A 45127-nucleotide genomic window follows, 5' to 3' on the forward strand; every position below is an offset into this window, starting at 1 on the left:
GTTAAACGACGTTTTGTAATTAGCGTCGACTTTGCCATGCAAATAGACCAAACCATCAAGGTCGTCTGGTTTAGGTAACTGAGGCTCAACGTAGCATTTTAAAGTTGGCTTAGCATCTTCAAACAATAAGTCGAAGTTTGTTGTCACTAATCTGGTTTTGCCCAAAGGACAGGTAGCTAATTTGAGTATGATCTGATGAGCAGACAAATCTACTGGTGAAGTTTTAGGCTTTAGTTTTTTGCTCACTGAATGCCGGATATCTTCAGTAAGGAATTCTCTTTCCAGCAAAGAGAAAAGACGATCTACAGAAATTAGTCCTGACAGCTCACTCGAATACTTTTTACTACAGGTATGCAATCTCTTTGCACTATTCTTAATTTCAAGCAATAAGCTTTGAACAGCGCTATCTGGCAAAACCCCTAAATCTGTTTTAACTTCTTTGGCTAAGCCCAAAAAATCCGGCAATCTAGCCTTGGCAATCGAAACTCCTGAACCGCAGAAGAAAATTACCTTTCCTTCATCTCTGGCACGAAGAAGCTCATCAGGTAGATCAGGACCATTTTCGATAAATCTCACAAACTTAACCTCAAGAAAAAGTTCCGATTACCATAACTTAAGATCAGCTAAAACAATAGTCTCTCCCCAAACTGAAACAGGGCCTTGACGATAAGACCTTGTTTCACCTGATAACTGCATAAGAGTTCGATCTGACCACGGCCTTCAAGGAAATTACGCTGGATAAGTTCATGGTCTATGACCCACTCGCCCATAACTATCCGTTGTAATAACTGTGCATGCAAATCAGCTTCAGCAAAACGCTGGCTGATACGCTGCTGCATTTCATTATGACCGCGCGCCAGCACTGCGCCGTGAAAATCCAGCTGCACTGCATCAGGATGATAACAAGCCAGCCAGGCTGAGATATCTTTGCTGTTGTAAGCATCCAGTTGCTGCAGTATCAGTTGCTCTGGTGCGATCTGTTTTTTGCTGTTTGTCATCTGAGCTTTACCTTGTAATAAAACTCAGATGATCAACAAAAGCGCTGTAAAACACCAGTGCTGCTTTGGAAACTCAAAGTTGCCTCATCAACACTGTGTTATGCCAGCTGGTTTTAATCGACTGACAATACGAGCCACCCGTTGCCCCAGATAAAAAGCAGTTTGTAAGTCTGGAGCTTCGATAGCATCATCCACAGCTCTGGCAATCAAACCAGCCTGGGCACCAAGCCGGTTTGGCGCCTTTGCATCACCAGCACCTGCTAAATCCAGTCCTATCCACAACATACCGTGCTGCGCCGCCAGAATTTGCAAATAATGCAGGCAATGTAATGTATCGCCACAGTAGCCAGTGCCCACAGTAAAACCAGCTGCGACTTTGTCCGCCCAACGCTGCTCAACCCAATGATCGCCTGCTGTAGCATCAGCAAAAGCTTTGAACTGCGCCGATACAGAGCCCATAAAAGTGGGAGAACCAAAAATGACGGCCTCAGCCTGATCAATGACTTCAAGCATTACTGAATTCTTGTAGCGCCCTTGCTGTATATCCGCCCCTTCAATGCGAAGTAATTGAGGCTCTGCAGTTGCGACTGAACGACAACCTGCGGCCACAGCTTCAGCCAGCTGTGCTGTGGTACCAGTGACCGAATGATAAACAATAGCTATCTTCATTGGCTTGCCTCCGCTTTCACTGGCACCACTGGAGCTGCCATTTTATGCTGACCAAGCCAGACACCGGTCAAGACCAACAGCATGCCCAGACTTTGCAGCAGCGTCAGATGCTGATCCAGCACGACAATACCAAGCACAGTTGCACTTAAAGGGCTGAGTAAACTAAAACCTGTGACAGCACTGGCTGACATCCGCATCACGCCTCGCAGCCAGAAAATATAAGTCAGGCCAGTACCTATCAGACCAAGCCAGAGATAACCCAGAATATGAGTCAGGTTAAGGCTTTGCGGCAGGGTTTCGACACTTAAAGCAAGCGGCAACAAAAACAAGCCGCCAACACTAAGCTGCCAACTGGTGAGTACCATAGCACTGACCGGAGGCTGCCATTTTTTCGTTAATAAAGTGCCACAGGCCATTGCCAAAGCACCAGCTGCAGCTGCTATTACGCCTAGGCTATCCAACTGAGCTGCAGGCCCTAACACCAGCAGAGCCACACCCAATAAACCCAACAACGCAGCAATCCAGCTTAGCCACGACGTGCGGCCACCCAGTACAGCCCAACTTAAAATAACTACCACCAAAGGCTGAATAGCGCCGACTGTCGCAGCAACACCACCAGGTAAACGATAAGCAGCGACAAAAAGCAGCGCCTGAAACACGCCAATATTTAAAAAGCCTAACAGGAAAATTTTGCCCCACCAGCCAGACTGCGGTAGCTGCCGTAACCATAACAACATCAAAAGCCCTACCGGCAAGGTACGTAAAGCGGCAGACAATAAGGGGACATCAGGAGGCAAAAACTCTGTGGTGACTAAATAGGTGCTGCCCCATATCAGCGGGGCTAAAGCGGTTAACCAGGGATCATACCAACGGGATACAACTGAACTCATTACAAGACTCTCCTTTTACAGCGCACAGACTTAAAATCTGCCGCCACTGTAAAAGCTCAAGCTAACTTGAGGTCAAGAAAAATTTAAATGATTTTTTAATAGCTTATAATTTCAGCCACATCAAATAACCCGCAACAGCCCTGCCCTGCACTATGGCCACTTGCGGTATGGTTTCCATTTTTTGAAAACCGGCCTTTATCAGCACCCGCTCTGACGCCTGATTTTCTGTCGCAACACAGGCAAATAAAACCATTAATCCCATTTGCTTTGCCTGCTGTGTTAATTGACACAAAGCAAAGCTGGCAACGCCTTTACCAGACCAGTGTTCAGCAATGCGGTAGCCAACATAAGCAGATTTTGTCACCGGATCGATGTCTTTGATATTGGCCCTGCCGATCAACTCATTTTCTGCATTAAAAATCAGTGTAGGCCAGGCCAACGCCTGCTGTTTTAACAGCAAAAACTCAGCGATATGCTGCTGTACTGCTTCGGGCTGATAAAACTCCTCAGGTCTTGCTTCAATTTTTTGTTCAAAAAAGCTTTTGTGGGCTAACTCAAACTGAAGCACAAGGTCAACATCATCTGACTGCAAAGCTCGGATCCGATAGCCGGACATTAAACAGGCCCACTCGCGGGTAGCACTGTTGTACCCTGATGAAACACCATTTGCCAGCCAAGGCTATTGAGTTGCCACAAAGAGCTGCGCAACGACAACTTGCTTTGCATCTCTCCCGCTTTACGCAATTTAGCTTTGTATAACACTTGAGCCAAATCTTTAGATAACAAACGCACTTCAAAATCAAAAGCTTCCACCGAAGGTGCTTGCTCTTCTGGTAGTCGCTGCAACACATGAGCTTTGTCAAAACGCACCCCAGAGGCTGCAATTTCTTCAAAACCATTGGCCAACAACAGATTTAACTGGGTTTGACTTCGCCTTGTTTCCGGTTGATGCAGTTGTAATTCCAGTGCAATCAACTGTTTTGTAAAGGCCTTTTGTTGTTCTGATGTCACGATCACCTACTTTGTTAGGCTTTGAAGCTACTATCGTCGTTTTACCTCAGTTAACAGAACTGACGCAAGTTTTTCTGAATGCGCCAAGCACGAAGTACGTTAGCGCACAGACGGCAAGCCCGGGAAGCGCCAGTATCTATATAACCCAGCCCCCACGCATGGCCCAACGGAGACTTTATTATGAAATTATCTACTGGTTTTACCTTATCTGTAGTACTGCTTTCAGCAGTTACACTGACTGCTTGCGATAAATCCACACCAACCTACCCTGGTGCAGTGAAAACAACGGACGATCAAAGTGCAGTAGTGCCTGTAGCAGACAGTGCTGTGCCTGTGGCTATATCTGACGCCAACATCAACAATGATGTGACAACAGCTTTATTGCGTGATGATGATTTAAAAAACTTTAACATCACTGTTGTGTCCACCAAAGGCGATGTTCGTCTGACGGGTGAGCTGGACAGCCAAAACCAAATTAATCAGGCAATATTGATTGCTGAAGGTGTTATTGGCGTTAAAACTGTAAACGATGAATTGACGATAAAACGTTAATACAACTACCGCCTCTTTGATTGGAGGCGGTGTTATTTTGAAAGTTACCGATTTCTCAAATGCGATTGACGCCTTGCTTTCATCTTCACACTTCTCACTTAGAAGTTAAACAACATCACCCCTATGCCCATGCTGTTTTGGCGGAAGTTGTAATCCAGCAAGGTTTCGCCGTAGCCGGAAAATACCTGCAAGTGCCAGCGTAATCCGTCCAGTTTGCTGCTGTCGACCGGATAGGTCAGATCCAACTGCCAGGAACCGCGGCTTATGTAGGAAAAATCATTACGCCAGGTCAGCTGAGCTGTTGCGTTACCTGGTAACCAATTAGCGCTGATTTCATGACTGCCGATATAGTCGATTAAATCCGGGTTATCATCTTCATCACCACTTTCAGAAATACGCTGGTTGTAACGCCAGTTCAGGCCAAACTCACCTTTATCCACAGCTAAACCCGCATATACTTTATTCCAGCTACGCGATAAAGGCTTCGCTTGCCCATTCGACTGATGAGCTATACCAAATTGCAACATACGTATTTGCCATTCACCGGGTAAGTCTCCCCACGCATCAGCCACAGGCACTATATACATGAGTTCAGGCTGATAGTCGGTGTTACGAAAGGGCGCAGAATCCTGATCATTCCATAACTGCCACATCGATCTCTGGCTAAAGGCAAACCACAAGTCAGCACCAGGCAACAGCAGCTCTGTCATCAGCTTGGCACGCAATGACACCTGGATCTTGCTCTCCATTTGTTTGTAGTTTTCGTTGGCTTCGGCTTGCCCCCGGGTTGGACTTTGTGGCGCTTTATTAATATTGGACGTGATATGAGCAGGTAAAAAGAAGTTAGGCTGGTAAGTGCGAAATACAAAACGATCACGTTTTTCTTCAGGCGTCAGTTCCCAGTATTTTTGCATCACTGTGGCAATTGGAATTTGAGCTGCACTGACTTCAGGAGCCTGAGCTTTCACATGTTCTTTTACTTCTACATCTGCTTCTGCTGAGTTAGTTGCGGCTAAAGTTTCGACAGTTTCGGCACTGCTAGTGCCAAAAATGCGGTCATAACAGGCCAAACGTTGGTCTTTATTTGTGGTTTCACGACAATTTTTAACGTCCTGAGCAGAAACCCCGGCACTGACTGAACTTATCAGCACAATAGCGGTTAGTGTTGATACCTTCTGTAGTTTTTTCACGCTCACTCCCGTAGCCTAAATACTGTCCTGCATAATAAGGGTTATGCACCCTTAGATAGTTACTCTCTGGTAACCACCATTATAGGACCTAAATATAAACAAGGACTTAACCACTGTAAAAATAGCATTGAAGATAAGCTGTTCTGTTTGAGAAAAAATCCTGTTTAAAGCCCTAAGTTGTACTAAATGCCGCGAAAACTTCAGCGCCGGTCAGTTCTTTGGTTTGGTTAGCAAAACAGTACCAGTCTGGTTTTTGCTCTATGAAAATCTGATGATCGAGCACCAGATTAGTCAGTTGGTCCAATAAACCCACAGGAATAAAATACTGGCCATTTTGTTTCAGCCGGTAAAACAAATGAGTGCCACAGTTGTTGCAAAAGCCACGCTCTGCCCAGTCAGAAGAATTAAAAGTGGAGACAAAACAAGCTCCATCCAGTTTTACCTCTGTGCCAGCATCAAGCGTAAATAGCGGCCCGCCGCCCCACTTCTGGCAATACTGGCAATGACAAACCCCTGCCTGCAATACCACTGCGCCTGCCTGAATTTTCACTTTGCCACATAAACACTGACCATGAGCTTTTTGCAATGAAGGCTGAACTGTTGAAGAGGACGCTGACATACACCACTACCCGCTGGAGACTATACAGAGTATCAGCCTACTGGATTTTGTTTTCGCTGTTAAGCAATTGTTGCAATAGGCCGGGTCAGATGCGGTAAATTCACAGCCTGAGCCTTTAAATGCAGCTGTTGAGTGTTAATGGCGACCGAAAAACTGGCATCTGTCAGCGAAAACTGCCGCACTTTAAACTCTGTACGACCGGTTTTTTTAAACCAGTAAGGCGCCAGTGAACACTGAGCCGAACCTGTAGCTATATCTTCATTGATACCAATGCGGGGGGCAAAATAACGTAAAACATAGGTATCTGGTGAGCTAAAAGCGCTAACAATCAATGCATGTTGTTCTAACTGTTGTATTAAAGTGAAGTCGGGTTGAAATTGCTGTACTGCCTGCTCGTCGGCAAGCACCAGTACTAAATCGCGGGTCTGAAAATAATCGACGCTCTGACAAGCCAGCAAAGCCGGGGGTAATTCAGTTTGTGTTTCAGGGCACGGCGGCCACTGTGGTAAAGCCATCTGCAAAGCAGCAAAACTGGCTGTTACCTCTAAATCACCGTATTGGCTTAAAAACTGATAACAGCCCTCACCTTTAAGCCCACGCACCAAAGCGGCCGCTGCTAAAGTGCCATGGCCACATAAGTTGATTTCCTGCGAACAGGAAAACCAGCGGATCTGGTATTGATGAGGGGCATCAGCAATGGGCACTATAAAAGCGGTGACCACCTGTTCGGCTTCAGACGCAATAGCCTGTAACACATCAAGATCAGGCCAATGACTTAATAAAGCGCAAGCCGCCGGGTTACCCTTAGTTGGGTTGTCAGCAAATACTTTAAAAAATTGCAGCTGCGCTTCCATGCGTTCGGCCCTGTTAACTCTCGCTTTTAGTCTTCCGAGCTTTCGCGGTATTTGATCTGCACAGCTTTTATAAAGTTACGCAGAATTTGATCCTGACACTGACGGAAATGATGATGATCAGCGCGACGGAAAAATGCACTTAATTCGGGTTTACTGATGCGAAAGCCAATATCCGTCATCATTTGCACTATGTCGTCGTCTTTTAAATCCAGCGCAATTTTTAACTTACGGAAAATAATATTGTTGTTTAAACGGCTTTCAGGCACTGGTTGTTCGCCGTCTTTACGACCACGTTTTTCGATGATCAAGCCATTTAAAAAGTTGGCTAAAGTGACATCATCACAGGCCTGAAAGGCTTCATCTTCATCTTTTTTCAGCCAGTCACTGACCTGCGCCCGGCTCACTGTTAAGCCCGCATGGCTAAATAAATTCATCATTTGTTGATCGCCAAAATCAAAGGCGTAACGTAAACGGCGTAAAACATCGTTGTTATTCATAAAAATTCGCAAAGCGCTCCAGTCAAGTTGCCGACATTTTAACAGACACAAAGCGCTGCTGGCTGATTTTCTTTCGCGGTTTCAAACAGATGCCATGTTATAGTCCAGTTCATCTTGTTTTGGGTTCTGTTTTTTATGACTAAAATTGCCGTTTTTGTTGATGTACAAAACATCTACTACACCACCAAGCAGGCTTACGGCCGCTCTTTTAACTACCGTAAGTTCTGGCAGCAATTACAGCTTCGGGGTGACATCAGCTACGCCTATGCCTATGCCATTGATAAAAAAGACGATCAGCAAATTAAATTTCAGGACGCTTTGCGCCATATCGGCTTTGAAGTAAAACTCAAGCCTTTTATCCAGCGTGCCGACGGCTCTGCCAAAGGCGACTGGGATGTTGGCATTACCATTGATGTTTTAACCTTAGCGGCCGAAGTTGACACTGTCGTCTTGTTATCTGGTGATGGTGATTTTGATTTGCTGTTGCAGGCGGTCTACAAACAACATGGGGTTGATACAGTGGTGTACAGCGTGCCGGGGCTAACAGCTCAGTCGCTGCAACAAAGCTGCGCTCTGTGGCGCCCTATCGAGACGGACTTATTGCTGTAAAGCCCTGTAAAAAGTAGGGCTTTTCGGCTACACTACGCGCCCTTTTAAAGCTGTACCGAATTAAATCAGGACCCGTCATGAGCCAATTCCCTGCCTGCCCACAATGCAATTCTGCTTATACCTACGAGGACAATAGTCTGTTTATTTGCCCTGAATGTGGCCATGAATGGTCGACAACTGCCACTGCTGATGCAGTTGAGGGCGAAAAAGTCATCCGTGATTCAGCAGGCAATCTATTGCAGGATGGTGACACTGTCACTGTGATCAAAGACTTAAAAGTAAAAGGCTCCTCTTTGGTGGTCAAAATTGGCACCAAAGTCAAAGGAATACGGTTAGTGGAAGGCGATCACGATATCGACTGCAAAATTGATGGTTTTGGCGCTATGAAGCTAAAGTCTGAGTTTGTTAAAAAAGCGTGAACTCTAGCAGAAACACAAGGCCGCATTTACGTGGCCTTGTCAACTAACTTAAAACGGCCGAGTTCTTAAAATAACGAGGTCCATATCGCCAAAAAGTGACCTAGAGTGATTTTCTATTATTTCAATATCAAGAGTCAAATTTCTCTCACTAATTTTCTTTAATATACAAGCAATTAGACTATTTTCAGTTGTCGCTGTACCTACATCAAAATCAGCTTCGAGAAAGTTACCTCTGGCAAAGGGTAATAGCAAAACGCCACATTCTACATTCTTTACACTATGATGAATTTCTATCATTTTCATGTTCTTACTGCGGAAAAAACACAAAGAATTTGATTGCGATAGATCTATCAGTTGATTGATTGAGGCAAAAAATCTGTTTTCTCTATATGTACAGTATGTCTGAACATAACTTGAAGGATCGAGTCCAAAATTACACACTGATGCACCTAAATAATGCAACTGAATAAAACTTAGTTCTTTGAGATTGATCAATGCTAATTGCTCTGTCACCCATTTTTTGAGTGCATCAAATGGAGCTGCATAACCTCTATGGTCACGCCTAGCAGAATGAACTTTGCAATCTAAAAAACCTATAAAAAAAGAAGTCTCTCTACCATTTACAGTTGAAACCAAACCACCGATGGTAGATATTGATAAATAGTTACTGCTCGGATCGTCATAATAAAGCGCCGCGAATCCGTAAACGTAACCAGCCTCGACTATAGGTCTTAGGCGTTGAACGTGTTTTGCAATATAGTCTGATGTACTTTGATGCTGATATTTCGAAAAAGACAACTTACTAATCCAATCTGACGCATTATTGGTAAATTTCTCGTCATGAACAGAGACCAACGGTTCATCATCAAACTGAAAATCCACCGAAACATTTATACCTGCGCACAAAGCTGATAGGCAATCACTTATAGATACAATTAGGGATTCAACACCTTGCCTTTGTGAGTGAATTTTCCAAGTGTTTCCTTTGAAATATTCTTTATCAAGTTCACAAACTATACGAGTTGTAACATTAGAATAAAATTCCTGAGATTTCGTTAGCATAGGCCTCAAAGTGAGGCCACTTGGGAACTTTATAGTCCAGACACCATCTGAACCACTTTTCCAACTGCGACTGCAAACCGAAACGCTGCTCGCACACATAAAAACAGAAAAAAAACCGATACCAAATCGACCCACAGGCTTAAATTTAGAAGACCTCAACCCTGGGAATTCAGATTGTACTAGCGAAGAAGTCCAAAAACTTGTACCAAAATCTAACAATGGACCAGTCAAAACTCTTTTTGACATGCCAACGCCATCATCTTCGACAGTCAGATACTGTTTATCATTTACATTTTTCAACCTGACGGTAATCTTCCCAGCGAATGTAGGTTCAAGTTCACGCCTAGCGTTGACTGCATCTCTTGCGTTCTGAATCAACTCTCGGATCACGACTAGAATATTTTCTTTTGAGTCTCCATAAAGATGTTTTCCTCCTAATTCCGATACAAGTTTTTCAATATTGCCTACATGTACTTCAGCAGAGCAAGGACTCCAACCATCAGTTTTAAGGAGCGATGCCATTTTTTCTGGTGAATCAACCCCTTTCACTTTTTTAATTTGAAATGTCGAATTATCGCAGAGAACAGCATTTGAACTACGAATCTCTTTATCAATCATTCGAAGCGTATCAAATGCAACCCACCATGCGTCAGATTCAATTTCTCTATAGCTACCAGTAGATGTAACAATCAATGTCGAATGAGTTTTATCACTCTGATCTAAGTCAGCCCTTGCAAGTTTGTTCTGAGCTTGCCAATGCTGAAGGGATATACCTTTTCTTTTTATCAATGCGTGTAAAAAATCTGGCGCCCGAAGGTTATCAATATGAGCAGCATCAGCACACCTGAGCATACATGCAATTTTGACTGCATTAATTCTCCAATCTCTAGGATAATGAGCTGGGGAATTAAACTGTGTTGAAAAATGATCAACAACTTGCTCTATGGACCAGTGGTGGCTTGTAGCAATTTGACCAATCAACTCACCTAGACTAACTCTCAGTTCAACATCATTTATCAAATAGTATCTATCTTCTCGCTCAGGTACATTCCATGATTTTGACGCGAGGGCGGTAGCTTGTTCAGCGTGAAGAGTTCTGAGTGCCGCAAAATCAGCATAATCTTGCTGCTCGCTTAAAGTCCTTTCAGGCATTGATTCAATAGCAACTTTAAAATGATCACGCCATACAACATTGTTCCGAATAGCTTCTTGCCCACCATCGTAAGCTTCAAAACACAATGCAGAATCGTGCAGTAGAACGGCACCTCCGAATACATAAGCTTCAAGCGGATTCAGCTCATACTCATTACCGCAGATTAAATCAGCCATCTCCCACAAAGCATCAAGATGAGTAATGTCATGCTGAGTTAATTGTGGTAACGACCTTGAGATCTGACTGACTAAATAGCTGACTTTGTCTCTAAAATCAGTTAGCGAACTTCTTAATTTTTCCCTCTCAACTTTATATTGATCGTCGATACAATCAGATAACGATTTGCGCCAGAGATCAGTAGAGGTAATTTTTTTCATGGTTTCCCTAAAAGTGGATAAACAAATACTACAGGCTAAAGAATACTCTAAAACATTTAAACTCGGATGAGATTATTGAATCTAGCGATACAATACAGATGAAAATACAACCTTTAGCTTTGCTTGCCGTCGTATTTATGGATCTCTAACGCATCCAGATCGATATCCTGTAAACAGCGTACATTAATAGCAGCGACTTCATTGCCTTCTGGATCCACACCTAAGCCAAAAGGTGCACAACCACAAACAGGGCAAAACTGGTGTTTGATTTTATGAGTATTAAAGGTGTAACTGGTTAATGGCTGCTCAGTTTTTAGCATCGTCAGATTGCTGCCAGGTACAAAGCTCAGCAAATAGCCTTTTCTGCTACAAATTGAACAGTTACAACTTAAAGCAGAGCTGATATCAGCCTCCACCTGATAAGCCACAGCACCGCAATGACAACTGCCTTGGTAAATCATAGTAAACCCTTGTTTTTGCTTTAATCCCTGTACACTATGACGCAAATCATCTATTTTTCAACCTGCACTGCACCATGAACTCAAGCCGTATTTGAGCTCAATACCGAACAGTACTACCCAGCCTTTATCAACCTCAGGGAAGACCTATGTCAGGCCAACAACAGTTACCCAGATCCATGATGCTCCTGCTTGCTTTACTGCAGGGATTGTCGCTTTATCTGTTACATCAGTCGATCAGTTTTGACTTTTGGCCGTCGACCCAACCAGAGTGGCTGTTTTTCCTGTATAGCCTGGTTTTTGTTGCACCTTTAACCTTGTTACTGTCACTGGAAAAAGGCCAGGAACTGAAACTCGCGCTGCGCTTAGTGCCTTTTGCTTTGCTTGTTGCCGTTCTTGGTTTTTATGCGGGTTTACAGGTCACGCCACTCGAACACATCAGTTATGAGCCTCTGCTGTTTGCCTTTATTTTTTCCATGCTGATCGCCAGTTTTAAAGCCTTGCTGTATATCCAACAGCAGGCGTCAGGCATGCCATTGAGTTACAGCCTGCTGTTTCTATACTCCTGGCGTAATTTTTTAACTCTGGGATTGTCTCTGCTTTTTACTTTGGCCGTTTGGGCCGTGCTGATGTTGTGGGCTGCTCTGTTTAAAGTGATTCAAATTGAGTTTTTCACCGACTTGTTTGCCAAACCATGGTTTTATTACCCCACTTTGAATCTGGCGTTTGGCTTTGGCGTTCTTATTTTTCGTAATCAGGCCACGGTGATTGACACTATTACCCGTATTCATCAAGCGCTGATGAAGTTTTTGCTGGTGATTTTGGCACTGGTTTCTGTACTTTTTATGCTGGCCTTGCCTTTTACCGGCTTAGAACCTTTATGGAAAACAGGACACGGCAGTTTATTGATTTTATGGCTACAGGCCTTGATGTTGTTTTTCGTCAATGCCGTGTATCAGGCCGAAGCCGACAGCCGCCCTTACCCTCTCTGGTTACATCGAGCCATTTACCTTGCGATAGCTTTGTTACCTGTCTACAGCCTGATCGCCTGTTATGGTTTGATGCTAAGGGTGGAACAATATGGCTGGAGCGTTAGCCGCTGCTGGGGTTTTGTGTTGTGGTCCTTATTGGCTTTATTTTCTGTGGGTTATTTGTGGGGCATACTGAAAAAACGGGATCTGTGGTTACAGCAATTAAGCTGGGTCAATCTGCGGATGGGACTGGTGGTACTGGCAGTGATGCTGATTGCAAACTCCCCTCTGCTGGATTTTCGTAAAATAACGGTAGAGAGCCAACTGGCCCGGTTACAGGATGGACGCACAAGTTTGACAGATCTTGATCTTCGCTATTTCCGCTACAACCTGGCAAAACCAGGTTATGACGCTTTGCAGCAGTTAAAAGCTGATAAGGCCAACACTGATCCTGCTCTGGTGCTGCGTATTGATGCCTTGTATAACCCTGATCTGCATTCAAGATTGCCTGAAGAAAGCAGTACCGAACAGCGGCAACAGTTTCTGGCAGCCTTGAGTCTGCCTCAAGGAGTGCAACTGCCTGAAGCATTAAAATTGGCTTTGTACCAATGGCAACAGGAGAACCGCTGGCAGCTGCAATACATCAGCCAGTATCATCTGCGGCCTTTGGATTTGAATAATGACGGGCAGCAGGAGTATGTGCTGTTGACCTACTCTCATCACTCTGTCTCTGCAGTGTTATTTAGTTTAAAAGAGGGGGTATGGCAAAGCACAGCCATGACTTCCAGTACTAAAGCAGAGCCTGATAAAACACAGCCAGAGCCACAACTTGAAGCTTTAGAATTAAACACAATCCCACCACAATGGCCATTATTGCAAGTGGGCGACAAAACATTTCAGGTAATACAGAATTAATCTGACGAAACGATGCAGAGGTTATTGTGTTGTCAGCAGTTCAGAGACTGTGACCATACGATAACCTTTTGCTTTTAAGCCTTTGATAATTATAGGCAAAGCCGTACGCGATGCTTCCCGGTTTTTATACATTAAATGCAGTAATACAATGGAACCAGGTTCTACCTGCTCCAGTACCTCTGTGGCCATCGACTGTGGATCTTCTGAGTCCTGATCAAAGGTCTCTGGCGCTATATCCCACATGATATTGGTTCTGTTGGTGCTTGCCAGATACCAGGGCAACATCAGCAGCTTTTTGCCATAAGGTGGACGAAACAAAATGTCGCCTTGAAAACCTGCCTCGCGAATTTGTTGATCTGTGCCTTCTATTTCACGGCTGATGTCATCCAAAGACATCAACAGCATGCGGTTATGAAACCAGCTGTGATTACCAAGCTGATGACCAGCAGCCACTATTTGTTTGGCCTGAGTCATATAACGTTGGGTTTCTGCCCCTGTGACAAAAAAGGTCGCTTTGACCTGATACAACTCTAATAACTGCAAAATTCCGGCGGTGTACTGTGGTGTAGGGCCGTCATCAAAAGTTAAAGCCACCAGCTTTTGTTCTGTGTCCACCTTATCAACAAGCGTACCAAACAGCTGAAACTGCCTGCTGGATGAGAGCTGCCAAAGGGTGAGCAAGGTCACCAAAAGCACCAGAACCAGTTTTAGCCATAGCTTAGTATTTAGCATGTTGCTGCTCAGCCGTTGCATCAGTGGTTGGTGTTGGGGCATCCGACAGCCTGACGTCTGCAAATGCTTCTGGTGGACCAAATAAGAGTTTAAATTTATTACGCCAGCCATACAGCCGTGGCCATAACAAGGTGATTTTTCGCCATTCATAAAAGGTAATAGTAATAGGGTTATTCGACTGGAAATCGTCGGTAATGCCATAACAACAGGCTTCTTCTTCAGGCACAAAAGTACCAAAGAGCCTGTCCCAAATCACTAAAACACCGGCATAATTGCGGTCTATATACTGAGGATTACAGGCGTGATGTACTCTATGCCATGCCGGAGTATTCAGCACCCAGCCTAAAATGCCCCAATGTTTACCGGACTGAGTATGCACAAAAAACTGAAAGGCTAAGTTAATTGCCACTACAGCCAGCACCAGCTGCACCTCAAAACCCAGCAGCACCAGCGGTAACCAGAATAACCACATACCAGAAATTGGATAAGTTAAAGACTGACGAAAAGCCGTACTGAAATTCATTAAACGTGAGCTATGATGCGCCACATGCGAGGCCCATAACCAGCGTACTCTATGCGAGCAGCGATGAAACCAGTAATACAAAAAATCCTGGGCGATAAAAAGCAAAAACAAGTTCAGTGCTGAAAACTCAATAGAAAACAAGGCGAACTGCGATAACCATAACATCAGCGGCAACAGCACCAGCAAAGCAATAAAATCGCCCGCCTGATGCAAAGCGGCCAAAGCAAAGTTAGCTGCTGTATCACGCCATTGGTACAACGCCTTGCTACGTTTTTCGCTATACAGCCATTCAAAGGCAATAAAGATGAAAAAAATAGGGCTGAGTAGCAACAAAATAAATTCAACTGGGATCACGCTGTTACTCCTGTGCCGTCATTTTTAAGCTGTTTTTTTGTAGATTAAATCTGCAAAAAATTTACCACCTATCTGATAGCCATTATGCTGGCGTTCAATCAGGCTAAAACCACATTTTTCCAACACACGGCCTGAGCCAAGATTGCCTTCCGTCACCACAGCCTGCCACTGTTTTATACCCAGTGCAGTTCCATAATCCAGGCAGGCTTTTAACGCCAAAGTTGCATAACCTTTACCGAAAAACTCTGGCAAAAACAGATAGCCTACTTCAGCGGTTAGAGGCGCATCGACATCGGACTCCAGGCAATGAAAACCACAGACACCTGTCGCAGCGCCACTTTGCTTTTCCACAACCACCAAACTCAACCAATGCAGATCACCGGCTTGCCAGGGTTGCAATCGTTCATCAAAACGCTGGCGGATTTGTTCGTCGGATAATGGGTCTGCGACATACTGCAGCACCTGTTCATGATGATGCAACTGCAGAAATAATGGCCAGTCTGCTTCTGTCAGCAAGCGCAAGGTTAAACTGCCAGCATCCAGCGGCTTCATGACTTCGTCTCTGCTTCTGTTTGAGTGCTGTGGTCAGGGTCTTCGTGTGGAGTGTCTTGTTGATAGTCCCAGACCCCCTGCTCCTCCAACAGTACTTTGCCAGAACTGCCTATCACTTGTAGCAAACCTGAGTCATGCACCAGATAACGAATACGGCCATTGTTGAACTGATAACCTAAAAAGCGACATGGCGTCACGCCATCAGCACAAAGGCTGTGCCAGGCTTTGCCTTTTAGTTCGATACTGGCGCCTGATACTTTAGAAGTACCTTTGTATAACACATTCTGACATTGCACTTCGCCTTCAGGGCAAAGCTGCTGAATTTCAACAGTGTAATTCGGGGTATCCAGTTGCTGGGCAAAGGTAAAAGCAGAGGCCAGAAGCAGCAAAGGCAGGAGAATAAGTTTCATCGGTGAGATCCTGTAACCTGATTGTATAGAGGCAGAGTTTATCACTCTGCCTCTATAAAGTTACATACTAATACCGCCATCCACTTCAACGACGCGGCCGGTAAAGAAGTCGTTTTCAAAAATATACTTCGCAGTATGCGCGATTTCTGTGGCTTCACCTAAACGACCCACAGGTTTCATTGCGACTAAACGGTCGCGGGCTTCAGGTTTCATCGCATCTGTCATTGCAGTGCGGATCACACCCGGAGCTATAGCGCCTACACGAATACCGTAACGGCCTAACTCACGAGCCCAGGTTACTGTCATAGCCACTACACCAGCTTTGGAAGCTGCATAGTTGGTTTGTCCCATATTGCCTGAACGGGCGACGCTCGACATATTGATAATCACGCCTTTTCGGCCTGATTTCACCATTAAAGCCGCAGCTTCACGGCCACACAAAAACACGCCTGTTAAATTCACATCAATCACAGACTGAAACTGTTGATGCGACATTTTGCTGACCAGTTCGCCGTCTTTAAATTTCAGCAATAAACCGTCACGCAAAATACCAGCGTTGTTAATCAGGCCATCAATAGCACCAAAATCTACCGCAACTGCAGCAAAAGTGCTTTCAATACTTTCTTCATTGGCCACATTACAAACATAAGTACGCACAGTGACACCAGTAGCGGACAACTCATCTTTAGCTGAATCCAGTTGCTCTGCATTCATATCCAGCAAGGCTAAATGTGCACCTTCGGCAGATAACATCCGGGCCATTTCTAAACCCAGGCCCTGAGCACCACCTGTGACTACTATGATTTTGTCTTTTAAATTCATTATCTTTTTACCTGCTAAAACCAACTGATGCCAAAGTCTTAGTTCTTTTTGGCAAACATCTGAAAAATACCTGAGAAATCTTCTTTGCCATGACCCTGACGCTGATGCGCGACATAGAGGCTGCGGGCTAAAGTGCCCATAGGCGTGCTGGACTGGCTGGACAGCGCGGTTTCTGTGGCTAAAGACAAATCTTTCGCCATTAAATCCACCATAAAGCCGCCCTGATAGCCATTGCTTGACGGCACATTTGGCATCACATCAGGGCATGGATTATACAGCTCTAACGTCCAGTTACGGCCTGAACTTTTCAGCATAATATCGGATAAAACCTTCGGATCCAGACCATTGTCTATGCCCATTTGCAACGCTTCGCTGGTGCCCACCATTAAAATAGACAGCAGCATATTGTTACAAATTTTCGCCACCTGGCCAGCACCTACATCGCCGGCATGAAATAGGTTTTTACCCATCACAGAGAGCACAGGTTCGGCCCGGTTAAAATTTTGCTCTGAACCACCGACGATAAAGGTCAGAGTGCCGGCTTTAGCGCCGCCTACTCCACCTGATACAGGCGCATCGATAAAAGCTATACCTTGTTCGGCCAGTTCAGCACCTACTTTGCGGGCTGTAGTGGCATCAATAGTTGAACAATCAATCACTAAGGCGTCTTTGCTTATCACTGAAGCTATGCCATGTTCGCCTGTGTACACCATAGCTACATGTTTACCAGCGGGCAGCATAGAGATCACAAAATCTGCGCCTGTTGCGGCTTCTGCAGCCGAAGTACAAGCTTTAGCGCCTTCTAAGGCTAATTGCTCTAGAGCTGTTTCGGATAAATCAAAAGCCTGAACCTGAAAGCCCGCTTTTAATACATTGCTGGCCATTGGGCCGCCCATATTGCCTAAACCAATAAATGCTACCGTTGTTGGAAGAGTCGCGCTCATATTAATGCTCCAATGAACCTAAGTGTTGTAATGGATGTAAGTCAGCGGCCCATGGGGAATGAAACAGCTGATTAATCACATCAGCAGGCACGTCAGACACAGTTTTATAACGCCAATTTGGCTTTTGATCTTTATCAATCAACAGTGCTCGTACCCCTTCAGTAAATTCACCCAGTTTGCCGCACTGCACACTTAAGCCCAGTTCCAGCCGGAACGAGTCCGCCAGTATTTTGCTTTGGCCAAGTTCTAACAACCGATACACAATATGAGCAGTAATAGGGCTGCCATACTGCAAAGAGGCCTTGGCTTTGGTTAGCCAAGTGTCTTCGTTTGGCATTGCCTGGATCAGTTCAACCGCCTGCTGCAATGAAGTAGCCCGGCCTACGGCGCTGATAGAACTCTGGTGCAACCGTATTTGACTTGGCGGCATCTGACTGCGGCACATATCTTCCATGCCAAGTAATAAGTCGGTCAGTTTCTGATGATTCAGCGCTATGGTATTGCCCCACTTCACCTGGGTTAATTTATCCAGCACAGCGGCTTTTTTATCATGGGTTAAAAAATGGTCTGCTAAATCGATCAGTTTGGCATCAGCTGAGTTGATAGAAGCACCTGTTAAACCCAGAAACAAACCGCAACCTTCCGGCATGCGGTTTAAAAACCAGCTACCACCCACATCAGGGTATAAACCTATGGCCATTTCCGGCATAGCTATACGACTGGTCGCAGTAACGATACGATGCGAAGCACCCGCCATCAGGCCCAAACCGCCGCCCATCACTATGCCATTACCCCAGACCAGCACAGGCTTATCGAAGGTATGGATTAAATAGTCCAAATTGTATTCTTTAGTGAAGAAGTCTTCGACATAAGGCTGATAAGTATCAGGGGCTGCTTTCATCGCCTGATACAAATCGCGGATATCTCCACCGGCACAAAAGGCTTTATCGCCTGCGCCCTGCAGTACAACCAAGGCTATATTGTTATCGTTTTTCCATTGCTGCATTTGCGGTAGCAACAGCTCAACCATAGGCAAACTTAAGGCATTCAGCGACTTCTCGGAGTTTAAAGTGGCAATACCAATAATTTTGCCACCAACACAGGCGATTTCTTCAAACAGCACCACATCACGCTGTATAGATTGATCAGTCACGGCTTGTTCTGTTTTTGTGTTCAATTCTGTCATAGGGCCTTATCCATTAATCCAGCTGGCTTTACGTTTTTGCAAAAACGCCTGCACCCCTTCCACCTGATCCTGAGTGTCAAACAACTTCACAAACAGCTCTCGCTCTAAAGACAATGCAGTTTGTACAGGAGCACTGCGGCCTTTTTGGATCAGCTGTTTACAGGCAGCCACTGCAGGTGGGCTTTGGTCTGCCACTTTATCAGCCAGCAGTAATGCAGCTTCAAGTGCCATTCCAGTACCAACCACTTCTTCGACTAAACCTATTTGTAAGGCTTTCTCTGCGGTTAAACGTTCACCACACAAGATCATTCGTTTAGCCCAACCCTCACCGACCAATATCGCCAGATTCTGAGTGCCGCCTGCGCAAGGTAATAAACCGACTTTGGCTTCAGGTAAAGCCATTTGCGCCTGAGTTTCAGCAATACGGATATCGCAGGCTAAGGCGACTTCAAGGCCGCCGCCCATGGCATAACCATTAATGGCGGCAATAGACACACCACGAAAAGCCGTTAAGGTTTCAAAAGCTTCACCAAAAATGGCCGACATATCGGCAGCAACAGCTTTGTCACCAGAGGCAAATAGATTTAAATCAGCACCGGCAGAAAAGAATTTCTCACCTTCGCCCGTGATCACTAAGGCATATATGTTTTTATCCTGTTCCAAAGATTTCACTGCATCACGCAATTGCGTCAGGGTGTCTTTGGTCCAGGTATTGGCAGGAGGATTTGCCATGGTAATTAAAGCGGTATGGCCGCGTTTTTCGAGTTTGAGTTGTGCCATAAAATCTCCATTTAAACCGGGCTTCACCGGTTAGCTTTAATCTTAAAATAAGACAAAGCAGGCCAAAAACCTGCTTTGTTTTGGGACATAAAGTTACAGGATATCGTTTGCTGCTTCGTCTAGTAACCGACGACCAATAATCAGTCGCATAATTTCATTGGTGCCTTCCAAAATCTGGTGCACCCGCACATCACGGAAATGCCTTTCCAACGGATATTCTTTGATATAACCATAACCCCCGTGTAATTGCAGCGCCTGATCACACACCTGGAAACCTACATCTGTGGCAAAACGTTTGGCCATAGCACAGTAGGCTGTTTTTTCCGGATCGTCTGCATCCAATTTAAAAGCCGCTAAACGCACTAATTGACGGGCGGCGACCAGCTCTGTCGCCATATCAGCCAGCTTAAACTGCAACGCCTGAAATGCGGCCAGTGGTTTACCAAACTGCTGACGTTCCAGCATATAGTTACGAGCCGTATTTAAAGCTTGTTGCGCTGTACCAATAGAGCAAGTGGCGATATTAATACGGCCGCCGTCTAAGCCTTTCATTGCAAAGCCAAAACCTTCACCTTCGTTGCCGAGCAGGTAATGAGCCGGAATACGCACATTATCAAAAGTGATTAAACGGGTTGGCTGGGCATTCCAACCCATTTTCTCTTCGGCTTTGCCATAAATCACACCTTCTGCATCCGCTGGTACGATAAAAGCGGAGATGCCTTTAGGACCAGCTTCACCTGTGCGCGCCATCACTACTAAAACTTCAGTTTCGCCAGCACCAGAGATAAACATCTTGGAGCCGTTCAGCACATAGTGATCGCCGTCTTTTTTCGCACTAGTGCGTAAAGAGGCCGCATCTGAACCCGAACCTGGTTCAGTTAAACAATAAGAAGCCAGCTTTTCGCCAGTGACTAACTCTGGACACCACTGAGCTTTCGCATCTTCTGTGCCCCATGTTGCAATCATCCAGGTCGCCATATTATGAATGGTTAACATTGCAGTTGTTGCAGTACAGCCCATAGACAGCTGTTCAAAAATAATGCTGGAATCTAAACGGGATAAGCCCAGGCCACCTTGATCTTCAGGCGTGTATAAAGAACAAAAACCCAGCTCACCGGCTTTTTGGATCACGTCTTTTGGAAAATGATGATCCCGATCCCAGGCTGCGGCATGTGGAGCCAGTTCCTGGTCGGCGAATTGTTTAGCGACCTCAACAAAGGCCTTTTGATCGTCTGTTAAATTAAAATTCATCACAACACCCTACGATTGGCAACAGAACAGTGTCTATGCACTTTGATGTTCCTGCTGATTTTGTTCTTCATGCGTTTATACGCATTTAATCTGGCTTGGTTGTTTGCCTTAAGGCTTCTTTATTAGTAAAGCGTTCTGCTTTGAAACAAAAAAGAACAGAACGCTTTTATCCTGTGCTATTTAACGCAGGTTAATTGACATATTTGGGCCTGACACCGGAATAGAGTCATCAAACCAACGGGCTGTAATGGTTTTGGTTTCTGTGTAAAAACGCACAGCTTGTTTACCATAAGCATGTTGATCGCCATAGAACGAGCCTTTCCAGCCAGTGAAAGAGAAAAATGGCAGAGGCACAGGAATTGGAATATTAATACCGACCTGACCTACTTCAATTTCATGCTGATATTTACGTGCAGCGGCGCCGCTGGCGGTAAAAATAGAAGTACCGTTGCCGTATGGACTGCTGTTAACAAGCTCGATGGCTTCATCCAAAGAAGCGGCATTGACGGTTGCCAGAACTGGACCAAAGATTTCTTCTTTATAGATGGTCATTTCAGGGGTGACATCACTGAATACGGTAGGACCAACCCAGTTACCGTTTGGATAACCAGCCACTTTGACGTCTGAACCATCCACTAAACAAGTTGCACCTTCTACTTTGCCTTGTTCGATTAAAGACAAAATTCGAGCCTTGGCTTGTGGGCTGATTTGTGGGCCGTAGGCTGCTTCCGGATCTGTGTACACACCAGGGCGCACTTTGGCGATAGCAGCTGCTACTTCTGGGATCCACTGCTGCGAATCACCAACAAAAACAGCCACAGAAATTGCCATACAACGCTGACCTGCAGCACCTACAGAAGCACCAACTAAAGCATTAATCACCTGCTGTTTATTGGCGTCTGGCATCACGACCATATGGTTTTTAGCGCCAGCAAAGGCCTGTACTCGTTTTAAATGATCAGTACCAGTTTTATAGATGTACTGGCCCACATTGACAGAGCCAACAAAGGAAATAGCTTTGATGTCCGGGTGACGTAATAACACATCCACCTGCTCTTTATTGCCATGCACTACCTGCAGTACGCCTTTAGGTGCGCCAGCCAAAGCAAAGAGCTCAGCGATTTTATTCACTGTCATCGGATCTTGTTCAGAGGGTTTTAAAATAAAAGTGTTACCGCAGGCGATAGCCATTGGGAACATCCACAGCGGGATCATAGCAGGGAAGTTAAATGGTGTAATACCAGCACAAACGCCTAAAGGCTGAATATAGCTGTAGGTGTCAATGCTGCGCGCTACGTTTTCAACCGTCTCGCCCATCATCAAAGAAGGAATATTGGCAGCTTGCTCTACCACTTCAATACCACGCCAGACGTCGCCTTTGGCATCTTCTACTGTTTTGCCTAATTCACGGCAAATAATGTCGGCAATTTCAGCCTGATGTTCTTTTAACAAATGCGCAAAACGCATCATTAAACGGGCACGTTCTGATACCGGTACTTCTTTCCAGCTTTTAAAGGCTTCTTTGGCGGATGCGATAGCAAAAGCCATTTCTTCTGCTGTAGTGCAAGGCACCTGAGCTATCACGTCCTGAGTAGCTGGATCCGTCACCGGAATAAAGCGTTCGGACTTGGACGGGACAAATTCACCGTTGATAAATAACTGAACCTGATGGGCCATAACTACGTCTCCCCTATTGCTGGTCATATCTGTTTTAAACACGACCTTTGATTAAACCTGTTGATTTGAATATATTTTTTATTAAATTTTTAAAGCAAAAGGCGCAGTTTCTACCGCGCCCTTTTTAATTTATTACGGCAGCTCTACCGCTAAAGCTACAGCCTCGCCACCGCCTATACATAAAGTCGCAATACCACGTTTTAAGCCACGGGCTTTTAAAGCATGAATTAAAGTTACCAGAATACGGGCGCCTGAAGCGCCTATAGGATGACCTAAAGCACAAGCGCCGCCGTTGACGTTGACTTTATTCACATCCAGCTTTAACTCTTTAATCGCCAGCATAGTGACCATGGCAAAAGCTTCGTTAATTTCCCACAAATCCACATCGGAAGTAGCCCAGCCTAAGCTGGCTAACAACTTAGTCACAGCGCCTACTGGTGCTACAGTGAACAGCTCTGGTTCCTGCGAATGCGTGGCGTGGCCCACCACATGAGCCAATACAGTTTTGTTTTGCGCTTTAGCATCGTCAGAGCGCATCAGCACTAAAGCTGCGGCGCCATCAGAAATTGAACTGGAGTTGGCCGCCGTAATAGTGCCGTCTTTGGCAAAAGCTGGTCTTAAGGTAGGAATTTTGTCTACTTTCGCATTGCCTGGCTGTTCGTCTGTGGCAAAAGTCACATCGCCTTTACGAGTCTGGAAAATCACAGGGGTGATTTCTTCAACAAAAGCGCCAGAATTAATGGCGTGCTGTGCTCGGGTTAAAGACAACACAGCAAATTCATCCATCTGAGCACGGCTGAAATCATGCTCGTCAGCTGTTTTCTGAGCAAAACAACCCATGGCTTTGCCATCATAGGCGTTTTCCAGACCATCCAGCATCATATGATCTTTGACTTCAGCATGGCCCATCCGCATACCGGCACGAGCTTTTGGCAGAATATAAGGAGCGTTCGACATAGACTCCATGCCACCAGCTACAATCACATCAGCAGAACCAGCACGCAATAAATCAGTCGCTAACATCACAGATTTTAAACCTGAACCACAGACCTTATTGATAGTGGTAGCACCAGCAGATAAAGGTAAACCCGCTTTTAACGTAGCCTGACGAGCTGGCGCCTGACCTAAACCTGCAGGTAACACACAACCCATGATCACTTCACTGACCTTCGCACCATCAATAGCAGCTTGTTCTAAGGCAGCTTTAATAGCTTGTGCACCCAAATCTGTGCTGCTGACGTCAGATAAGCCACCTAAAAATCCACCCATTGCCGTTCTTTTGGCTGCCACTATGGCAATTTTTTCGTGCTGCGCCATGTTCATTTCTCCGTCGTTCAGAAGCATGATGAAAAAGTTGGGCCTGAGACTACACCAAATTTACGTTTACGCCAACGTCAACCACCTAACACTATGGTCCTATGACCAGTGAAAGGTTCAGAAAAATGCACGCTCTGTAGCCGTCTTTTGGCACCTTAACTTTACAAAGGTCTGGTCCAACCTGCCGCCAGCCCTTATTTGACGCGAACACAGCTTTACCTTTACGTAAACTTCACTTATAGTTGTCGCCACTTTACCGGAAGGCCCAAATGACTGCCCAAATGACAGAAAAAGACGACAAAACCTACAGCATCAGCGAGCTGGCAAAAGAGTTTGATATCACCACCCGTAGTATTCGTTTCTACGAAGACCAGGGCTTATTAACGCCTTTACGGCAGGGGCAAACCCGTATTTACAGCCGCAGAGACAGAGTGCGCCTGAAACTAATTTTGCGGGGCAAACGGCTGGGTTTTAGCTTGTCAGAAACAGGCCAGTTATTTGAGCTATACGATGCAGACAAGAGCAGCGTGACCCAATTGAGCACCATGCTGAAGTTGATTGAACAGAAAAAGGCTGAACTGCACCAACAGATGGATGACATCAAAGTGGTGTTGATGGAATTAGTGACAGTAGAAAAACGCTGCCGCGAAACCCTGGATCAGGCCAAGCAAGTTAAAGAACCGAATTAAATAAAAAACAAATCAAACAAAACCCAAAGTAGTTGGCGTTGCAGTCAGGCAAACAAATACGAAGGGAAAAACGGGGATCAAGAGTCATGATTAGCACATACAAAACTTTAAATTACGATCTGGGCGAAACAGTCGACATGATCCGTGAACAGGTCAACAGCTTTGCCCGTGACGAGATTGCACCACGTGCAGCACAAATCGACCATGACAACGAATTCCCCAATGATTTATGGCGTAAATTTGGCGACCTGGGTTTATTAGGTATTACGGTCGATGAGCAATACGGTGGTTCAGGCATGGGTTACCTGGAACATATAGTGGCTATGGAAGAAATCAGCCGCGCTTCTGCTTCTGTGGCTTTATCTTACGGCGCGCATTCCAATTTGTGTGTGAATCAAATCGCCCGTAACGGCAACGAAGCGCAAAAACAAAAGTACCTGCCAAAGTTATGTTCTGGTGAACATATTGGCGCTCTGGCGATGTCGGAGCCAAATGCCGGTTCAGATGTAGTCTCGATGAAATTACGTGCTGATAAACAAGGTGACCGTTATATTTTAAACGGCAACAAAATGTGGATCACCAACGGCCCTGACGCTCACACTTATGTCATTTACGCCAAAACCGATATCAATGCCGGCTCTAAAGGCATGACAGCTTTTATTGTTGAGCGTGGTTTTAAAGGTTTTAGCCAGGCACAAAAACTAGACAAACTGGGTATGCGCGGTTCAAACACTTGTGAGCTGGTGTTTGAAGACTGTGAAGTACCGGAAGAAAACGTATTAGGCACTATAGGCACAGGCGCCCGAGTACTGATGTCAGGTCTGGACTATGAGCGTGTGGTGTTATCCGGCGGGCCGCTTGGCATTATGCAAGCCTGTATGGACGTAGTAGTGCCTTATATCCACGACCGGAAACAGTTTGGTCAGTCTATTGGTGAATTCCAACTGGTGCAGGGCAAAGTGGCCGACATGTACACCAAAATGAATGCAGCCCGAGCTTATGTCTACACTGTCGCCAAAGCCTGTGACCGCGGTGAAACTACTCGTAAAGATGCCGCTGGCGCGATTTTATACAGCGCAGAGCTGGCTACTCAAATGGCATTGGATGCGATCCAGCTGTTAGGCGGTAATGGTTATATCAATGAATACCCTACAGGGCGTTTATTACGTGATGCCAAGCTGTACGAAATCGGTGCTGGCACCTCAGAAATTCGCCGCATGTTAATTGGCCGCGAGTTATTTAACGAATCGAACTAAGTAGAACCAGTGCGGGCTCAACAACAATAAAAAAGCCGGACTCCTGTCCGGTTTTTCCTAAAGAGCCTCTATTGAACACTCAATCCCGATAGCCAAAGGTGGTGAACGTGGCCAGACTGAATAGCAAAATTAATCCACGCAGTGACGAATTTATCCAGAACGCTCAGGCGATGCAGCAACTGGTGGATGATTTAGAGCAAAAAGTACAACAGATCAAATTAGGTGGCGGCGAAGCGTTGATTGCCCGCCATACTTCACGCGGCAAGCTGTTTGTGCGTGATCGTATTCAAAAACTGCTGGACCCGGGTTCACCCTTTTTAGAAGTAGGCCAATTTGCTGGCTGGCAATGTTACGACGACTATGTACCTGCAGCAGGTGTAGTTGCAGGTATTGGCCGGGTCAATGGTGTCGAGTGCATGATTGTGGCGAACGATGCCACAGTCAAAGGCGGTACTTATTATCCGCTTACGGTAAAAAAACACTTACGGGCCCAGGAAATTGCCGAAACCTGCATGTTGCCTTGTATTTATCTGGTCGACTCAGGTGGCGCTAACCTGCCCCGTCAGGACGATGTATTCCCCGACAAACTGCACTTTGGCCGTATCTTCTTTAACCAAGCCCGTATGTCCGCCAAGGGCATTCCACAAATCGCTGTGGTGATGGGGCTTTGTACTGCTGGTGGTGCTTATGTACCGGCTATGGCGGATGAAAGTATTATCGTCAAAGATCAGGGCACTATCTTTTTAGCAGGCCCGCCATTGGTTAAAGCTGCTACAGGCGAAGAAGTCACGGCAGAAGAGTTAGGTGGCGCTGATGTGCACTGCAAAATCTCTGGTGTGGCCGATCACTATGCATTAAATGATGAACATGCGCTGCAACTGGCGCGTAATGCCGTCAGCCGTCTGAATCATCAAAAACCTGTGCAAGGGGACGTGCGCCCTGTCGAAGCACCACTTTATGATGTCAGCGAGCTGTACGGTATTGTTGGCACCGATCTGAAAAAACCTTTTGATGTACGTGAAGTGATAGCCCGTATTGTCGATGCCTCTGACTTTGACGAATTTAAACAGTTTTATGGCGCGACTTTAGTTTGTGGTTTTGCCCGCATTTTTGGACAGCCTATTGGCATAGTGGCCAATAACGGCATTCTGTTTTCTGAGTCAGCGCAAAAAGGCGCTCACTTTATTGAGCTTTGTGCCCAGCGCAAAATTCCACTCTTGTTCCTGCAAAACATCACCGGCTTTATGGTCGGTAAAAAATACGAAGCCGAAGGCATCGCCAAACACGGCGCCAAAATGGTGATGGCTGTGTCTTGTGCCAATGTGCCGAAATTTACTGTACTTATTGGAGGCTCTTATGGCGCTGGTAACTACGGTATGTGTGGCCGTGCTTATGACCCCACCATGATGTGGATGTGGCCCAATGCCCGTATTTCTGTGATGGGCGGTGAACAAGCTGCGGGTGTTATGGCGACCGTCACTAAAGATGCGTTGGCACGTAAAGGCGAAAGCTTAACCCCTGAAGCTGAACAAGCTATCCGCCAGCCTATTGTCGCGCAGTACGAACAGCAAGGTCACCCTTATTACGCCAGTGCGCGTTTATGGGATGACGGCATTATAGACCCAGCGCAAACCCGTATGGTGGTTGGCCTGGCATTGACTGCCGCGCTGAATGCGCCTGTCGCCGAATCCAAATTTGGCGTGTTCCGGATGTAATGGCAAGGAGTAAACAGAATGCAAAATTATAAAACTATTACTACCTCGTTAAGTGCAGCCGGTGTTGCAGAGCTGGTACTAAACCGCGCCGAAGTGCATAACGCTTTTGACGACAGCATGATAGGCGAATTAATCGACGCCTTAAAAAGCTTGGCTGCTAATTCAGCTGTGCGAGTGCTGCTACTGAAATCCTTGGGTAAAAACTTCAGCGCAGGTGCCGATCTGAACTGGATGCGCTCTATGGCTGAGAAAAACTACCAGCAGAACTTAGAAGATGCAGGTCAGTTAGCAGAGCTGATGCGTCAGCTGGATCGCTTTCCTGCCCCCACTATTGCTTTGGTGCAAGGTGCAGCTTTTGGTGGTGCTTTGGGTTTAGTCTCCTGCTGCGATATAGCCATTGCCGAACAAGGCGCCAGCTTTTGTTTAAGCGAAGTGAAAATTGGTTTAATACCAGCTGTGATCAGCCCCTATGTGATGCGCGCTATAGGTGAACGTGCCAGCCGCCGTTATTTCTTAACGGCAGAACGTTTTGATGCCCCTACAGCGCTGAACTTAGGTTTAGTACATCAACTGGTAGACGCAGGTGGCCTTGTTGGCGCAGCAGAACATTTTGTTGGCATCTTACTGAATAACAGCCCTGCAGCGCTTCGCTGCGCTAAAGAGCTGATGGCGGCAGTTAATAGCCAGCCTATTAATCAGCAACTGATTGACAGCACTTCAGCACGAATTGCAGCAATTCGGGTATCAAATGAAGGTCAGGAAGGCTTAAACGCCTTTTTACAAAAACGTACTCCGGCCTGGATCCGGTCAGAATAAGGAAAAACAGACTGATGTTTCGCAAAATTTTGATCGCCAACCGGGGCGAAATCGCCTGCCGTGTAATAGAAACTGCCCATAAACTAGGTATTCGTTGTGTAGCTGTCTATTCAGAAGCTGATGCCAACGCCCGCCATGTACATATGGCCGATGAGGCTTTTTTACTAGGCCCTGCGCCAAGCAAAGAGTCTTATTTGCGCGCTGATAAAATTCTGGACATCGCCAAATTATCTGGCGCCGAAGCTGTGCACCCTGGTTATGGCTTTTTATCTGAAAACGAAGGATTTGCACAAGCATGCGCTGAGGCTGGTGTGGTCTTTATTGGCCCGCCAGTGCCTGCCATAGCCGCTATGGGTAGCAAAAGCGCTGCCAAAGAGATTATGACCCAAGCCGGTGTGCCTTTAGTGCCTGGTTACCATGGCGATAACCAAGACCCTTCCTTTTTACAACAACAAGCTGATCTGGTGGGCTACCCACTGCTACTGAAAGCCGCTTATGGCGGTGGTGGCAAAGGCATGCGTGTGGTCTGGAACAGCGGCGAATTTGCTGAAGCTTTGGCTGGTGCCAAACGCGAAGCCTTAAACGGCTTTGGCAATGACAAAGTGCTGATGGAACGCTACCTGACCAAACCTCGCCATGTTGAAATTCAGGTGTTCGCCGACAGTTTTGGTAATGCGGTTTATTTAGCTGAGCGGGACTGCTCTATTCAGCGCCGCCACCAGAAAGTGATTGAAGAAGCACCAGCACCGAATTTCAGCGCAGAGCAGCGCAAAGCTATGGGCGAAGCTGCAGTCAAAGCCGCTCAGGCTATTGCGTATCAGGGTGCTGGTACAGTTGAATTCTTGTTTGATGAAGACGGCTCTTTCTATTTTATGGAAATGAATACCCGTCTGCAGGTCGAACATCCAGTCACTGAAATGATCACAGGTCAGGATCTGGTGAAATGGCAGCTGTTGGTCGCCAGTGGTCAGCCCCTGCCTTTAACTCAGGATCAAATCACTATTGATGGCCATGCCATTGAGGTGCGGGTTTATGCTGAAGATCCGGATCACGATTTCCTGCCAGCCACAGGCAAACTGACCTATTTACGCCAGCCTGAAGCAAGTCGTTATGTGCGGGTCGATACAGGCGTGGTAGAAAACGACGAAGTATCGCCTTTTTACGACCCTATGATTGCCAAGCTGATTGTTTGGGATGAAAACCGTGATCGCGCCATAGCCAGGATGTTGCGTGCTTTAGATGATTACCGCATTGCTGGCGTAAAAAATAACCTGAATTTCTTAACCCGTTTAGTGGAGCAACCTGCTTTTGCCAAAGCAGAGCTGGATACGCATTTTATTGAACGGCATAAAGAGTCGTTGTTTGCACCGGGTCAGTCTGAAACTGAACAAGCCAGTTTATTGGCTGCCTTATATCTGTTACTGAAAGAGCGTTCAGACAATGTGGACGATCAAAGCCCATGGGCTTTGTGTTCAGGTTGGCGTTTAAGTGAAGTTCCAACTGTGTCTTTCCCGCTGATTTATCAGGATGAAACCCGCCTGGTTAGCATCAGCTCTGAAGGTAAACAGCTTAGCTTAACGCAACAAGGTGTGATCACCCCTGCCACAGCAAGCCTCGAAGGAGATGAGCTACAGGCCAATTTAAATGGTCATAGGGTCAAAGTACGAGTCAGTCAGTATCAGGATACGGTGTCAGTTTTTATCAAACATCAACGTTATGACTTTATCTACCAGACTCAGGTGCAAATTGTGGTCGATGACAGCGCTGCAGCAGGCAGCCTGACGGCGCCAATGAACGGCACTATAGTCGCTGTGATGGTCGAAAAAGGTGCGCTTGTCAGCGCAGGCCAGACGCTTTTGGTGATGGAAGCGATGAAAATGGAATACAGCATCAAAGCGCCCAAAGATGGTGTGGTCAACCAGCTATTTTATGCCGCTGGTGATCTGGTGAAAGACGGAGCGGAGCTGCTGGATTTCACAGCCGCTGACTAATACAGCCCCATTTTTGGAGACTTTTATGTCATTGATACTAAACACGCAACATACGGCAGGTTTGCCCAAAGCCGTACGACTTGTTGAAGTAGGCCCACGCGATGGTCTGCAAAATGAAAAAGCTGTGTCGCTGGCGGCAAAAGTCGAGCTGGTGAACCGCTTAGCTGAAACAGGCCTTATCACCATTGAAACCGGCGCTTTTGTCTCGCCGAAATGGGTGCCACAAATGGCTGATTCTGCTGCTGTATTTGCACAAATCAGCCGTAAAGCAGGTATTCAGTACACGGCTTTGACACCCAATCTGCAAGGCTATGAAGCAGCCAAAGCAGCAGGTGCGACTGAAGTTGCGGTCTTTGGTGCCGCATCTGAGGCTTTTACCCAGAAAAATATCAACTGCAGCATAGCGGAAAGTCTTGAGCGTTTTGCCCCAGTGATGGCACAAGCCAAGCACGATGGTATTAAAGTTCGGGGTTATGTCTCTTGTGTGGTCGGCTGTCCTTATCAAGGCAACGTTGTCCCCTCTGAAGTAGCACGGGTTGCTAAAGCCTTGCTCGATATGGGCTGCTACGAAATTTCGTTAGGTGACACCATAGGGGTTGGCACTCCGGCAAAAGTCAATGCAATGCTCGATGCAGTGCTGGCTGTAGTGCCTGTAGAGCAATTAGCTGTGCATTTTCACGATACGTATGGCCAGGCGTTAAGTAATATTTACGCAGCGCTACAACGTGGTATTGCTGTGGTCGACAGCTCAGTCGCAGGATTGGGCGGCTGTCCATACGCTGCTGGTGCGTCAGGCAATGTTGCCACTGAAGAAGTGGTGTATTTACTCAACGGCCTTGGCATCCATAGCGGTGTTGATTTACAACGGCTGGCGCCTATTGGCTGGTTTATCAGCGAACAGCTGGGCAAAGCGCCTAGTTCTAAAGTAGGATTGGCGCTAAAGGCCAAATGCCAGCAGAATTAATCATTGATAGCATCTTTTAAGGATACAAAATGGCAGGGTTTAATAAAGTTGTGACCAGCTACGAAGAAGCGCTGGCAGGCCTGACCGATGGCATGACAGTAATAGCCGGTGGTTTTGGTTTATGTGGCATTCCGGAAGGACTGATTGCTCAGATCAAAAAAATGGGCACCCGTGATTTAACAGTGGTGTCTAACAACTGTGGTGTAGATGGTTTTGGTTTAGGTGTGCTTTTGGAAGAGCGTCAAATCAAAAAGATGGTCGCCTCTTATGTCGGCGAAAACGCTTTATTTGAAAAGCAGCTACTGTCAGGTGAATTAGAAGTTGTGTTAACGCCTCAAGGCACGCTGGCTGAAAAAATCCGCGCTGGTGGTGCTGGTATTCCGGCTTTTTTCACCGCTACTGGTTACGGTACTCCTGTGGCTGACGGTAAAGAAACCCGTGAAATTAATGGCCGCAATTATGTGCTGGAAGAAGCCATTACCGGTGATTTCGCTATAGTGCGGGCCTGGAAAGCGGACCGTTACGGCAATCTGGTGTTCCGCCATACCTCAATGAACTTCAACCCTATGGCAGCCACTGCAGGCAAAATCACTGTGGCTGAAGTGGAAGAAATCGTCGAGCCGGGTGAACTGGAGCCAAGCCAAATTCACACACCAGGTATTTATGTGCAACGTGTGATCAAAGCCAGCTTTGAGAAACGCATTGAACGTCGTATGGTCCGTCAGGCTTAAGGAGCACAGCAAATGGCATTATCACGTGAACAGGTCGCTATGCGGGTGGCTCAGGAATTACAGGACGGCTATTACGTCAATTTAGGCATAGGTATCCCGACCTTAGTGGCGAACTATGTACCTGCAGGTATTGAAGTAATGCTGCAATCGGAAAACGGTTTATTAGGTATGGGCCCCTACCCAACCGAAGCTGAATTAGATGCCGATATGATCAACGCAGGCAAAGAAACTGTCACCGCCATCAAAGGCGCTGCCATTTTCAGCTCAGCAGAAAGTTTTGCCATGATCCGTGGCGGTCATGTGGATTTAACAGTGCTGGGCGCTTTTGAAGTCGATCAAAACGGCAATATTGCCAGTTGGATGATCCCGGGCAAACTGGTCAAAGGCATGGGCGGCGCTATGGATTTAGTGGCTGGTGCACAAAATATTATTGTCACTATGACCCACGCCGACAAATACGGCAGTTCCAAGTTACTGGATAGCTGTACTTTGCCTTTGACTGGTGTGAACTGCGTGAAAAAGATTGTGACTGATTTAGCTGTACTGGAAGTTCGGGACGGCGCTTTCCATTTACTGGAGCGCGCACCAGGCATTAGCGTGGAAGAAATTCAGCAAAAAACTGCGGGTAAGTTAGTGGTTTCGGGTGATATTCCGGAAATGCAGTTCTGATGTAAAACATAAAGGGTCAGAGGCAAGGCTTCTGACCCTATCGAAACGCCTTGGCCTGTAAACCGGCACCAGCATTGTCTCTATTAATATCACCACTAATTAACGCTATCGCATTTTTAGTGCTGACCACAGTCACTTTATCTATATTGCCAATCAACATTACAAAAGCTGTTTGCTGATTAGCTAACCTGTACCAACCGACTTTGTAATTAGGCAAATTAATCGCGTTTACAGCAACTACAGGCTTGAACTCGCCCAACTCGTCACAAAACACCACTGAAACTTTACTTTGCGCTGAGTGAATATCATCAATTTTGGTCTGATACAACCCCGCTTTCAGCTCCAGAGCGTTGCCATTCATTAACAAAGTGTTATCACTAAACTTCAGACTGAGCAGTAAGAAGCACAAACTACAAAGGCTGAAAACCCATAAAGATTGTCTTAACCAAAGAGGTTTAAAATACACCAGAGCCGATAAAACCAAAGCCGGGAGTAGCACACAAAGAATAAAAAGCAGCGCATAAAGATGCCAGCCGATCTCAGATAAATACATTTAATTAACTTTCATCAATGAATTGGCCACATGATAATAGCACAAAACAAACTTTTCCTGACTCATTTGTTAAATTTTGTTAATTAACAGTGCGGCGATTAATTATGCCGCAGACTCCCGTTCACGGCCACTGACCGGACAACAGTTAATTTGTGGCTCAAACATAAATTTTTGCCGATACGCTTTAGGGGTCAAGCTGGTGTAATGCACAAATAGCTTCCGAAAAGACGAAATGTCCTCATAGCCAACTTGCTGCATTATTTCTTCTGCAGTCCACAAGGTATTTTCCAGCAAAGACTTCGCCCTCTCAATACGTAAACGCTGCAGATAAGCCATAGGGGTTTCGTCTAAATGTTGTTTAAAACGCCGGATCAAAGTACGGGGTGTCATGGCAAAAGTTTCGGCTAATTGCTCCAGACTGACCGGCTCCGCCAGATGAGTCTGCAGGTACTGCTGAATTTCAGTTAACTTCGCATCTTTGTGTTGAGGTGCCAGTTGTAAAGACAGATAAGGTAGCTGTGAGGTTCGGTTTGGATCCGTCAGCATAATTTTTGCCATTTGCTGAGCAAAAGCCGTGTCCATACACAGCTCAACAAAACGCAGGCATAAGTTCAGGTATGAAGTGGTAGCACCGCCGGTCAAAATGGTCTGTTGCTGCACCACCAACTGCTGTAAATCCAGTTTTACCTGCGGAAACATCTGACGGAAATAGTCTTTAAAAAACCAGACTGAAGTAGATTGCAGGCCATTTAACAAGCCCGTTCCGGCCAGCGCAAAAGTGCCATTACAAAAAGCACCCAGCCACTTACCCTGTTGCAGCATCTGCTGTAATTCAGCCTTGTAAGGCAGCAATTCCTGACTCACACGCAGCAGATCGTTTGAGTTATAGGCGTAAAATCCGGGGATCAACAGAATATCAATCTGATTTACATCAACAGGTTCAACCTGCAGCGTAAAAGGCCCCTGCTGTAGCTGAGTATTAGGTCCCATCAACACAGTTTCAAATAACTGCTGATCGCTTTGCTGTATTAATTGCCAGTATTTATTACAGAAGGTAAAAAAATCCATTACCCCTGTCACACTGCTCATCACTGCGTCTTGATTTACCCAAATGCCAACGCGTTTCATAATGTCACTTACCGCCTCAAATACGTCATTAGCGACACTTTAGACCCTATCAACCTAAGAGTAAAGTATCAGCATCAACAACAGGAGGTAGTTATGTTTCAACTGTCAAAACGCAAAACAGTATGGGCTTTATTGGCTTTGGTCTGGGCTATGGTGGTAGGGCTTGCTCTGCAAATAACACCAGATCCAATGCTGCATCTGGTGCAAATTCCTATACTACTGGTGCTGACCTTAGGTTTGGCCAGCATCAGTCTGGAGGACTAAAAGTGCTGAAATGTTAACTTTTACGCTGCAATACGGTCAGTAAACTGGACGTATCCCAGCGACCGCCACCCATAGCCTGCACTTGAGCGTAAAACTGATCGACTAAAGCAGTCAGTGGCAAAGTGGCACCGTTGTGGCGGGCTTCGTTTAAGGTGATTGCTAAATCTTTACGCATCCAGTCGACCGCAAAACCAAAGTCGTATTTGCCTTGCAACATAGTGGAGCCTCGGTTTTCCATTTGCCAGGATTGAGCAGCGCCTTTGCTGATGGTGTCCAAAACGGCTTGACCATCCAGTCCGGCCTGCTGGGCAAAGTGCATAGCCTCAGCCAAGCCTTGTACTACGCCGGCAATACAAATTTGATTGACCATTTTGGCCAGTTGACCAGAACCAGCAGGCCCTAATAAACGGGCACTGCGGGCGTATTTCATAAGCGTGCTTTCAGCTTTTGCAAACTCAGCAACTTCGCCGCCCAGCATAATGGTCAGCAGACCATTCTGCGCACCAGCCTGACCACCTGATACAGGTGCATCTAAAAAACCTATGCCTTTTGCTTTGCAGGCCAAAGCCAGTTCACGAGCTAAATCGGCTGAGGCTGTGGTGTGATCAATCAATAAAGAGCCTGGTCGCATAGTAGCTAAAACGCCGTGTTCACCATAGACGACAGAGCGCACATCATCATCATTGCCTACACATAACATCACCACATTGGCACCTTTGGCAGCTTCTGCCGGTGTGGATGCACAGCTACCTCCATACTGCTGCACCCAATCCAACGCCTTCTGCTTTGTTCTGTTATAGACACAAACTTGCTCGCCTTTTTGCTGCAGATGCCCAGCCATTGGAAAACCCATAACACCTAAACCGACAAAGGCAACTTTTTGTTGTGATAAATTTGACATAATTTTGACTTATTTCTGTGACAGACTTGAATGCCAAGAAGCTTACTAGAATCAGGGGCTCTGACGCAAAAGCATCAGACGAGTTGCAGAAAAGGACAGTTATGCCAAAGGTTCACCATTTCAAAGTGAAGGACAGTCTGGGTCAGGACGTCGATTTAGCTCAATACAGGGATAAAGTGGTACTGATTGTCAACACAGCCAGCCAGTGTGGTTTTACCTCACAGTATCAGGAGCTGGAAGCTTTATATCAGCAATACAAAGATCAGGGTTTCGTCGTATTAGCTTTTCCATGTAATCAGTTTGGAGCTCAGGAACCAGGGTCCAATGCTGAAATACAGCAATTCTGTCAGCTGAATTACGGTGTAAGTTTTCCGGTTTTTGGCAAGGTACAGGTGAATGGTCTGGATTCAGACCCTTTGTTTGAATATTTAAAAGATCAGGCCCGTGGTTTGATGAAAACCCGCGCTATTAAATGGAACTTCACTAAGTTTTTAGTCAATCGTCAGGGTGATGTCGTCAAACGTTATGCGCCTCGAACTAAGCCTTCCAGCTTGCATCAGTCGGTTGAAGAAGTGCTGAACAGCTGATGCTTTGATTAAAAACAACATAGGCAGCGACTTTTTGCGTTACTCTGAGTTTCGGATCAGGAAGTAAGGAGCCCCAAAATGAAAGTTGCAGTCTTTAGCGCGAAAAAATACGATCAGACAAGTTTTGCTGATTGGGCAGACTCAAGTATTGAGTTCAGCTTTTTTGATGGCCCACTGGATCAACAAAGCGCCAAACTAACGCAAGGCTATGCTGCTGTTTGTGTTTTTGTAAATGACGATCTGTCTGCCCCTGTACTTGCCGATTTGAAAGCCGCGGGCGTAGGCATGATAGCCTTACGCTGCGCAGGTTTTAATAATGTCGATTTGGCGGCGGCCAAAGAGCTTGGCCTGCGGGTTGCCCGCGTTCCCGCTTACTCACCTGAAGCTGTCGCAGAACACACTGTTGCGATGATCCTGTGTTTAAACCGAAAATTACATAAAGCCTATAACAGGGTGCGGGATGACAACTTTGTGCTCGACGGCTTATTGGGTTTTAACCTGCATGACAAAACTGCAGGCTTGGTGGGTACAGGCCGCATAGGAGCGGCAACGGCGAAGATCCTGCTTGGTTTTGGTATGCAAGTGCTCTGTTACGATATTCAGGAGAATGATGAGCTGGTCAAAGCTGGTGTACGCTATGTGTCTTTGGAAGAATTATGGGCAGAATCAAATGTGATCAGTCTGCATTGTCCGTTAAATCCTCAAACTCAGCATATGGTCAATAGTGATAGCCTGGCATTGATGAAAGACGGTGTGATGCTGATTAATACCAGCAGAGGTGGCTTAATAGATACCAAAGCCGTGATTAAAGCGCTGAAGATCCGTAAAATTGGTTATTTAGGTCTGGATGTCTATGAGCAGGAAGCCGATTTGTTTTTTCAGGATTTATCCGGACAACTGATAGATGATGAAGTGTTTAAACGTCTGTTGACCTTCCCTAATGTATTGATCACCGGACATCAGGCGTTTTTTACTGCAGAAGCTTTACAGCAAATTTGTCAGGTGACCAGTGATAATCTGCTGGCTTTTCAGGCCAACAGATTAAGTGGCAACGAATTGTGATCAAGGGCGGGTTAAATACCCGCCCCCAAATTATTGTTTTAATTGTCGTTCAAAAAAAGCAGTAATGGTTTTATGTAAATGGGTTTGCACCGGCTGACCAAACATAGAGTGTTTACTGCCCGGGTAATCCATACTTTCAAATAATTTACCTTGTTGCTGTAATTCAGAATACAACTTGGTACTGTGGGTAAAAAGCACGTTGTCGTCCGCCATACCATGGTAAATCAGCAGATTGCCCTGATAGTCTTTCACATAAGGAAAGACTGAGCTTTGCTCGTAGCCCGCTTTGTTTGTTGCAGGATGACCTAAATAACGTTCAGTGTAATGGGTGTCATACAAAGCCCAGTCGGTGACAGGTGCGCCTGCTACCCCAGCTTTAAAATAATCTCCCGCTTTGAACATCGCCATAATAGCCATGTAACCGCCATAGCTGTGGCCATAAATGCCAATACGTTTTGCATCGACATAAGGCAAAGTCCGCAGATACTCCACACCGGTAATTTGATCGACAAGCTCTATATCGGCCAGCTTTTTGTAGATTGGGTCTTCAAAAGCTTTACCGCGATTTTCAGATCCTCTGTTGTCCAGCTGAAATACCACATAGCCATTTTGTGCCAGATACTGGAAATACAAATCCCTGGCACTCCAACTATTGGTTACACGCTGTGCGCCTGGTCCACCATACACCCCGACTACAACAGGGTACTTTTTGCCCTGTTCAAGCTGTTTTGGCTCAAATACACGGTAATGTAAGGTTTGACCATCTTTTGCTTTTAAGGTGCCAAAACGCGGTTTTACCAGACTATCTTTGTACTCGGCCAGCGGATGAGATCCAGCCACATCATTAGACTCAAGCACAGTCAGCACTTTGCCTTCGACGCTCTTCAATTCCACTTTAGTCGGCTGTAATACGCTAGAGTAACTATCAATAAAGCTCTGGCCTGTTTCAGCCATAACAACTGCATGTGAAAACTCAGCCTGAGTTAAACGCTTGCTGTCACCCCCTTTGACTGGTACTGAATACAGATGACTTTCCAGTGGTGTATCTTTGCGGCCAGAGAAGTAAATAATGCCTTGATCTTCATTAATGGCTTCTATTTTATTAACAACCCAGTCGCCTTGGGTCAACTGACGAACCAAAGTGCCATCCAGCTTATACAAATACAAATGTTTGTATCCATCCCGCTCAGATGCCCAGACAAAATGCTGTTTATCTTTTAAGAAATGCAAATCGTCATTTAAATTTAGCCAGGTTGGGCTCTGCTCTTTTAGTAATACTTTGGTATCACCTGAAGGTAACTCAACAGAACGTAATTCCAGATGTTGCTGATCTCGGCTTTGCCATTGATAGGTCAACAAAGAGGCTGTTTTACTCCAGTTCACCCGAGCCAGATAAATATCCTGCTCTTTACCTAAATCCAGCCATTGCACTGCAGGTTGCTGTACTGCGACCACCCCCAGTTTTACCTTCACATTCGCTGTGCCAGTAAAAGGATAACGCTGATTAAATAACTTAATTTCATCGGCATAGATTTCATTACGCACAGCTTCAGCCACTGGCGACTCATCAATCTGACTAAAAGCAATTTTGCTGTCATCAGGAGCCCACCAATAGCCTGTCATTCGGCCCATCTCTTCCTGAGCAACGAATTCAGCCATGCCATTTTTAATCAGCCCCTTACCATCTGTTGTTAACTGAGTTTCTTTGCCTGATTTCAGATCCAATACAAAAATATTTTGTTCCCGAATAAAAGATACGTACTGACCTTTGGGCGATATTTGTGCATCGGTTTCAAAGGCTTCGGTATTGGTTAACTTGCGTGCTTTCTGGCTGGCTAAGTCGTAATAAAACAAATCGCCATTTAACGGAAACAGCAAAGCTTTGCCATCTTTAGACCAGTTATAACTGACAATACCACTGGCAAATAAGCGTAAACGCTCACGTCGTGCTTTTTCTTCATCTGACAGTAACTCAGGACCACTAAACAATTGATTTGAATCAACTAAAAGGCTGTGTTTACCTGTTTTTATTTGATATTGCCACAGGTCCAGCCTATTGGCGTCTGTCTCTTTGCCTTTGAGATAGGTGACACGACTGCCATCAGGCGAAAAGCTTAAAGAACGGGGGGCTGTACCGCTTAACGCGGGCTCAGCAAACAAACGTTCTAAAGGTAACCTACTATTTGCCAGTGCTGTTGTTGAAAGTAACAAGGTAGCTAAAGCTGCCGGAGTAAGAAGTTTTTTCACTACTGTAAATCCTTGATTAAAGTAACCCTGCTATCTGAATCGACTTTGACTAAAACAGCAAGTCTGATCCGATATTTTTCATTTATTCAGGTTCAAATTTTTCGCTTCATTTTCCGAAGAAACACATCCAAAACCAGCGGAAGCACCAGATTGGTGCGACAAATCACCACAATGAAGCGACAAATTAACATTAAATCGCGATAGACAAACAAAAGTTTTTCAAATATGGTCTGTGCAGAGCTCGTAGATAAAAATGAGCCAACACACAAATCCAGATGAGAAGGCAACATCCATGAAGAAAGAAATAACCCACTACCACCCTGTTGCTGCAGCGATAAAAATCGCTTTATGTGGCAGTTTATTATTCAGCACCACTTTAATGGCCCAGGAAACCCCCGACGCAGCAGCGGAACAAAAAGCAGAAGGAGCTGTTGAGAAAATCGCCGTTATTGGTGCAAGGGGAGCACCACGTTCGGTAGGTGATTCAGCTGTTCCTGTAGACGTCATTGGCGGCGAAGAGTTTTCAAAAACCGGCACTAGTGATATGGTCAGCTTGATGACCGCAGCAGTGCCCTCTTTTAACGTCAATGCTCAGCCCATTAATGACGCTTCGACCTTAATACGACCTGCTAACTTACGTGGCCTGCCACCAGACAGCACCTTAGTTTTAGTCAACGGTAAAAGACGCCACCGTGCTGCTGTTATCACGTTTTTAGGCAGTGGTATTTCTGATGGTTCTCAGGGCCCGGATATTTCTGTTATCCCCTCAATCGCTTTAAAACAAGTTGAAATTTTACGGGATGGTGCAGCCGCTCAATATGGTTCAGACGCTATTGCTGGTGTAATTAACTTCCGTTTAAAAGACGCCGCTGAAGGTGGTTCTTTTGAAGTAAAAACCGGCCAGTTTTATGAAGGCGACGGTGACTTACGCCAAGTTTCCGGCAATATAGGCTTGCCTTTTACTGACAATGGTTTTGCCAATATCAGTGGTGAATATAAACAGGCTGACCCAACCAGTCGTTCAGTCCAACGTAGTGATGCAGCTGGCTCTGCCGCTGCTGGTAATCCATTCATTCCAGATCCTGCTCAAGTCTGGGGTTCTCCTGAATTCAAACGGGACGCTAAATTATTTGCCAATATTGGTTTAGAAGTAGCCAAAGATCGTGAATTCTACTTATTCACCAACTGGGCAGAACGTGATGTAGAAGGTGGTTTTTATTATCGCCACCCAACTACACGCAGCGGTGTTTATTCTAACGATGGTGGTGAAAATCTACTGATCGGTAATCTGGATGAAAGCCTGGGCAGTTGTGGCTCTATTGCGGCTAAGACAGGTGATAACTTCCGAAACCATGCAGATATCCAGGCAGACGTAGATGCACTTCCAGCTCACTGTTTTACTTACTACGGTATGTTACCTGGTGGTTTTACACCTAAGTTTGGTGGTGTAGTGACAGACACAGCTATAGCGTCAGGTGTAAAAGGTGAATTGGACTCAGGCTGGGCTTTTGATGCCAGTATGTCGATTGGCCGCAGCGAAGTAGAGTTTTATATCAAAAACACCCTGAACCCTTCTTTAGGCGCAGATACTCCGCGTGACTTCAGCCCAGGTAAGTATGTACAGCTGGAAAAAGCGGCTAACTTAGATTTTAACAAACCATTTGAAGTCGATGCACTGCCTTACCCACTCAATGTGGCTGGTGGTGTCGAATATCGTGATGAAACCTTTGAGATTTATGCCGGTGATGCAGCTTCTTTTGAAGTAGGCCCATTAGCTTCACAAGGTTTTGGTATAGGTTCAAACGGCTTCCCAGGATTTAAACCAGAAGATGCGGGATCATTCAATCGTTATAGCTATGCAGCCTACACCGAGTTAGGGGCAGAGTTTAGTGATGACTTCCGTATGGATTTTGCTTTACGCTTTGAAGACTTTGAAGACTTTGGTGATACGACCAATGGCAAAATCACAGCGCGTTATCAGGCCACTGATGAGATAGCCTTCCGTTCAGCAGTCAGCACAGGCTTCCGGGCTCCTACTGTGGGTCAAAGTCATGTGCGTAACGTCACCACATCATTCAGCCCTGCAGGTTTGGTAGATACAGCAACCTTACCTCCTGACCACCCTATTTCACTGCAAAAAGGTGGTAAGCCATTAACTCCGGAAAAGTCGAAAAACTTTTCTTTAGGTACAGTGCTTGAAGTAAATGACTGGTATGTCACTTTGGATTATTTCCATATTAAAGTAGATGACCGCATCAGTCAGACTTCTTCTCTGGAGCTAAAAGACGAAGATATAGAAGCGCTGTTAGCCTTGGGCGTAAACGATGCGAGCAGCTTTACCAGCGTAAAATATTTTACTAACGATTTTGATACCACAACTCAAGGCTTGGATTTAGTAGCTAACTACGGATTTGACCTGTGGGATGGCCGTACTACTCTGGCTTTTGCGTACAACTGGACCGACACCAACGTCGATCGGATAAGCGAATACCTGATTGATGGCGAATTAACAACCAATATCAGCGATGCTAAAAAAGAGCAGCTAGAACGTGGCTTACCTCGTGTCCGTGGTAGTTTCACTGTAAACCAAAACTACGGCGACTGGAGAGGTTATGTCCGCTTTAACCACTTTGGTGCATTTTACGAAGACCATCTGGACAACGGTATTTTACTGGAAGCCGACGAAGGTATACCAATCGAAGTAGGCTCAGCTATTACGGTTGATGCGGAAGTCAGCTACAGTATCAACGACAGTTATGAAATCAGCGTTGGTGCGCAAAACTTATTTGACGCCTATCCTGATGAACATAAATGGCAGGGGATTGCGGGCTCTAAATACCCAACAACCGCAGTTATGGGTATCAACGGTGGCTTTTATTACGTCCGCCTAAACTATAACTTCTGATAGAAGTAAATAAACTTAAAAGCCCGGTTTCAAGCCGGGCTTTTTATTTGCAGATCTGGTATGACCATGGCAAAGTGCATTCTGGTTTAGATACGAAAGATAAAAGATGGACTTAATCCCCTGGAGCTACGCTACACAATACGGTTTTACCTTAAGAGGATTTTACACCTCTCCCAGTGGTAAAGCTGTATTGCATATTTTGCATGGCAACGGTTATTGCAGCCGGATGTACCAACCTTTTTTAACTCAGCTTGCTCCCTATTTTGATTTATTTTTATCCGATGCTCAGGGTCATGGGGATAGTGACCATGGCGGCGCTTTTATAGGTTGGAATCAAAGTGCTGATCTTGCTCTTGATGCCTGGCTGGCGCACAAAGACTTATTTGCTGATGCCCCCTGTTATGCTGTCGGACATAGTTTTGGCGGTGTATTAACAGCACTGATTAACAGTAAAACAACCAGTCCATTTGATGCCGTAGTTTTACTTGATCCGGTGTTATTTACACCTAGGATGCTGACACTGATGCAAACTCTGGATTGGCTGGGCTTATATAAAAAAAATCCCATGGTTAAAAAAGCGCTCAACCGCCGTCAGCAGTGGCCAGATAAAGACTCTGCTTTTACTTACTTGCATCAAAGAGGCATGTTTAAAAACTGGCAGGACGATGCGCTGGCAAGTTACATCGATCATGCTTTGTATCATAGTAATGACGGGCTGGAATTAAAATGCAAAGCTGAGCGCGAAGCCGAAATATTTGGCTCTTATCCAAAACAACTATGGCCACAGCTAAAACAGTATTGCAGCCCCACGTTATTGATCTATGGGAACAAGACTTACCCTTTTGTCAGTAAATCTGCAGAAAAGTGGAGCAAATTAAATAACTCAGTTCAGTTGCATAAGGTGACAGGTGGTCATTGTTTTATGCAGGAAAGTCCGAAAGAAAGCGCAGAATTAGTCCACCAGTTCTTGCTGCAGCAAGTAAAGAATAAAATATGACAATTTTTAATCAGCAATACCATTCGACTGTCTGCGTAGTTGCTTTATAATGGCGCCAATTTTCAATGGGTCCTGATAGATATGAAACATAGTTTTATTGTAAGTGCTGTACTTCTGGCAGTGGCTGGTTGTAGCCAATTACCACAGCAGGCACCAGCTCCAATCGCTCAAGTCAGTGAGCCTGTAGTAGCTGCTGAACCTGAATTAGTCGAAAATGAAGTATTAAATGACAACATCGCTCAAGCACAAGCCACTGATTTTGGTCATATTTTTATAGATCGTGATATGAGCTTTATTGGGACCTTACCTTGTGAAGGTTGCCCTGGTGTGAAATATCACGTGAACTTATTCCAGGATGGTAAGTTTGAAGCGCGTCAGGAATTCATTGATCAGCATGAAGTAAACCTTGTGAAAGGTACCTGGTTGCTGGAGGGTCGTGTGATCCACTTGATGTCTCAGCAAGCGAAAATACCGTCGTTCCAGTTTGTCAGCAATAACAAAGTAGTTTTATTGGATGAAGCAGGTAAACCTGTAGTATCGAAAGACAACTATGAGTTAGTTCGTTCAAACAACTTTGTTAAACTTGATACCAGTATGCAGATGTTAGGTACATATCAGGTTATTGATAATAATGCCTTTTTTACCTCATGTAGTAATGGTGAAAAATCATCTATAGCCATGACTCAACATCATATTCCTATGCTGCGTAATTACCAGACCGACAAAAATCTAAACGGCAAAGCAGTTATTGCCACTATGGTTGCGCGTCAAAGCCCAAAAGAAGACAAGATGCTTTTTGTGGAAAAGTTTGAGCAATTTTGGCCTGGAGCCACCTGCCCAGACAAACTGAATCTTGCCAAGGTGCAAGGCATCGTCTGGAGGGTAGAACGAGTAAAATTTATCCAGGTACCACAACAATACAATTTACGTATGTTGTTTAATGATAATGCCAAACTTTATGGTTTTTCTGGTTGTAATGTATTTAACGCCAGCTACAGCCAAAGCTCTAACTTATTGAAAGTAAATCCTTTAGTTAGCACTAAAAAGTACTGTGCTCAAAGTAACTACTACGAGTCAAACTTTACTCAGCACTTACAGATGGCTGATCGTATCGAATTAAACGGTGACAAGTTACAACTTTTCCATAATAACGAAGTTGTGGTTGAAATGAGACCTGCGCTTAATTAATCATTCTGATGCCTTTGTGATGTCGTCGATGTCACAAAGGCGCTGTTTTCTCTGTACTTCCTTCTGTAACATCCCTTATCGCTTGCTGGTTTCTGTCTGTATCCAATCGTATCGCAAATTCACAATGGTCCTTTTGTAACCAGAATAGTGTATTGATCAATCGTCTTTGTTGCCTCCACTGCCCTTTTCTATAATTCAGACCTGCTCTTGCGCTTAACGTTAAGCTTGGGTTTCCACCGAGTATGGCATTTAGTAAACGGCTTAGAGCGATAAAGATGTTGTTGCTGTAGGTTCGTAGGGAATTGGGCATGGATTGGCCTTGTTTTGTATTTGTTTGAATTTGAATACTTTGCATGAAAGTACTGGTGGGTACAACGCTGAGGATCTTGAACCTAGATTAGTTTAAAAGCAGATTGGTGTTGAATTTGGGTGCGGTGAACTACATTATTCCGGGCGGTCAGGCGACAGCAGGTTGTCTTGCCCGGCCATTTAACAGCGGATTGGTGCTGAATTCGGGGCGGTGAACTACTTTGCTCACCCCATCCGTGGGGTTCGCCGCTTCGCGACCCGCCGTTGGCGGTCCAAATTGGCTCCCTGCCAATTTGTCGCATGGGGGATGCTCTGCTCGAATGGTCCACCACCGATTTCGAAGTAAATAAAAAAGCCCCTCGC

45 protein-coding genes (1 of these 45 running past the window's edge) are annotated in these 45127 nt (G+C 45.6%); 18 read left to right on the top strand and 27 right to left on the bottom strand.

Annotated features, from left to right (window positions below):
- From LSG37_RS12965 to LSG37_RS12990, 6 genes are all read right to left on the bottom strand, one after another.
- Window positions 1-576 carry the 5' portion of an SIR2 family protein gene (locus tag LSG37_RS12965; RefSeq protein WP_233080278.1) on the bottom strand. Its footprint begins 3237 nt before the window's first position, so the window shows 576 of its 3813 coding nt (coding positions 1-576); the start codon lies at window positions 574-576; the stop codon falls past the left edge of the window.
- 47 nt (window positions 577-623) lie between these two features.
- Window positions 624-998, bottom strand: a complete 375-nt coding sequence (locus LSG37_RS12970) for a nuclear transport factor 2 family protein (RefSeq protein ID WP_233080279.1) — start codon at window positions 996-998, stop codon at window positions 624-626.
- A gap of 87 nt (window positions 999-1085) precedes the next feature.
- Complete coding sequence (locus LSG37_RS12975; RefSeq protein WP_233080280.1) at window positions 1086-1667, bottom strand: flavodoxin family protein; 582 nt, start codon at window positions 1665-1667, stop codon at window positions 1086-1088.
- Window positions 1664-2557: an EamA family transporter gene (locus LSG37_RS12980; protein WP_233080281.1), complete on the bottom strand. Its 894-nt coding sequence runs from the start codon at window positions 2555-2557 to the stop codon at window positions 1664-1666. Before LSG37_RS12980 ends, LSG37_RS12975 begins: the two co-directional genes overlap by 4 nt.
- A gap of 103 nt (window positions 2558-2660) precedes the next feature.
- Window positions 2661-3173 carry a GNAT family N-acetyltransferase gene (locus tag LSG37_RS12985; protein ID WP_233080282.1) on the bottom strand — a complete coding sequence of 171 codons (513 nt, stop codon included), beginning with the start codon at window positions 3171-3173 and terminating at the stop codon, window positions 2661-2663.
- On the bottom strand, window positions 3173-3568 hold the full coding sequence (locus tag LSG37_RS12990) for a nuclear transport factor 2 family protein (protein WP_233080283.1): 396 nt from the start codon (window positions 3566-3568) through the stop codon (window positions 3173-3175). The genes LSG37_RS12985 and LSG37_RS12990 overlap by 1 nt, the downstream gene beginning before the upstream one ends.
- A gap of 180 nt (window positions 3569-3748) precedes the next feature.
- Between LSG37_RS12990 and LSG37_RS12995 the strand changes: the two genes are divergently transcribed.
- Window positions 3749-4120, top strand: coding sequence for a BON domain-containing protein (locus LSG37_RS12995; protein ID WP_233080284.1), 372 nt, complete (start codon window positions 3749-3751; stop codon window positions 4118-4120).
- 98 nt (window positions 4121-4218) lie between these two features.
- On the opposite strand, the gene LSG37_RS13000 is transcribed toward LSG37_RS12995, so the two are convergent.
- The 4 genes from LSG37_RS13000 to LSG37_RS13015 form a co-directional block, all read right to left on the bottom strand.
- On the bottom strand, window positions 4219-5310 hold the full coding sequence (locus LSG37_RS13000) for a phospholipase A (RefSeq protein WP_233080285.1): 1092 nt from the start codon (window positions 5308-5310) through the stop codon (window positions 4219-4221).
- 172 nt (window positions 5311-5482) lie between these two features.
- Window positions 5483-5929, bottom strand: coding sequence for a GFA family protein (locus tag LSG37_RS13005; RefSeq protein ID WP_233080286.1), 447 nt, complete (start codon window positions 5927-5929; stop codon window positions 5483-5485).
- Between the two features lie 59 nt (window positions 5930-5988).
- On the bottom strand, window positions 5989-6783 hold the full coding sequence (locus tag LSG37_RS13010) for a PhzF family phenazine biosynthesis protein (protein WP_233080287.1): 795 nt from the start codon (window positions 6781-6783) through the stop codon (window positions 5989-5991).
- Between the two features lie 26 nt (window positions 6784-6809).
- The gene (locus LSG37_RS13015) at window positions 6810-7280 is read right to left on the bottom strand and encodes a YehS family protein (RefSeq protein WP_233080288.1); all 471 of its coding nucleotides are present in this window, start codon (window positions 7278-7280) and stop codon (window positions 6810-6812) included.
- A gap of 135 nt (window positions 7281-7415) precedes the next feature.
- On the opposite strand from LSG37_RS13015, the gene LSG37_RS13020 reads away from it, so the two are divergent.
- Both LSG37_RS13020 and LSG37_RS13025 read left to right on the top strand, forming a co-directional pair.
- Complete coding sequence (locus tag LSG37_RS13020; protein ID WP_233080289.1) at window positions 7416-7889, top strand: LabA-like NYN domain-containing protein; 474 nt, start codon at window positions 7416-7418, stop codon at window positions 7887-7889.
- A 77-nt stretch (window positions 7890-7966) separates the two neighbouring features.
- A complete protein-coding gene (locus tag LSG37_RS13025; RefSeq protein WP_233080290.1) occupies window positions 7967-8308 on the top strand; it encodes a zinc ribbon domain-containing protein YjdM in 342 nt (113 codons plus the stop codon).
- Window positions 8309-8356: 48 nt separating this feature from the next.
- On the opposite strand, the gene LSG37_RS13030 is transcribed toward LSG37_RS13025, so the two are convergent.
- The gene (locus tag LSG37_RS13030) at window positions 8357-10900 is read right to left on the bottom strand and encodes an HD domain-containing protein (RefSeq protein WP_233080291.1); all 2544 of its coding nucleotides are present in this window, start codon (window positions 10898-10900) and stop codon (window positions 8357-8359) included.
- A gap of 113 nt (window positions 10901-11013) precedes the next feature.
- Entirely contained in the window at window positions 11014-11361 is a 348-nt protein-coding gene (locus LSG37_RS13035) for a GFA family protein (protein WP_233080292.1), read from the bottom strand.
- A gap of 146 nt (window positions 11362-11507) precedes the next feature.
- Between LSG37_RS13035 and LSG37_RS13040 the strand changes: the two genes are divergently transcribed.
- Complete coding sequence (locus tag LSG37_RS13040; RefSeq protein WP_233080293.1) at window positions 11508-13244, top strand: DUF4153 domain-containing protein; 1737 nt, start codon at window positions 11508-11510, stop codon at window positions 13242-13244.
- 21 nt (window positions 13245-13265) lie between these two features.
- Here the strand turns inward: LSG37_RS13040 and LSG37_RS13045 are convergent, their stop codons facing one another.
- The 11 genes from LSG37_RS13045 to LSG37_RS13095 all read right to left on the bottom strand — a co-directional run bounded on the left by LSG37_RS13045 (window position 13266) and on the right by LSG37_RS13095 (window position 23792).
- Window positions 13266-13976 (bottom strand): polysaccharide deacetylase family protein, encoded by a 711-nt coding sequence (locus LSG37_RS13045; RefSeq protein WP_233080294.1) that lies wholly within the window; start codon window positions 13974-13976, stop codon window positions 13266-13268.
- Window positions 13963-14853 (bottom strand): sterol desaturase family protein, encoded by an 891-nt coding sequence (locus LSG37_RS13050; RefSeq protein ID WP_233080295.1) that lies wholly within the window; start codon window positions 14851-14853, stop codon window positions 13963-13965. The genes LSG37_RS13045 and LSG37_RS13050 overlap by 14 nt, the downstream gene beginning before the upstream one ends.
- Before the next feature lie 24 nt (window positions 14854-14877).
- Window positions 14878-15405, bottom strand: a complete 528-nt coding sequence (locus LSG37_RS13055; protein WP_233080296.1) for a GNAT family N-acetyltransferase — start codon at window positions 15403-15405, stop codon at window positions 14878-14880.
- Window positions 15402-15815, bottom strand: a complete 414-nt coding sequence (locus LSG37_RS13060; RefSeq protein ID WP_233080297.1) for a hypothetical protein — start codon at window positions 15813-15815, stop codon at window positions 15402-15404. Before LSG37_RS13060 ends, LSG37_RS13055 begins: the two co-directional genes overlap by 4 nt.
- Window positions 15816-15875: 60 nt before the next feature.
- The gene (locus LSG37_RS13065) at window positions 15876-16637 is read right to left on the bottom strand and encodes an SDR family oxidoreductase (RefSeq protein ID WP_233080298.1); all 762 of its coding nucleotides are present in this window, start codon (window positions 16635-16637) and stop codon (window positions 15876-15878) included.
- A gap of 38 nt (window positions 16638-16675) precedes the next feature.
- Window positions 16676-17581 (bottom strand): 3-hydroxyisobutyrate dehydrogenase, encoded by a 906-nt coding sequence (mmsB, locus tag LSG37_RS13070; protein ID WP_233080299.1) that lies wholly within the window; start codon window positions 17579-17581, stop codon window positions 16676-16678.
- A gap of 1 nt (window position 17582) precedes the next feature.
- The gene (locus tag LSG37_RS13075; protein WP_233080300.1) at window positions 17583-18767 is read right to left on the bottom strand and encodes an enoyl-CoA hydratase/isomerase family protein; all 1185 of its coding nucleotides are present in this window, start codon (window positions 18765-18767) and stop codon (window positions 17583-17585) included.
- Between the two features lie 6 nt (window positions 18768-18773).
- Entirely contained in the window at window positions 18774-19547 is a 774-nt protein-coding gene (locus LSG37_RS13080) for an enoyl-CoA hydratase (RefSeq protein WP_233080301.1), read from the bottom strand.
- 93 nt (window positions 19548-19640) lie between these two features.
- A complete protein-coding gene (locus LSG37_RS13085) occupies window positions 19641-20798 on the bottom strand; it encodes an acyl-CoA dehydrogenase family protein (protein WP_233080302.1) in 1158 nt (385 codons plus the stop codon).
- A gap of 180 nt (window positions 20799-20978) precedes the next feature.
- A complete protein-coding gene (locus LSG37_RS13090) occupies window positions 20979-22475 on the bottom strand; it encodes a CoA-acylating methylmalonate-semialdehyde dehydrogenase (protein WP_233080303.1) in 1497 nt (498 codons plus the stop codon).
- Between the two features lie 132 nt (window positions 22476-22607).
- On the bottom strand, window positions 22608-23792 hold the full coding sequence (locus LSG37_RS13095) for a thiolase family protein (RefSeq protein WP_233080304.1): 1185 nt from the start codon (window positions 23790-23792) through the stop codon (window positions 22608-22610).
- 269 nt (window positions 23793-24061) lie between these two features.
- Between LSG37_RS13095 and LSG37_RS13100 the strand changes: the two genes are divergently transcribed.
- The 8 genes from LSG37_RS13100 (at window position 24062) to LSG37_RS13135 (ending at window position 32623) form a co-directional block, all read left to right on the top strand.
- Entirely contained in the window at window positions 24062-24481 is a 420-nt protein-coding gene (locus tag LSG37_RS13100; RefSeq protein ID WP_269836583.1) for a MerR family transcriptional regulator, read from the top strand.
- Between the two features lie 86 nt (window positions 24482-24567).
- A complete protein-coding gene (locus LSG37_RS13105) occupies window positions 24568-25737 on the top strand; it encodes an isovaleryl-CoA dehydrogenase (RefSeq protein ID WP_127687413.1) in 1170 nt (389 codons plus the stop codon).
- Window positions 25738-25844: 107 nt separating this feature from the next.
- Entirely contained in the window at window positions 25845-27452 is a 1608-nt protein-coding gene (locus tag LSG37_RS13110) for a carboxyl transferase domain-containing protein (RefSeq protein WP_233080305.1), read from the top strand.
- 18 nt (window positions 27453-27470) lie between these two features.
- Window positions 27471-28268 (top strand): enoyl-CoA hydratase-related protein, encoded by a 798-nt coding sequence (locus tag LSG37_RS13115; RefSeq protein WP_233080306.1) that lies wholly within the window; start codon window positions 27471-27473, stop codon window positions 28266-28268.
- Between the two features lie 14 nt (window positions 28269-28282).
- On the top strand, window positions 28283-30259 hold the full coding sequence (locus tag LSG37_RS13120; protein WP_233080307.1) for an acetyl-CoA carboxylase biotin carboxylase subunit: 1977 nt from the start codon (window positions 28283-28285) through the stop codon (window positions 30257-30259).
- Between the two features lie 25 nt (window positions 30260-30284).
- Window positions 30285-31223, top strand: a complete 939-nt coding sequence (locus LSG37_RS13125) for a hydroxymethylglutaryl-CoA lyase (RefSeq protein WP_233080308.1) — start codon at window positions 30285-30287, stop codon at window positions 31221-31223.
- A 29-nt stretch (window positions 31224-31252) separates the two neighbouring features.
- Window positions 31253-31954, top strand: a complete 702-nt coding sequence (locus LSG37_RS13130; RefSeq protein WP_233080309.1) for a CoA transferase subunit A — start codon at window positions 31253-31255, stop codon at window positions 31952-31954.
- Window positions 31955-31966: 12 nt separating this feature from the next.
- Entirely contained in the window at window positions 31967-32623 is a 657-nt protein-coding gene (locus LSG37_RS13135) for a CoA transferase subunit B (protein WP_233080310.1), read from the top strand.
- A 37-nt stretch (window positions 32624-32660) separates the two neighbouring features.
- Here LSG37_RS13135 and LSG37_RS13140 read toward each other — a convergent pair whose 3' ends face one another.
- Together LSG37_RS13140 and LSG37_RS13145 are read right to left on the bottom strand one after the other, a co-directional pair.
- Window positions 32661-33176: a hypothetical protein gene (locus LSG37_RS13140; protein WP_233080311.1), complete on the bottom strand. Its 516-nt coding sequence runs from the start codon at window positions 33174-33176 to the stop codon at window positions 32661-32663.
- Window positions 33177-33278: 102 nt separating this feature from the next.
- Entirely contained in the window at window positions 33279-34304 is a 1026-nt protein-coding gene (locus tag LSG37_RS13145) for a GlxA family transcriptional regulator (protein WP_233080312.1), read from the bottom strand.
- A 93-nt stretch (window positions 34305-34397) separates the two neighbouring features.
- Between LSG37_RS13145 and LSG37_RS13150 the strand changes: the two genes are divergently transcribed.
- Window positions 34398-34568, top strand: coding sequence for a hypothetical protein (locus LSG37_RS13150; protein WP_233080313.1), 171 nt, complete (start codon window positions 34398-34400; stop codon window positions 34566-34568).
- A 13-nt stretch (window positions 34569-34581) separates the two neighbouring features.
- Here the strand turns inward: LSG37_RS13150 and LSG37_RS13155 are convergent, their stop codons facing one another.
- On the bottom strand, window positions 34582-35469 hold the full coding sequence (locus LSG37_RS13155; RefSeq protein WP_233080314.1) for an NAD(P)-dependent oxidoreductase: 888 nt from the start codon (window positions 35467-35469) through the stop codon (window positions 34582-34584).
- 101 nt (window positions 35470-35570) lie between these two features.
- On the opposite strand from LSG37_RS13155, the gene LSG37_RS13160 reads away from it, so the two are divergent.
- Window positions 35571-36056, top strand: coding sequence for a glutathione peroxidase (locus LSG37_RS13160; protein ID WP_233080315.1), 486 nt, complete (start codon window positions 35571-35573; stop codon window positions 36054-36056).
- Between the two features lie 78 nt (window positions 36057-36134).
- Entirely contained in the window at window positions 36135-37118 is a 984-nt protein-coding gene (locus LSG37_RS13165) for a 2-hydroxyacid dehydrogenase (protein WP_233080316.1), read from the top strand.
- A 30-nt stretch (window positions 37119-37148) separates the two neighbouring features.
- Here LSG37_RS13165 and LSG37_RS13170 read toward each other — a convergent pair whose 3' ends face one another.
- A complete protein-coding gene (locus LSG37_RS13170; RefSeq protein ID WP_233080317.1) occupies window positions 37149-39365 on the bottom strand; it encodes a S9 family peptidase in 2217 nt (738 codons plus the stop codon).
- A 292-nt stretch (window positions 39366-39657) separates the two neighbouring features.
- On the opposite strand from LSG37_RS13170, the gene LSG37_RS13175 reads away from it, so the two are divergent.
- From LSG37_RS13175 to LSG37_RS13185, 3 genes are all read left to right on the top strand, one after another.
- Window positions 39658-42270 carry a TonB-dependent receptor plug domain-containing protein gene (locus tag LSG37_RS13175; RefSeq protein ID WP_233080318.1) on the top strand — a complete coding sequence of 871 codons (2613 nt, stop codon included), beginning with the start codon at window positions 39658-39660 and terminating at the stop codon, window positions 42268-42270.
- A 106-nt stretch (window positions 42271-42376) separates the two neighbouring features.
- Window positions 42377-43267: an alpha/beta fold hydrolase gene (locus LSG37_RS13180; RefSeq protein WP_233080319.1), complete on the top strand. Its 891-nt coding sequence runs from the start codon at window positions 42377-42379 to the stop codon at window positions 43265-43267.
- An 81-nt stretch (window positions 43268-43348) separates the two neighbouring features.
- Window positions 43349-44455 carry an META domain-containing protein gene (locus LSG37_RS13185; RefSeq protein WP_233080320.1) on the top strand — a complete coding sequence of 369 codons (1107 nt, stop codon included), beginning with the start codon at window positions 43349-43351 and terminating at the stop codon, window positions 44453-44455.
- Window positions 44456-45127 lie beyond the last annotated feature (672 nt).

The organism is Rheinheimera soli (assembly GCF_021290985.1).
Lineage (GTDB): Bacteria > Pseudomonadota > Gammaproteobacteria > Enterobacterales > Alteromonadaceae > Pararheinheimera > Pararheinheimera soli.

Bases quoted from the DNA above. Each gene is read 5' to 3' on its own strand.
- LSG37_RS12970 (WP_233080279.1), bottom strand. From the start codon at position 998: ATGACAAACAGCAAAAAACAGATCGCACCAGAGCAACTGATACTGCAG.
- LSG37_RS12975 (WP_233080280.1), bottom strand. From the start codon at position 1,667: ATGAAGATAGCTATTGTTTATCATTCGGTCACTGGTACCACAGCACAG.
- LSG37_RS12980 (WP_233080281.1), bottom strand. From the start codon at position 2,557: ATGAGTTCAGTTGTATCCCGTTGGTATGATCCCTGGTTAACCGCTTTA.
- LSG37_RS12985 (WP_233080282.1), bottom strand. From the start codon at position 3,173: ATGTCCGGCTATCGGATCCGAGCTTTGCAGTCAGATGATGTTGACCTT.
- LSG37_RS12995 (WP_233080284.1), top strand. From the start codon at position 3,749: ATGAAATTATCTACTGGTTTTACCTTATCTGTAGTACTGCTTTCAGCA.
- LSG37_RS13005 (WP_233080286.1), bottom strand. From the start codon at position 5,929: ATGTCAGCGTCCTCTTCAACAGTTCAGCCTTCATTGCAAAAAGCTCAT.
- LSG37_RS13010 (WP_233080287.1), bottom strand. From the start codon at position 6,783: ATGGAAGCGCAGCTGCAATTTTTTAAAGTATTTGCTGACAACCCAACT.
- LSG37_RS13015 (WP_233080288.1), bottom strand. From the start codon at position 7,280: ATGAATAACAACGATGTTTTACGCCGTTTACGTTACGCCTTTGATTTT.
- LSG37_RS13020 (WP_233080289.1), top strand. From the start codon at position 7,416: ATGACTAAAATTGCCGTTTTTGTTGATGTACAAAACATCTACTACACC.
- LSG37_RS13025 (WP_233080290.1), top strand. From the start codon at position 7,967: ATGAGCCAATTCCCTGCCTGCCCACAATGCAATTCTGCTTATACCTAC.
- LSG37_RS13030 (WP_233080291.1), bottom strand. From the start codon at position 10,900: ATGAAAAAAATTACCTCTACTGATCTCTGGCGCAAATCGTTATCTGAT.
- LSG37_RS13035 (WP_233080292.1), bottom strand. From the start codon at position 11,361: ATGATTTACCAAGGCAGTTGTCATTGCGGTGCTGTGGCTTATCAGGTG.
- LSG37_RS13040 (WP_233080293.1), top strand. From the start codon at position 11,508: ATGTCAGGCCAACAACAGTTACCCAGATCCATGATGCTCCTGCTTGCT.
- LSG37_RS13045 (WP_233080294.1), bottom strand. From the start codon at position 13,976: ATGCTAAATACTAAGCTATGGCTAAAACTGGTTCTGGTGCTTTTGGTG.
- LSG37_RS13055 (WP_233080296.1), bottom strand. From the start codon at position 15,405: ATGAAGCCGCTGGATGCTGGCAGTTTAACCTTGCGCTTGCTGACAGAA.
- LSG37_RS13060 (WP_233080297.1), bottom strand. From the start codon at position 15,815: ATGAAACTTATTCTCCTGCCTTTGCTGCTTCTGGCCTCTGCTTTTACC.
- LSG37_RS13065 (WP_233080298.1), bottom strand. From the start codon at position 16,637: ATGAATTTAAAAGACAAAATCATAGTAGTCACAGGTGGTGCTCAGGGC.
- mmsB (WP_233080299.1), bottom strand. From the start codon at position 17,581: ATGAGCGCGACTCTTCCAACAACGGTAGCATTTATTGGTTTAGGCAAT.
- LSG37_RS13075 (WP_233080300.1), bottom strand. From the start codon at position 18,767: ATGACAGAATTGAACACAAAAACAGAACAAGCCGTGACTGATCAATCT.
- LSG37_RS13080 (WP_233080301.1), bottom strand. From the start codon at position 19,547: ATGGCACAACTCAAACTCGAAAAACGCGGCCATACCGCTTTAATTACC.
- LSG37_RS13085 (WP_233080302.1), bottom strand. From the start codon at position 20,798: ATGAATTTTAATTTAACAGACGATCAAAAGGCCTTTGTTGAGGTCGCT.
- LSG37_RS13090 (WP_233080303.1), bottom strand. From the start codon at position 22,475: ATGGCCCATCAGGTTCAGTTATTTATCAACGGTGAATTTGTCCCGTCC.
- LSG37_RS13095 (WP_233080304.1), bottom strand. From the start codon at position 23,792: ATGGCGCAGCACGAAAAAATTGCCATAGTGGCAGCCAAAAGAACGGCA.
- LSG37_RS13100 (WP_269836583.1), top strand. From the start codon at position 24,062: ATGACTGCCCAAATGACAGAAAAAGACGACAAAACCTACAGCATCAGC.
- LSG37_RS13105 (WP_127687413.1), top strand. From the start codon at position 24,568: ATGATTAGCACATACAAAACTTTAAATTACGATCTGGGCGAAACAGTC.
- LSG37_RS13115 (WP_233080306.1), top strand. From the start codon at position 27,471: ATGCAAAATTATAAAACTATTACTACCTCGTTAAGTGCAGCCGGTGTT.
- LSG37_RS13120 (WP_233080307.1), top strand. From the start codon at position 28,283: ATGTTTCGCAAAATTTTGATCGCCAACCGGGGCGAAATCGCCTGCCGT.
- LSG37_RS13125 (WP_233080308.1), top strand. From the start codon at position 30,285: ATGTCATTGATACTAAACACGCAACATACGGCAGGTTTGCCCAAAGCC.
- LSG37_RS13130 (WP_233080309.1), top strand. From the start codon at position 31,253: ATGGCAGGGTTTAATAAAGTTGTGACCAGCTACGAAGAAGCGCTGGCA.
- LSG37_RS13135 (WP_233080310.1), top strand. From the start codon at position 31,967: ATGGCATTATCACGTGAACAGGTCGCTATGCGGGTGGCTCAGGAATTA.
- LSG37_RS13140 (WP_233080311.1), bottom strand. From the start codon at position 33,176: ATGTATTTATCTGAGATCGGCTGGCATCTTTATGCGCTGCTTTTTATT.
- LSG37_RS13145 (WP_233080312.1), bottom strand. From the start codon at position 34,304: ATGAAACGCGTTGGCATTTGGGTAAATCAAGACGCAGTGATGAGCAGT.
- LSG37_RS13150 (WP_233080313.1), top strand. From the start codon at position 34,398: ATGTTTCAACTGTCAAAACGCAAAACAGTATGGGCTTTATTGGCTTTG.
- LSG37_RS13155 (WP_233080314.1), bottom strand. From the start codon at position 35,469: ATGTCAAATTTATCACAACAAAAAGTTGCCTTTGTCGGTTTAGGTGTT.
- LSG37_RS13160 (WP_233080315.1), top strand. From the start codon at position 35,571: ATGCCAAAGGTTCACCATTTCAAAGTGAAGGACAGTCTGGGTCAGGAC.
- LSG37_RS13165 (WP_233080316.1), top strand. From the start codon at position 36,135: ATGAAAGTTGCAGTCTTTAGCGCGAAAAAATACGATCAGACAAGTTTT.
- LSG37_RS13175 (WP_233080318.1), top strand. From the start codon at position 39,658: ATGAAGAAAGAAATAACCCACTACCACCCTGTTGCTGCAGCGATAAAA.
- LSG37_RS13180 (WP_233080319.1), top strand. From the start codon at position 42,377: ATGGACTTAATCCCCTGGAGCTACGCTACACAATACGGTTTTACCTTA.
- LSG37_RS13185 (WP_233080320.1), top strand. From the start codon at position 43,349: ATGAAACATAGTTTTATTGTAAGTGCTGTACTTCTGGCAGTGGCTGGT.